The 53123-nt window shown below is 68.3% G+C and carries 63 protein-coding genes and 1 tRNA gene (2 of these 64 cut by a window edge); 36 read left to right on the top strand and 28 right to left on the bottom strand.

The window, feature by feature from the left end:
* The 3 genes from carB to AC4GYU_RS11455 all read left to right on the top strand — a co-directional run.
* Positions 1–639 carry the final stretch of a carbamoyl-phosphate synthase large subunit gene (carB, locus tag AC4GYU_RS11465; protein WP_491087082.1) on the top strand. 2700 nt of this gene lie to the left of the window's left edge, so 639 of the gene's 3339 nt are visible here — the last part of the coding sequence; the start codon falls outside the window, past its left edge; it ends in the stop codon at positions 637–639.
* An 81-nt stretch (positions 640–720) separates the two neighbouring features.
* Entirely contained in the window at positions 721–1194 is a 474-nt protein-coding gene (gene greA / locus AC4GYU_RS11460) for a transcription elongation factor GreA (RefSeq protein WP_491087081.1), read from the top strand.
* A gap of 46 nt (positions 1195–1240) precedes the next feature.
* Positions 1241–1870, top strand: a complete 630-nt coding sequence (locus AC4GYU_RS11455; protein ID WP_491087080.1) for a rhomboid family intramembrane serine protease — start codon at positions 1241–1243, stop codon at positions 1868–1870.
* On the opposite strand, the gene AC4GYU_RS11450 is transcribed toward AC4GYU_RS11455, so the two are convergent.
* The 6 genes from AC4GYU_RS11450 to AC4GYU_RS11425 all read right to left on the bottom strand — a co-directional run bounded on the left by AC4GYU_RS11450 (position 1867) and on the right by AC4GYU_RS11425 (position 4172).
* A complete protein-coding gene (locus AC4GYU_RS11450; RefSeq protein WP_491087079.1) occupies positions 1867–2121 on the bottom strand; it encodes a hypothetical protein in 255 nt (84 codons plus the stop codon). The genes AC4GYU_RS11455 and AC4GYU_RS11450 overlap by 4 nt on opposite strands.
* A gap of 10 nt (positions 2122–2131) precedes the next feature.
* Positions 2132–2344: a DUF4170 domain-containing protein gene (locus AC4GYU_RS11445; protein WP_491087078.1), complete on the bottom strand. Its 213-nt coding sequence runs from the start codon at positions 2342–2344 to the stop codon at positions 2132–2134.
* 123 nt (positions 2345–2467) lie between these two features.
* Positions 2468–2809, bottom strand: a complete 342-nt coding sequence (locus tag AC4GYU_RS11440; protein WP_491087077.1) for a hypothetical protein — start codon at positions 2807–2809, stop codon at positions 2468–2470.
* A 4-nt stretch (positions 2810–2813) separates the two neighbouring features.
* A complete protein-coding gene (locus tag AC4GYU_RS11435; RefSeq protein WP_491087076.1) occupies positions 2814–3155 on the bottom strand; it encodes a hypothetical protein in 342 nt (113 codons plus the stop codon).
* Positions 3152–3508, bottom strand: coding sequence for a phage holin family protein (locus tag AC4GYU_RS11430; RefSeq protein ID WP_491087075.1), 357 nt, complete (start codon positions 3506–3508; stop codon positions 3152–3154). The genes AC4GYU_RS11435 and AC4GYU_RS11430 overlap by 4 nt, the downstream gene beginning before the upstream one ends.
* Positions 3509–3512: 4 nt before the next feature.
* Complete coding sequence (locus AC4GYU_RS11425; protein WP_491087074.1) at positions 3513–4172, bottom strand: hypothetical protein; 660 nt, start codon at positions 4170–4172, stop codon at positions 3513–3515.
* A gap of 162 nt (positions 4173–4334) precedes the next feature.
* Here AC4GYU_RS11425 and eno point away from each other — a divergent pair, with 162 nt between their 5' ends.
* The 5 genes from eno (at position 4335) to def (ending at position 9307) form a co-directional block, all read left to right on the top strand.
* On the top strand, positions 4335–5618 hold the full coding sequence (gene eno, locus AC4GYU_RS11420; RefSeq protein ID WP_491087073.1) for a phosphopyruvate hydratase: 1284 nt from the start codon (positions 4335–4337) through the stop codon (positions 5616–5618).
* Between the two features lie 170 nt (positions 5619–5788).
* The gene (locus tag AC4GYU_RS11415) at positions 5789–6049 is read left to right on the top strand and encodes an FtsB family cell division protein (protein WP_491087072.1); all 261 of its coding nucleotides are present in this window, start codon (positions 5789–5791) and stop codon (positions 6047–6049) included.
* Positions 6050–6141: 92 nt separating this feature from the next.
* Entirely contained in the window at positions 6142–7191 is a 1050-nt protein-coding gene (pdhA, locus tag AC4GYU_RS11410) for a pyruvate dehydrogenase (acetyl-transferring) E1 component subunit alpha (RefSeq protein ID WP_491087071.1), read from the top strand.
* Positions 7191–8636 (top strand): pyruvate dehydrogenase complex E1 component subunit beta, encoded by a 1446-nt coding sequence (locus AC4GYU_RS11405; RefSeq protein ID WP_491087070.1) that lies wholly within the window; start codon positions 7191–7193, stop codon positions 8634–8636. Before pdhA ends, AC4GYU_RS11405 begins: the two co-directional genes overlap by 1 nt.
* 134 nt (positions 8637–8770) lie before the next feature.
* Positions 8771–9307: a peptide deformylase gene (gene def / locus AC4GYU_RS11400; protein WP_491087069.1), complete on the top strand. Its 537-nt coding sequence runs from the start codon at positions 8771–8773 to the stop codon at positions 9305–9307.
* A gap of 72 nt (positions 9308–9379) precedes the next feature.
* On the opposite strand, the gene purF is transcribed toward def, so the two are convergent.
* The gene (purF, locus tag AC4GYU_RS11395; protein ID WP_491087068.1) at positions 9380–10834 is read right to left on the bottom strand and encodes an amidophosphoribosyltransferase; all 1455 of its coding nucleotides are present in this window, start codon (positions 10832–10834) and stop codon (positions 9380–9382) included.
* Positions 10835–10989: 155 nt separating this feature from the next.
* Here purF and AC4GYU_RS11390 point away from each other — a divergent pair, with 155 nt between their 5' ends.
* Positions 10990–11409 carry a hypothetical protein gene (locus tag AC4GYU_RS11390; RefSeq protein WP_491087067.1) on the top strand — a complete coding sequence of 140 codons (420 nt, stop codon included), beginning with the start codon at positions 10990–10992 and terminating at the stop codon, positions 11407–11409.
* Positions 11410–11478: 69 nt separating this feature from the next.
* Positions 11479–13275 (top strand): acyl-CoA dehydrogenase C-terminal domain-containing protein, encoded by a 1797-nt coding sequence (locus AC4GYU_RS11385; protein WP_491087066.1) that lies wholly within the window; start codon positions 11479–11481, stop codon positions 13273–13275.
* A 38-nt stretch (positions 13276–13313) separates the two neighbouring features.
* Here AC4GYU_RS11385 and thpR read toward each other — a convergent pair whose 3' ends face one another.
* Positions 13314–13844 (bottom strand): RNA 2',3'-cyclic phosphodiesterase, encoded by a 531-nt coding sequence (gene thpR, locus AC4GYU_RS11380; protein WP_491087065.1) that lies wholly within the window; start codon positions 13842–13844, stop codon positions 13314–13316.
* Between the two features lie 125 nt (positions 13845–13969).
* On the opposite strand from thpR, the gene AC4GYU_RS11375 reads away from it, so the two are divergent.
* A complete protein-coding gene (locus tag AC4GYU_RS11375; protein ID WP_491087064.1) occupies positions 13970–14701 on the top strand; it encodes a Bax inhibitor-1/YccA family protein in 732 nt (243 codons plus the stop codon).
* Between the two features lie 95 nt (positions 14702–14796).
* On the opposite strand, the gene AC4GYU_RS11370 is transcribed toward AC4GYU_RS11375, so the two are convergent.
* The 3 genes from AC4GYU_RS11370 to AC4GYU_RS11360 form a co-directional block, all read right to left on the bottom strand.
* On the bottom strand, positions 14797–15654 hold the full coding sequence (locus AC4GYU_RS11370) for a dienelactone hydrolase family protein (RefSeq protein ID WP_491087063.1): 858 nt from the start codon (positions 15652–15654) through the stop codon (positions 14797–14799).
* An 83-nt stretch (positions 15655–15737) separates the two neighbouring features.
* A complete protein-coding gene (locus AC4GYU_RS11365) occupies positions 15738–16361 on the bottom strand; it encodes a glutathione S-transferase family protein (protein WP_491087062.1) in 624 nt (207 codons plus the stop codon).
* Between the two features lie 94 nt (positions 16362–16455).
* On the bottom strand, positions 16456–18153 hold the full coding sequence (locus AC4GYU_RS11360) for a M28 family metallopeptidase (RefSeq protein ID WP_491087061.1): 1698 nt from the start codon (positions 18151–18153) through the stop codon (positions 16456–16458).
* Positions 18154–18374: 221 nt separating this feature from the next.
* Between AC4GYU_RS11360 and AC4GYU_RS11355 the strand changes: the two genes are divergently transcribed.
* Both AC4GYU_RS11355 and AC4GYU_RS11350 read left to right on the top strand, forming a co-directional pair.
* The gene (locus AC4GYU_RS11355; protein WP_491087060.1) at positions 18375–20285 is read left to right on the top strand and encodes a potassium transporter Kup; all 1911 of its coding nucleotides are present in this window, start codon (positions 18375–18377) and stop codon (positions 20283–20285) included.
* Between the two features lie 61 nt (positions 20286–20346).
* Positions 20347–20826, top strand: coding sequence for a hypothetical protein (locus AC4GYU_RS11350; protein ID WP_491087059.1), 480 nt, complete (start codon positions 20347–20349; stop codon positions 20824–20826).
* On the opposite strand, the gene AC4GYU_RS11345 is transcribed toward AC4GYU_RS11350, so the two are convergent.
* From AC4GYU_RS11345 to AC4GYU_RS11335, 3 genes are all read right to left on the bottom strand, one after another.
* The gene (locus AC4GYU_RS11345; RefSeq protein ID WP_491087357.1) at positions 20823–22127 is read right to left on the bottom strand and encodes an SLC13 family permease; all 1305 of its coding nucleotides are present in this window, start codon (positions 22125–22127) and stop codon (positions 20823–20825) included. The two genes, AC4GYU_RS11350 and AC4GYU_RS11345, sit on opposite strands and share 4 nt — an antisense overlap.
* 131 nt (positions 22128–22258) lie before the next feature.
* On the bottom strand, positions 22259–24616 hold the full coding sequence (gene clpA / locus AC4GYU_RS11340; protein ID WP_491087058.1) for an ATP-dependent Clp protease ATP-binding subunit ClpA: 2358 nt from the start codon (positions 24614–24616) through the stop codon (positions 22259–22261).
* 108 nt (positions 24617–24724) lie between these two features.
* Positions 24725–24919, bottom strand: coding sequence for a DUF1192 domain-containing protein (locus AC4GYU_RS11335; protein ID WP_491087057.1), 195 nt, complete (start codon positions 24917–24919; stop codon positions 24725–24727).
* 131 nt (positions 24920–25050) lie between these two features.
* On the opposite strand from AC4GYU_RS11335, the gene AC4GYU_RS11330 reads away from it, so the two are divergent.
* The 7 genes from AC4GYU_RS11330 (at position 25051) to queA (ending at position 30354) form a co-directional block, all read left to right on the top strand.
* The gene (locus tag AC4GYU_RS11330) at positions 25051–26055 is read left to right on the top strand and encodes an NAD(P)H-quinone oxidoreductase (RefSeq protein ID WP_491087356.1); all 1005 of its coding nucleotides are present in this window, start codon (positions 25051–25053) and stop codon (positions 26053–26055) included.
* Positions 26056–26166: 111 nt separating this feature from the next.
* Positions 26167–26862: a cell cycle transcriptional regulator TrcR gene (locus AC4GYU_RS11325; protein ID WP_491087355.1), complete on the top strand. Its 696-nt coding sequence runs from the start codon at positions 26167–26169 to the stop codon at positions 26860–26862.
* Between the two features lie 164 nt (positions 26863–27026).
* Positions 27027–27245, top strand: a complete 219-nt coding sequence (locus AC4GYU_RS11320; protein ID WP_491087056.1) for an exodeoxyribonuclease VII small subunit — start codon at positions 27027–27029, stop codon at positions 27243–27245.
* Complete coding sequence (locus AC4GYU_RS11315) at positions 27242–28150, top strand: polyprenyl synthetase family protein (RefSeq protein WP_491087055.1); 909 nt, start codon at positions 27242–27244, stop codon at positions 28148–28150. The genes AC4GYU_RS11320 and AC4GYU_RS11315 overlap by 4 nt, the downstream gene beginning before the upstream one ends.
* A gap of 2 nt (positions 28151–28152) precedes the next feature.
* Positions 28153–28647, top strand: a complete 495-nt coding sequence (gene coaD / locus AC4GYU_RS11310; protein WP_491087054.1) for a pantetheine-phosphate adenylyltransferase — start codon at positions 28153–28155, stop codon at positions 28645–28647.
* Positions 28644–29222, top strand: coding sequence for a peptidylprolyl isomerase (locus AC4GYU_RS11305; protein WP_491087053.1), 579 nt, complete (start codon positions 28644–28646; stop codon positions 29220–29222). Before coaD ends, AC4GYU_RS11305 begins: the two co-directional genes overlap by 4 nt.
* 100 nt (positions 29223–29322) lie before the next feature.
* Positions 29323–30354, top strand: coding sequence for a tRNA preQ1(34) S-adenosylmethionine ribosyltransferase-isomerase QueA (gene queA, locus AC4GYU_RS11300; protein ID WP_491087052.1), 1032 nt, complete (start codon positions 29323–29325; stop codon positions 30352–30354).
* On the opposite strand, the gene AC4GYU_RS11295 is transcribed toward queA, so the two are convergent.
* Together AC4GYU_RS11295 and AC4GYU_RS11290 are read right to left on the bottom strand one after the other, a co-directional pair.
* On the bottom strand, positions 30351–31598 hold the full coding sequence (locus AC4GYU_RS11295; RefSeq protein ID WP_491087051.1) for a glycosyltransferase: 1248 nt from the start codon (positions 31596–31598) through the stop codon (positions 30351–30353). The genes queA and AC4GYU_RS11295 overlap by 4 nt on opposite strands.
* 4 nt (positions 31599–31602) lie before the next feature.
* The gene (locus AC4GYU_RS11290; protein WP_491087050.1) at positions 31603–32352 is read right to left on the bottom strand and encodes a fatty acid desaturase; all 750 of its coding nucleotides are present in this window, start codon (positions 32350–32352) and stop codon (positions 31603–31605) included.
* A gap of 89 nt (positions 32353–32441) precedes the next feature.
* Here AC4GYU_RS11290 and mscL point away from each other — a divergent pair, with 89 nt between their 5' ends.
* On the top strand, positions 32442–32864 hold the full coding sequence (mscL, locus tag AC4GYU_RS11285; RefSeq protein ID WP_491087049.1) for a large conductance mechanosensitive channel protein MscL: 423 nt from the start codon (positions 32442–32444) through the stop codon (positions 32862–32864).
* A gap of 4 nt (positions 32865–32868) precedes the next feature.
* Here the strand turns inward: mscL and AC4GYU_RS11280 are convergent, their stop codons facing one another.
* Both AC4GYU_RS11280 and AC4GYU_RS11275 read right to left on the bottom strand, forming a co-directional pair.
* Complete coding sequence (locus tag AC4GYU_RS11280) at positions 32869–33546, bottom strand: VV20781 family protein (RefSeq protein ID WP_491087048.1); 678 nt, start codon at positions 33544–33546, stop codon at positions 32869–32871.
* Between the two features lie 94 nt (positions 33547–33640).
* Positions 33641–34393 carry a TSUP family transporter gene (locus AC4GYU_RS11275; protein WP_491087047.1) on the bottom strand — a complete coding sequence of 251 codons (753 nt, stop codon included), beginning with the start codon at positions 34391–34393 and terminating at the stop codon, positions 33641–33643.
* 88 nt (positions 34394–34481) lie between these two features.
* Here AC4GYU_RS11275 and tgt point away from each other — a divergent pair, with 88 nt between their 5' ends.
* A complete protein-coding gene (gene tgt / locus AC4GYU_RS11270) occupies positions 34482–35624 on the top strand; it encodes a tRNA guanosine(34) transglycosylase Tgt (protein WP_491087046.1) in 1143 nt (380 codons plus the stop codon).
* Positions 35625–35687: 63 nt separating this feature from the next.
* The gene (locus tag AC4GYU_RS11265) at positions 35688–36101 is read left to right on the top strand and encodes a hypothetical protein (RefSeq protein WP_491087045.1); all 414 of its coding nucleotides are present in this window, start codon (positions 35688–35690) and stop codon (positions 36099–36101) included.
* 6 nt (positions 36102–36107) lie between these two features.
* Here AC4GYU_RS11265 and AC4GYU_RS11260 read toward each other — a convergent pair whose 3' ends face one another.
* The 5 genes from AC4GYU_RS11260 to AC4GYU_RS11240 form a co-directional block, all read right to left on the bottom strand.
* Entirely contained in the window at positions 36108–36377 is a 270-nt protein-coding gene (locus AC4GYU_RS11260; protein WP_491087044.1) for a hypothetical protein, read from the bottom strand.
* Between the two features lie 103 nt (positions 36378–36480).
* The gene (gene arsC, locus AC4GYU_RS11255; RefSeq protein WP_491087043.1) at positions 36481–36831 is read right to left on the bottom strand and encodes an arsenate reductase (glutaredoxin); all 351 of its coding nucleotides are present in this window, start codon (positions 36829–36831) and stop codon (positions 36481–36483) included.
* A gap of 12 nt (positions 36832–36843) precedes the next feature.
* On the bottom strand, positions 36844–37095 hold the full coding sequence (locus AC4GYU_RS11250; protein ID WP_491087042.1) for a hypothetical protein: 252 nt from the start codon (positions 37093–37095) through the stop codon (positions 36844–36846).
* Positions 37096–37168: 73 nt separating this feature from the next.
* Complete coding sequence (locus tag AC4GYU_RS11245) at positions 37169–38557, bottom strand: DEAD/DEAH box helicase (RefSeq protein WP_491087041.1); 1389 nt, start codon at positions 38555–38557, stop codon at positions 37169–37171.
* A gap of 95 nt (positions 38558–38652) precedes the next feature.
* Positions 38653–39081: a hypothetical protein gene (locus AC4GYU_RS11240; protein WP_491087040.1), complete on the bottom strand. Its 429-nt coding sequence runs from the start codon at positions 39079–39081 to the stop codon at positions 38653–38655.
* A 210-nt stretch (positions 39082–39291) separates the two neighbouring features.
* Here AC4GYU_RS11240 and AC4GYU_RS11235 point away from each other — a divergent pair, with 210 nt between their 5' ends.
* On the top strand, positions 39292–40077 hold the full coding sequence (locus AC4GYU_RS11235; protein WP_491087039.1) for a SapC family protein: 786 nt from the start codon (positions 39292–39294) through the stop codon (positions 40075–40077).
* 143 nt (positions 40078–40220) lie between these two features.
* On the opposite strand, the gene AC4GYU_RS11230 is transcribed toward AC4GYU_RS11235, so the two are convergent.
* A complete protein-coding gene (locus AC4GYU_RS11230; protein WP_491087038.1) occupies positions 40221–41084 on the bottom strand; it encodes an N-formylglutamate amidohydrolase in 864 nt (287 codons plus the stop codon).
* 107 nt (positions 41085–41191) lie between these two features.
* Between AC4GYU_RS11230 and cpdR the strand changes: the two genes are divergently transcribed.
* Both cpdR and AC4GYU_RS11220 read left to right on the top strand, forming a co-directional pair.
* Positions 41192–41569, top strand: a complete 378-nt coding sequence (cpdR, locus tag AC4GYU_RS11225; protein WP_491087037.1) for a cell cycle two-component system response regulator CpdR — start codon at positions 41192–41194, stop codon at positions 41567–41569.
* A gap of 91 nt (positions 41570–41660) precedes the next feature.
* Positions 41661–43124, top strand: coding sequence for a M48 family metalloprotease (locus tag AC4GYU_RS11220; RefSeq protein ID WP_491087036.1), 1464 nt, complete (start codon positions 41661–41663; stop codon positions 43122–43124).
* A gap of 58 nt (positions 43125–43182) precedes the next feature.
* On the opposite strand, the gene AC4GYU_RS11215 is transcribed toward AC4GYU_RS11220, so the two are convergent.
* Both AC4GYU_RS11215 and AC4GYU_RS11210 read right to left on the bottom strand, forming a co-directional pair.
* Positions 43183–43353 carry a Flp family type IVb pilin gene (locus tag AC4GYU_RS11215; RefSeq protein ID WP_491087354.1) on the bottom strand — a complete coding sequence of 57 codons (171 nt, stop codon included), beginning with the start codon at positions 43351–43353 and terminating at the stop codon, positions 43183–43185.
* A gap of 104 nt (positions 43354–43457) precedes the next feature.
* Positions 43458–44207: an SAM-dependent methyltransferase gene (locus AC4GYU_RS11210; protein ID WP_491087035.1), complete on the bottom strand. Its 750-nt coding sequence runs from the start codon at positions 44205–44207 to the stop codon at positions 43458–43460.
* A 23-nt stretch (positions 44208–44230) separates the two neighbouring features.
* Between AC4GYU_RS11210 and AC4GYU_RS11205 the strand changes: the two genes are divergently transcribed.
* From AC4GYU_RS11205 to AC4GYU_RS11170, 8 genes are all read left to right on the top strand, one after another.
* Entirely contained in the window at positions 44231–44977 is a 747-nt protein-coding gene (locus tag AC4GYU_RS11205) for a ComF family protein (RefSeq protein WP_491087034.1), read from the top strand.
* A gap of 66 nt (positions 44978–45043) precedes the next feature.
* Positions 45044–45301: a glutaredoxin 3 gene (grxC, locus tag AC4GYU_RS11200; RefSeq protein WP_491087033.1), complete on the top strand. Its 258-nt coding sequence runs from the start codon at positions 45044–45046 to the stop codon at positions 45299–45301.
* Positions 45298–46128 carry a carbon-nitrogen hydrolase family protein gene (locus AC4GYU_RS11195; RefSeq protein ID WP_491087032.1) on the top strand — a complete coding sequence of 277 codons (831 nt, stop codon included), beginning with the start codon at positions 45298–45300 and terminating at the stop codon, positions 46126–46128. Before grxC ends, AC4GYU_RS11195 begins: the two co-directional genes overlap by 4 nt.
* A gap of 35 nt (positions 46129–46163) precedes the next feature.
* Positions 46164–46240, top strand: a tRNA-Arg gene (locus AC4GYU_RS11190).
* 35 nt (positions 46241–46275) lie between these two features.
* Positions 46276–46518, top strand: a complete 243-nt coding sequence (locus AC4GYU_RS11185) for a DUF6356 family protein (RefSeq protein ID WP_491087031.1) — start codon at positions 46276–46278, stop codon at positions 46516–46518.
* Positions 46508–47794 carry an FAD/NAD(P)-binding protein gene (locus AC4GYU_RS11180; RefSeq protein ID WP_491087030.1) on the top strand — a complete coding sequence of 429 codons (1287 nt, stop codon included), beginning with the start codon at positions 46508–46510 and terminating at the stop codon, positions 47792–47794. The genes AC4GYU_RS11185 and AC4GYU_RS11180 overlap by 11 nt, the downstream gene beginning before the upstream one ends.
* The gene (folE, locus tag AC4GYU_RS11175; protein WP_491087029.1) at positions 47787–48401 is read left to right on the top strand and encodes a GTP cyclohydrolase I FolE; all 615 of its coding nucleotides are present in this window, start codon (positions 47787–47789) and stop codon (positions 48399–48401) included. The genes AC4GYU_RS11180 and folE overlap by 8 nt, the downstream gene beginning before the upstream one ends.
* Positions 48402–48534: 133 nt before the next feature.
* Entirely contained in the window at positions 48535–49677 is a 1143-nt protein-coding gene (locus AC4GYU_RS11170) for an aromatic ring-hydroxylating oxygenase subunit alpha (RefSeq protein ID WP_491087028.1), read from the top strand.
* Here AC4GYU_RS11170 and AC4GYU_RS11165 read toward each other — a convergent pair.
* Positions 49628–50965, bottom strand: a complete 1338-nt coding sequence (locus AC4GYU_RS11165; RefSeq protein WP_491087027.1) for an APC family permease — start codon at positions 50963–50965, stop codon at positions 49628–49630. The two genes, AC4GYU_RS11170 and AC4GYU_RS11165, sit on opposite strands and share 50 nt — an antisense overlap.
* A gap of 70 nt (positions 50966–51035) precedes the next feature.
* Between AC4GYU_RS11165 and fabD the strand changes: the two genes are divergently transcribed.
* Positions 51036–51956 (top strand): ACP S-malonyltransferase, encoded by a 921-nt coding sequence (fabD, locus tag AC4GYU_RS11160; protein ID WP_491087026.1) that lies wholly within the window; start codon positions 51036–51038, stop codon positions 51954–51956.
* A gap of 108 nt (positions 51957–52064) precedes the next feature.
* Positions 52065–52805 carry a 3-oxoacyl-[acyl-carrier-protein] reductase gene (gene fabG / locus AC4GYU_RS11155; protein WP_491087353.1) on the top strand — a complete coding sequence of 247 codons (741 nt, stop codon included), beginning with the start codon at positions 52065–52067 and terminating at the stop codon, positions 52803–52805.
* Here fabG and AC4GYU_RS11150 read toward each other — a convergent pair.
* Positions 52802–53123 carry the 3' portion of a glycosyltransferase family 87 protein gene (locus AC4GYU_RS11150; protein WP_491087025.1) on the bottom strand. The gene runs 893 nt beyond the window's last position, so 322 of the gene's 1215 nt are visible here — the last part of the coding sequence; its start codon lies off the right edge, out of view — the gene reads right to left on this strand; it ends in the stop codon at positions 52802–52804. The genes fabG and AC4GYU_RS11150 overlap by 4 nt on opposite strands.

Here is a 53123-nt window from a genome sequence, read left to right as displayed (position 1 = left end):
ATCGCGGCCCGGGTGATGGCGGGCGAGCAGCTTGCCGATCTTCCCGCGATCGACCGCTCGATCGGCCATGTCGCGGTCAAGGAGAGCGTGTTCCCGTTCGCGCGCTTCCCCGGCACCGACCCGGTCCTCGGACCCGAGATGAAGTCGACCGGCGAAGTCATGGGGATCGCTGGCGATTTCGAGATGGCCTTCGCCAAGAGCCAGATCGGCGCGGGCACGGTGATGCCGCAGGAAGGCACCCTGTTCGTGTCGGTCAAGGACAGCGACAAGGAAGCGATCGTGCCGGCGATCGAGGCGATGCTCGACCTCGGTTTCGACGTGATCGCGACCGGCGGGACCCACGACCATCTGGCCGCGCGGGGGCTTGCCGTGACCAAGGTCAACAAGGTGGCCCAGGGGCGGCCGCACATCGTCGACCGGATCGTCGACGGCGGGGTCCAGCTCATCTTCAACACGACCGAAGGCTGGCAGAGCCTCAAGGACAGCCAGTCGATCCGGGCGACGGCGCTCAACCGCAAGGTGCCCTATGTCACCACGGTGGCGGCGGCACTGGCGATGGCGCGGGCGATCCGGGCCGCGCGGGGCCGCTCGCTTGAAGTCCGCTCCTTGCAGTCCTATTATTCCGCTCGCGCAATCTGAAGCTCCCCCGCCAGACATGTTCGTCCGGTCCCGCCGCGAGGCGGGAGGAGCCAGCTTTGAATAGAAGGACAAGGGGCATCCATGGCGAGTGAAAAGGTGCCGATGCTGGCCGAAGGCTATCGTCTGCTCGAGGAAGAACTGAAGCGCCTGAAGACCGAGCGTCCCGAGATCGTCGATGCGATCGAGGAAGCGCGCGCGCATGGCGACCTCAGCGAGAATGCCGAATATCATGCCGCCAAGGAGCGCCAGGGCCAGGTCGAGGCGCAGATCAGCGACATCGAGGACCGGCTCGCCCGCGCGCTGGTGATCGATCCGACGACGCTGTCGGGCGACAAGGTCGTGTTCGGGGCGACGGTCAATCTCGTCGACGAGGACGACAAGCCGGTCCGCTACCAGCTGGTCGGCCAGCAGGAAGCCGACGCCAAGGTCGGCCGGATCAGCTACAATTCGCCGCTCGGCCGCGCGCTGATCGGCCGCCAGGTCGGCGAGGAGGTCGAAGTGTCGACCCCGTCGGGCGACCGTTATTACGAGATCGCGAAGATCGAGTTCATCTGATGCATCGTTCGGGCGCTCTCCTGCGCAAGTTGGCGGAGCGCTCCTGATGCCGGCGATCACCCGCACCGCGACCTTCTGGATCGCGGTGGTGACCGCGCTGGTGAGCTTCCTCGTCTCGGCCGGATTGTTCGGGCCGCACGGCGTGCTCGAGCTGGCCTTCGTTCCGGCGCGCATCGCCGGGGTGGCGGTCCCGTTCGACGCGGTGCCGGCGATCCTCACCCCCCTGACGGCGACGCTCGTCCATGGCGGGACGCTCCACCTCGGGTTCAACCTGCTGATGCTGGTCTGGTGCGGGCTGGCGGTCGAGCGCGTGCTCGGGCGCGGCGCGCTCGTCCTGCTCTATGTGGTCAGCGCCTACGTCGCCATGGCCGCGCAATATGCGATGAACCCGCTCGAAGTGGCGCCGGTGATCGGCGCGAGCGGGGCGATCAGCGGGCTGATCGGCGCTTATGCGCTGAGCTTCGGCCGGGCCAAGATGATCACCCGCAACATTCGCCTCAACCGCTGGATCAACATTGCCTGGCTGGCGGCGGCCTGGACCGTGCTGCAGGTGGTGGTCGGCTGGTCGGCCGGGCAGCAGGGGACCCTGCTGGCGACGCCGGCGCATGTCGGCGGCTTTCTCGCGGGGCTGCTGATGCAGCGCCCGCTGCTGCTCTGGCGCTATCGCAAGGCCTAGAGGGAAGGTCGGCCGGTTCGGTAGGCAGTCAGCAGGATCGCGCCGATACCGACGAGGGTCGGCACGAAGCCCGCAATAACCCGGATTGCCGGAGGCTGATCTTCGGCGAGGGTCATGGCGACGATCGTCGCGGCCGTCGTCAGCGCGATGCCGCCGATGAGGACGGTCCAGCCCTGCCACGACGTCGGCGCGGCGCGGAAGCGGCCCCGTTCACTCCTGTAGATGAACCAGGGCTCGCGGGGCAGGGTCATGGCCTCCCGTTCAGGCCTCGGGCTCGAGCAGGCGGTGGAGGTGCACCACCACATATTTCATCTCGGCATCGTCGACCGTGCGCTGGGCCTGGGCGCGCCAGGCGTCTTCCGCATCGGCATAATTGTCGAACATGCCGACGATGTGGAGGTTGGGAAGGTCCGTGAAGTCGAGGCCCTGCGGGTCCTTGACCTTCCCGCCGAAGACGAGGTGAAGTCTGCTCATGCGCGGGCCGGTAGCATGGGGACCGCCCGCGATAAATAGCATCGTCCCGGCGCCGGCCGGGACCTCAGGCAAGTGGCCTCAAGCCTCCCGAGGTCCGGCCGACGCCGGGACGAGGTCATCGCATTACGCGTTCGACGTGGTCGAGCTCGCGCCGAGGAAATCGCGCAGCTTGTCGCCGGCCATTTCGTCGAACTTCTGCTTGGCCATGCCGCGGCCGCGATCGATCGCGCCGGTGCCGGCCTGGTTGAGCTTGCTGCCGAGCGGGCCGAGGAGCTCGCGCTCCTTGCTGCTGGCCGGGAGCACCGCGCCGAGCACCGCGCCGAGCGCGAGGCCCGCGCCGAGCGCGATCAGCGGGCTGTTATCGATCTGGGTCGAGGCGCTTTCGCCGAGGCCGGCGAAGCGCTCCGAGAGCCCGCCCTGGTCGGTCGTGTCGAAGTCGTTCTGATACGCGTCGTTCTTCGCCATCTTGTCACTCCTTGTCCGCGCTGAAGGGCGCGTTCTGTCTGTTGTCCTGATCGTCCTCGTCCCCGCCGAGCCAGCGCCCGACCGCCGCGACCAGCGGCTTGCGGGCGATGAAGGCGGCCGCCGCGGCGGCAATTCCGGCCGCCATCAGCGGACGGTCCTTGACCGCGGTGACCGTGTCGTCGGCGACGACGATTGCATTGTTCTTGGCGCTCTGGACCGCGTCCGAGGCGAGCTTGCCCGGGGCGAGCCGGAGCTTCACCTGGTCGAGCGTCGCCATCAGCCGGGCCTTGGCGGCATCGGCATCCCCGCGGGCGCGGGCGATCCTGATGTCGTTGGCATGGCTCATGGCGCCGGCTCCTTCGTGGTCGGGAGCCGGGCATAGGCAAGGTAGCCGAACATGCCCGCGATGCCGCCGAGGACGAACACCGTGACCAGGCCGGCAAGCGCCGGGTTCATGATCTGCGCGAGGGCGACCCACACCAGGGCACACACCGCCAGGAAGGTGGCGTGCGCGAAGAGGAGGGCCGCAACTCCGAAGACGAGCGGCTGCTTGAACGCTGCCGCCTTCTCGGTGCCGAGGGTCTTGTAATAAGAGACCTCGGCCTGCGCATAAGCCTTGCCGTCCGCGACCAGGCGGTGGAGGAGATCGCCGATCCCCTCCGCTTCGCCGCCCTTGATGGTCTCGGTCCGCCTCAGCATCGGATCACCGGCTGGTGCTGGTCCGGTTGCCCTTACGGTCGCCGTTTCCATGACCATTCTCCTCCGGCATGCCGGCCTTCAGAAGTCGAACGAGGCCGAAGCCAATGATCGCCGCGCCGGCGAGGGCGACGCCCGGGCTCTTGCGGATGAGCTCGCGCGCGTCGTCGACCAGCTCGTCGGGGTCCTTGTTCTCGAGCGTGGTCGCATAGCGCTGGATCGAGTCGCTCGCGGTGCGGGCGTAGCCGGCATATTGCGGCCCGAGCTTCTCCTCGATCTGGGCGACGGTGTCACCGATCAGGGTCGAGATGTTGCCGAGGGTCGCCGAACCGCTCTTGAGGCCGTCGCCGACGAAGCCGCGGGCGCGGCCGGTGGCCTCGTCACGGGCCTTGGTGGTGACGTTGCTGAGCATGCCGCGGATCCCGCCGCCGCTGCTGGCGTCGCCGGTGCCGTCGTCGCTGGCGGTCGTGCCGGTGATCAGCGCATCGGTCTGCGAATCCGAGGCGGTGGTGCCGGTGCGGGCGCCGGTCGAATTGCCGGCCGTCGAGGCGCCGCCCGCGCTGCCGATGGTGCCGCTGCGGCCCGCGCCGCCCGACGTGCCGCCGGTTCCGCCGGCCTCGATCACCGTGTCGGTGCCCTCGGGCATCTTGTTGGTCGTATCGGCCATGAGCCTCTCCCTTTCCTTCTTACGCTGGAAAACTGACGTGTGGGCCGATAACGAGCCGTCTCGGGCGCCGTTCCGGCCTTTATCGGCAGATTGGCGTCCGGGCCGGACCGTTCAAGTCCGCGACGCTACCGTAACGATTTTCCCGCTGGAGTGCATTCCCCCATGACCGCGATCCTCGACATCCACGCCCGTGCCATCCTCGACAGCCGCGGCAATCCGACGGTGGAGGTGGACGTGACGCTCGAGGACGGGAGCTTCGGCCGGGCGGCGGTGCCGTCGGGCGCCTCGACCGGCGCGCACGAGGCGGTCGAACTGCGCGACGGCGACAAGTCGCTGTGGGGCGGGAAGGGTGTCAGCAAGGCGGTCGAGGCAGTGAACGGCGAGATCGCCGACGCGCTGCTCGGCTTCGAAGCCGAGGACCAGGCCGAACTCGACGCCGAGATGATCGCGCTCGACGGGACCGAGAACAAGGGCCGGCTCGGCGCCAATGCGATCCTCGGGGTCAGCCTGGCGGCAGCCAAGGCGGCGGCCGACGCGCGCGGCCTTCCGCTCTACCGCTATGTCGGCGGGGTCGCGGCGGACACGCTGCCGGTGCCGATGATGAACATTTTGAACGGCGGCGCGCATGCCGACAATCCGATCGACTTCCAGGAATTCATGATCATGCCGGTCGGCGCCGAGACCTTTGCCGAGGGGCTGCGCTGCGGGGCCGAGATCTTCCATGCGCTGAAGGGCAAGCTCCACGCCGCGGGCCTGTCGACCGCGGTCGGCGACGAGGGCGGCTTCGCGCCCAACATCGCCAGCGCCCGTGCCGCGCTCGACTTCATCGGCGAGGCGGTCAATTCGGCGGGCTACACGCTCGGCGAGGACGTGCTGATCGCGCTCGACTGCGCCGCGACCGAATTCTTCAAGGATGGCCGTTACGCCATGGTCGGCGAGGGCCAGTCGCTCGGCGGCGAGGAAATGGCCCGCTTCCTCGAAGGCCTCGTCAACGATTATCCGATCGCCTCGATCGAGGACGGCATGGGCGAGGACGACATGGCCGGGTGGAAGTCGCTGACCGACCTCGTCGGCAATCGCGTCCAGCTGGTCGGCGACGACCTCTTCGTCACCAATGAGGACCGGCTCCGCCAGGGGATCGAGGCGGGCATCGCCAATTCGATCCTGATCAAGGTCAACCAGATCGGCACGCTGACCGAGACGATCGATGCGGTCCGCCTGGCGCAGACCTGCGGCTACACGGCGGTGATGAGCCACCGGTCGGGCGAGACCGAGGATTCGACCATCGCCGACCTCGCCGTCGCTTTGAGCTGCGGCCAGATCAAGACCGGGAGCCTGGCCCGGTCGGACCGCACCGCCAAGTACAACCAGCTGCTGCGGATCGAGGAAGAACTGGGCGATGTCGCCCGCTATCCGGGCCGCGCGGCGGTGAAGGCCTATCGCTGAGGCCTTGAAGCGCCCCGCCAGCCGCTGGCGGGGCGTTTTTATTTGCATTTTTGTTGCTTTGCCGTCCCGAACCCCTTGCGCCGCTGACTCACTTCTGATTCTGTCCCCTTATGGGAAGGGGAGCCGTCAGTCAGGCACGTGGGCTTATCCGCCGGGCAGTGTGGCCGGCGGTGTCGCTTGTCATCATCGGCACCTTTGCCGGTCATGCGGTGGCCGGTCCCAACGGCCTGCTCGCCTGGGGCGGCTATCATCGCGACCTCGCCGAAAAGCGGACCGAACTCGCCAAGCTCGAGGCCGAGCGCCAGCAGCTCAAGCACCGGTCGGCATTGCTCGACCCGCGCAAGGCCGATCCCGACATGGCCGACGAACTGGTCCGCAAGGATCTCGGCCTCGTCCGCCCGGACGAAGTGATCGTCAGCCTCGAGGACTGAGCCTTCGGGGCTGAAGACGTATGCGCGAGGTTGCCCTCGCCCCAACCGCGCTCCTATAGGGTCGCGACCAATCAGACGAAGAGGTTGTAGTAGTGGCGCGTTCGCCCAAGACGGCGGCTCCGGCCGTCCCGCTGACTCCGAACCGGGAGCGCCCGCAGCAGCCGCAGCGCTATTCCGCGAGCAAGGAAGAGCTGCTCGACTTCTACAAGCAGATGCTGCTGATCCGCCGCTTCGAGGAGCGCGCGGGCCAGCTCTACGGCCTCGGCTTCATCGGCGGCTTCTGCCATCTCTACATCGGCCAGGAAGCGGTCGCGGTGGGCCTGCAGAGCGCGATGACCGTCGGCAAGGACAGTGTCATCACCGGCTATCGCGACCATGGCCACATGCTTGCCTACGGGATCGACCCCAAGGTGATCATGGCCGAGCTGACCGGGCGCGCCGCGGGCATCTCGCGCGGCAAGGGGGGCTCGATGCACATGTTCTCGGTCGAGCATGGCTTCTACGGCGGCCACGGCATCGTCGGCGCGCAGGTGAGCCTCGGCACCGGCCTTGCGTTCAAGCACCAGTATAGCGGCGACGGCGGGGTCAACCTCGCCTATTTCGGCGACGGCGCGGCCAACCAGGGCCAGGTCTATGAAAGCTTCAACATGGCGAAGCTGTGGAACCTGCCGGTCATCTACGCGATCGAGAATAATCATTATGCCATGGGCACGAGCGTCGAGCGGTCGGCGTCCGAGCCCGATTTTTACAAGCGCGGCGAGAGCCACCAGATTCCCGGCATCCAGGTCGACGGCATGGACGTGCTCGCGGTGCGCGGCGCCGCCGAGGTCGCGCTCGAATGGACCCGGTCGGGCAAGGGCCCGATCATCCTCGAGCTCAAGACCTATCGCTATCGCGGCCACTCGATGAGCGATCCGGCGAAATATCGGACCCGCGAGGAAGTGCAGAGCTATCGCGAGAACCAGGACCCGATCCAGCGCGCCGAGAAGGAGCTGATCGAGATGGGCGTCGCCGAGGAAGAGCTGAAGGCGCTCGACAAGGAGATCAAGGACATCGTGGTGGACGCTGCCAAGTTCGCGGAAGAGGCGCCCGAGCCCGAGGCGGGCGAGCTCTACACCGACGTGCTGGTGGAGAATTACTGATGGGCGTCGAACTGAAGATGCCGGCCCTGTCCCCGACGATGGAGGAGGGGACTCTGGCCAAGTGGCTGGTCAAGGAAGGCGATACCGTGTCGAGCGGCGACATCCTGGCCGAGATCGAGACCGACAAGGCGACGATGGAATTCGAGGCGGTCGACGAGGGCGTCATCTCGAAGATCCTCGTTCCCGAAGGCACCGACGGCGTGAAGGTCGGCACCGCGATCGCGCTGATGGGCGGCGAGGGTGAAGAACCCGCCGTTCCCGCGCAGGCCGGAGCCGCCGGCGAAAGCGCTCCCTCGACCGAGGCTCCGGCCTCCGTCGGGGCGACGGACGGTGGCGCTGCCCCGACCCCGTCGGACCAGAAGACCGAGACTAATGCGCCGACGCAGAAGGCCGACACCGGCACGACCCAGCTTGCGGCCAAGGTCCGTCCGGCCGACCCGCAGGTGCCTGAAGGCACGCCGATGCAGAAGCTGACGCTGCGCGAGGCGCTTCGCGACGCGATGGCCGAGGAAATGCGCCGCGACGAACGCGTGTTCGTGATGGGCGAGGAAGTCGCGCAATATCAGGGCGCGTACAAGGTCACGCAGGGGCTGCTCGACGAGTTCGGCGCCAAGCGCGTGGTCGACACGCCGATCACCGAATATGGCTTCGCCGGGCTCGGCGCGGGCGCGGCGATGGGCGGCCTGAAGCCGGTCATCGAGTTCATGACCTTCAACTTCGCCATGCAGGCGATCGATCACATCATCAATTCGGCGGCCAAGACCAACTACATGTCGGGCGGCCAGATGCGCTGCCCGATCGTGTTCCGCGGCCCCAACGGCGCCGCCAGCCGGGTCGGCGCGCAGCACAGCCAGAATTACGGGCCCTGGTATGCCAGCGTCCCCGGCCTGATCGTGATCGCGCCTTATGACGCGGCCGACGCCAAGGGATTGCTCAAGGCCGCCATCCGCAGCGAGGATCCGGTGGTCTTCCTCGAGAACGAATTGCTCTACGGCCATTCGTTCGAGTTGCCGCAGGTCGACGACTGGGTGCTTCCGATCGGCAAGGCCCGGACCATGCGCGAGGGCAAGGACGTCACCATCGTCAGCTATTCGATCGGGGTCGGAGTCGCGCTCGAAGCCGCCGAGACGCTGGCGGGCGAGGGGATCGACGCCGAGGTGATCGACCTTCGCACGCTGCGTCCGCTCGACAAGCAGGCGGTGCTCGAGAGCCTCAAGAAGACCAACCGTCTGGTGGTGGTCGAGGAAGGCTGGCCGACCTGCTCCATCTCGTCCGAGATCATGGCGATCTGCATGGAGGAGGGCTTCGATGACCTCGACGCGCCGGTGCTGCGCGTGACCGACGCCGACGTTCCGCTGCCTTATGCGGCAAACCTCGAGAAGGCGGCGCTGATCAAGGCCGCCGACGTGGTCGCGGCGGTGAAGAAGGTGACGTACAAGGGCTGAACGCCTCCGTGCTTCGACTTCGCTCAGCACGAACGATGATGGTGAGAACCTCTCGTTAGCCCTGAGCGAAGTCGAAGGGCGGGCGCGTTGCGAGCGGCTTTCGCCCGAGCGCAAATCGCACTATCTGGCCCCGCATGGCCATTCTTCCCATCGTCTGCATTCCCGATCCGATCCTTCGCGAGACCTCGACTCCGGTCGAGACCTTCGATGCCGAGCTGAAGCAGCTCGTCGCCGACATGTTCGAGACGATGTACGACGCGCCGGGCATCGGGCTTGCCGCGGTGCAGGTCGGGGTGCCCAAGCGGCTGCTGGTGATCGACCTCCAGGAAGAGGAGGATGACGAGGGCAAGCCGGTCAAGGACCCGCGCGTCTTCATCAATCCCGAGATCCTCGAGGAAAGCGACAGCTTCGTCCCCTACAAGGAGGGCTGCCTCTCCATCCCCGACCAATATGCCGAGGTGATGCGCCCCGACCGGGTCAAGGCCAAGTGGCAGGACGAGGACGGCGGCTGGCATGAGGAGGAGATGGACGGGCTGCTCGCAGTCTGCCTCCAGCACGAGATGGACCATCTGAACGGCGTGCTGTTCATCGACCATCTGTCGCGGCTGAAGCGCGAAATGCTGCTCAAGAAGCTCGCCAAGGGGCGCAAGGACGGCACGATCACGATGTGACCCGGTTCCCGGCGAAGGCCGGGGGCCGAGTGCCTTGGCTGCAACTGGGCCCCTGCGCTCGCAGGGGAAGAGTTAGCCGACGGCCTTCAGCTTCAGCCCGCTTTCCTCGGCCTTCTTCTCGGTGAGGTCGGTAAGGCGGGTGGGGTAGTCGCCGGTGAAGCAGGCGTCGCAGCGCTGCGGAACGGCGGGATCGCGGTGGTCGCCCAGCGCCCGGTAGAGGCCGTCGATCGAGATGAAGGCAAGGCTGTCGGCGTTGATATACTTGGCCATCGCCGCGACATCCATCTGCGCCGCGAGCAGCTTGGCGCGCTCGGGCGTGTCTACCCCGTAGAAGCAGCTGTGGCGCGTCGGGGGCGAGGCAATCCGCATGTGGACCTCGCGGGCGCCGGCGTCGCGCATCATCTGGACGATCTTCACGCTGGTGGTGCCGCGGACGATCGAATCGTCGATCAGCACCACGCGCTTGCCCTTGATCAGCGCGCTGTTGGCATTGTGCTTGAGCTTGACGCCGAGATGGCGGACTTCCTGGCTCGGCTGGATGAAGGTCCGGCCGACATAGTGCGAGCGGATGATCCCGAGCTCGAACGGGATGCCGCTTGCCTGGGCATAGCCGATCGCCGCGGGGACGCCGCTGTCGGGCACCGGCACGACGATATCGGCCTCGACCCCGGCCTCGCGGGCGAGCTCGGCGCCGATGTTCTTGCGGCTTTCGTAGACGCTAATCCCGTCGACCACGCTGTCGGGGCGCGAGAAATAGACATGCTCGAAGATGCAGGGCCGCGGCGCGGCGGCTTCGAACGGGCGGAAGCTGCGCAGGCCGTCGGCGTTGACGAGGATCATCTCGCCCGGCTGGACCTCGCGCTCGTAGCGGGCGCCGATCACGTCGAGGGCGACGGTCTCGCTGGCGAAGATGACCGTGTCGCCGATCCGGCCCATCACCAGCGGGCGGATGCCAAGCGGATCGCGGCAGGCGATCAGGCCCTGCTCGGTCAGCATGAGGAGCGAATAGGCGCCCTCGACCTGCTGGAGCGCGTCGACGATCCGGTCGAGCAGGGCCTCCTGCGTCGAGGTCGCGACGAGGTGGATGATGACCTCGGTGTCGGAGGTCGACTGGAAGATCGAGCCGCGGCGGTTGAGCGTCCGCCGGAGCTTCATCGCGTTGGAGATGTTGCCGTTGTGGGCGACCGCGAAGCCCCCTTGGGCGAGTTCGGCGAACAAGGGCTGGACGTTGCGCATCGCGCTCGAGCCGGTGGTCGAATAGCGGACATGGCCGATGGCGGTGCGGCCGGGGAGGGCGCGGATCACCTCGTCCTTGTCGAAGTTGCCGGCGACATGGCCCGCGGCGCGGTGCGAATGGAACCCACCGCTTTGGTCCATCGAGCTGATCCCGGCCGCTTCCTGGCCGCGGTGCTGGAGCGCGTGGAGGCCAAGGGCGACGAAGCTCGCGGCGCTGTCGGCGTTCCAGGCGCCGAAGATGCCGCACTCCTCGCGGAGCTTGTCGTCGTCGAAGGGATTCGTCGTCAGCATGGGAATCTGCCCGCTTTCGAAAAGTTGCCGCGCCTATAGGGGAGGGCCGGCCCTTTGTCGCCGCCCAAGTGAACGAGGCTTGAAGGGGCGATGCCGGCCAAAGGCCAGCGGGCGCCCGCTTCCGCCCGCCGACAAGGGGCGCTAACGCATCATCCATGCGCTTGCTCGTCGTCCCGCTGCTGCTCGTGACTGCCGCCTGCAGGCAGGAGGAAACTTCGGCCGAAGCGCCCACCTCGCCCGCGACGAGCGACGTGGACGTCTATGCGTCGGGTCCGCGCGAACGGCTTTGCTTGAAGCCCGGCGAGCAGCGAGTCGGGGTCATCACCTACGCCGCCAGCGGGGACGGAAATTGCGCGCTCCGCGGCCGCACGGCCGATCCGTTTCTCATCCGGCCCGACGGCGACGACAAATGCGAAATCACTTATCGTCGAGACGCGAAAGGGATCACGCTGTCCGAGGTCGGCGCGGCCTGCGCTTATTATTGCGGGCCCGGCGCGAGCCTTGCGGGCAAGAGCTTCAGCAAGGTTGACGGTGAGGCGGCGGCCACCGATCTCGCCGGTGATCCGCTCTGCTGACATTTTTGTTGATTAAGGGCTGCTCGCCCACCTAGAGCTTTGACAACAGGTTCTTTTGGAGACGCCTCGATGCCCGTCTACACTGCTCCCGTCCGCGACACGCGTTACATCCTCGATCACATCGTCCAGATGCAGAATTTCGGCAATCTGCCGGGCTTCTCCGATGCTTCGCCCGATCTCGTCGAGGCAATCCTCAACGAGGGCGCGCGCTTCACCCAGGAAGTGTTGATGCCGCTCAACCGCGTCGGCGACGAGGAAGGCTGCACCCGCCATGAGGACGGTTCGGTCACGACTCCGAAGGGCTTCAAGGAAGCCTACAAGCAGTTCTGCGAGCTCGGCTTCACCAGCCTTTCGGCCCCGACCGAGTTCGGCGGCCAGGGCCTTCCGCACGTGCTTGCGACCGCGCTCAGCGAATATGTGCTGTCGGCCAACCAGAGCTTCGAGATGTATCATGGCCTGACCGCGGGCGCGATCGCCTCGCTGCTGGTCAAGGGCAGCCCCGAGCAGCAGCAGACCTATGTGCCCAAGATGGTCTCGGGCGAGTGGACCGGCACGATGAACCTGACCGAGCCGCATTGCGGAACCGACCTCGGGCTGATCAAGACCAAGGCCGAACCGCAGGCCGACGGCAGCTACAAGATCTCGGGCACCAAGATCTTCATCTCCTCGGGCGAGCACGACATGTCCGAGAACATCATCCACCTGGTGCTGGCCAAGATCACCGGCGCGCCCGACAATGTGAAGGGCATCAGCCTGTTCGTCGTGCCCAAGTTCCTCGTCAACGAGGACGGCACCCCGGGTGAGCGCAACAGCCTCGCCTGCGGCTCGATCGAGCACAAGATGGGCATCCACGGCAATTCGACCTGCGTCATGAACTATGACGGGGCGACCGGCTATCTGGTCGGCGAGCCGGAGAAGGGCCTCGCCGCCATGTTCATCATGATGAACGCGGCGCGCCTCGGGGTGGGCCTCCAGGGCCTCGCCCAGGGCGAGATCGCCTATCAGAATGCCGTGGCTTACGCGAAGGACCGCCGCCAGGGCCGGGCGCTTCGCCCCGACCAGCGCGATGCCGAGCAGAAGGCCGACAATCTGTTCGTCCACCCCGACGTCCGCCGCATGCTGCTCGAGGCCAAGGCCTTCAACGAGGCGGCGCGCGCGCTGATCCTGTGGGGCAGCCTCCAGGTCGATCTTTCCCGCAAGGGCGCGACCGAGGAGGAGCGGCAGAAGGCCGACGACCTCATCAGCCTGCTGACCCCGGTCATCAAGGGCTATCTCACCGACAAGGGCTTCGAGGCCACGGTGAACATGCAGCAGGTGTTCGGCGGCCACGGCTACATCCGCGAATGGGGAATGGAGCAGTTCGTCCGCGACGCCCGCATCGCCCAGATCTACGAGGGCACCAACGGCGTCCAGGCGATGGACCTCGTCGGCCGCAAGCTCGCCAAGGACGGCGGCCGCGGCGTGCGCCTGTTCTTCGAGACGGTCGCGGCGGACATTGCCGAGGCGAGCAAGAATGGTGACCCCGCGGGCGTCGCCAAGCCGCTCGGCGAGGCGCTCCAGCACCTCCAGGCCTCGACCATGTGGCTGGCCCAGCACGGGATGCAGGACCCCAACCACGCCGGCGCCGGCGCGGTGCCCTACATGCACCTGATGGGCCTGGTGACCTTGGGCTGGATGTGGCTCAAGATGGCCGACGTCTCGGCCCGGCTCGAGAATGAGGCCGGCGAGGACGCCGGCTTCCACCAGACCAAGCTCGCCACCGCCCGCTTCTACGCCCAGCGCGAACTGCCCAAGGCGAGCGCCTATCGTGGGCAGATCGAGGCTGGCGGCGACACGCTGATGGCGCTCGACGAAGCGGCCTTCTGATGAACTAAGCGTCGTCCCCGCCGGCGCGGGGACGACGCTTAGGTGAGCCGCACCTCCAGCACTTCCTCATAATGCGGCCCGGCCTTGCCGAGGTGGCTTTCGAACAGGACCAGCCGGTCGGCGCGCCACTCGGGCGAGGCGATGGCGCCATGGCGGGCGAGCCAGGGCCCAAGCGGCGGCACCGGGCCGCTCCAGCGCGCGATCGTGACATGGGGGACGAAGGCGCGGGTCTCGGGCGGCTGGCCGGCGGCCTGGACCGCCCTATCGACCTTGGCGGCGAGCGCGGCGACGGGCTCGCGCGGGGCGACACCCGCCCACAGGGCACCGGACTTGCGATGATGAAATTGCCCGCTGCCGTGAAGCCGGAGCGGGAAGGCGGGCGCGTGCAGCGAGGCGAGCGCGGTGGCGACATCCTCGGCGGCATGGCCGTCCACCTCGCCGATGAAGCGGAGCGTCAGGTGGAGCGCGTCGGGCTCGACCCAGCGCAGGCCCTCGCTGTCGTCCATCACGTCGAGCAGCAGGTCGGCGATCGCGGGCGGCAGGGGCAGGGCGACGAACAGGCGGTGCATGGCGCCTGACTGTAGCCCCAAGGGACAATCGTTGCGCGTCGGATATTTCTTGAAAGCCGCGGGTTGGTCTACGATATAAGGTCACGTGGACGGGCCATCTTGGTCCGCCGACAATGGAGCTTGAGATGCAGAACTGGTCTGACCCGCGAACGACGACCGCTTACGAGCCGGCCGCCTCGGTCGGCGTGCCTCGCGTCGCACGCGACGCGGGCCTTCGGTCCTACATGCTGTCGGTCTACAATTACATGGCTTCGGGCGTGCTGCTCACGGGCATCGTCGCCCTGCTGTTCGCCTCGAGCGGAATGGCGGCGCAGGTGCTGTCGACGCCGCTGCGCTGGGTGATCATCTTCGCCCCGCTGGCCTTCGTCATGGCGATGAGCTTCGGCCTCAACCGGATGAAGACCTCGACGCTGCAGGCGCTCTACTGGGCGTTCGCGGTGGTGATGGGCCTGTCGATGAGCTCGATCTTCCTGGTCTACACCGGGACGAGCATCGCCACGACCTTCTTCGCGGTCGCCGCGGCCTTCGCCGGCCTCAGCCTCTGGGGCTACACCACCAAGCGTGATCTGTCGGGCTTCGGCACCTTCCTGATCATGGGCGTGGTCGGCCTGTTCGTCGCGATGCTGATCAACCTGTTCCTGCAGTCGAGTGCGCTGCAGATGGCGATCAGCGCGATCGGCGTCCTGCTGTTCGCGGGCCTCACCGCCTACGACACGCAGAAGATCAAGAGCATGTACGCCTATGTCGCCGGCACCGACATGATGGGCAAGGTCGTGATCATGGGGGCGCTGAACCTCTACCTCGACTTCATCAACATGTTCACCTTCCTGCTGCAGTTCCTCGGCGACCGCCGCTAACTGAGCTGAGCCGTTCGGCGGCACGCTTCACGCGTGTCGTCGAAGGCATCGAAACGGGAAGGGCCCGGCAGGCGACTGCCGGGCCCTTTTTCGTGTCAGCCGAGGTGGCGCTTGAAGAAGGCGAGGGTGCGCTTCCAGCTGAGGTCCGCAGCGGCCTTGTCATAGCGTTCGGCCGAGGTGTCGTTGTGGAAGGCATGGTTGACGCCGTCGTAGAGCTGGAAGGTGACCGTCTTGCCCGCGGCGCGCAGCGCCTCGACCCAGGGGAAGGCGGTCCGGTTGACCCTTTCGTCGAGGCCCGCGCACTGGATCAGCAGCGGGGCCTGGACCTTCGCGGCCTGGCTGGGGTCGGGCGCGGTGCCGTAATAGACGACCCCGGCGTCGAGGTCGGCCCCGGCATCGACCGCCAGGCGGTTCACATAGGCGCCGCCCCAGCAGAAGCCGACCGCGCCGACCTTGCCGCCACGGCTGCTCTTCGCCAGCTCGCGGGCCATGGCGACCCCGGCGGCGGACGCCTGGGCGAGGTCGAGTTTGCCGATCAGCTCGCGCGCCTGGTCCTCGTTCGCGGGCGTGCCGCCGAGCGGGGTCAGGAAGTCGGGCGCGACCGCGCGATAGCCGGCCAGCGCCGCGCGGCGGGCGACGTCGCGGATATGGTCGTTGAGGCCGCGATTCTCGTGGATGACGATGACCGTCGGCTTGAGGCTGCGGCTGCGCGGTTCGGCGACATAGGCCCTGGTCCCGGCGATGGTCTGGTCGCGGGTGGTGAGGCGCTTGTCGTCGGCGGGAACGATGGCGGCGGCGGCCGGGGAGGCGGCGATCGCGCCGATCAGCGCCTCGGCGGCGGCGACGCTTCCCGCAAGCGCGACCATGCGGGCCATGAAGCTGCGCCGTTCCATGCCCTCATGGGTGAAGCGGTCGTAGAGTTCGATCGCCTGCGCCTTGAGTTCGTCGTTCATCCGAAATCCTCCTCGATGCCTTCCCCGACCCTAGGCGCAGCAAAGCCGAGGTGGGACCCCGGGACAAGGCCGGGGTCGGGCGGTCAGGCCGAGGCCTTGATCGCCTCGGCCGCTTCCGAGTCGATCTGCTTGGCCCGGCGATAAGCGTCGCGATCGGTACAGCGCGCGACATAGGCCTTGAGGGTGGGCGAACCCTCGATCATCCCGAACATCATCATGAAGCCGAGCTGCGAGGCGAGATAGACGTCGGCGGCGGAGAAGCGGCCCGTGACATAGTCCCGGTCGCCGAGCATCCGGTCGAGCGCCTCAAACACCAAAGCTTCGTTGCCGTGGCCGAACATCCGCTGGCGTTCGGCGGGCGGCTCATATTGGATGGCCTTGAGGCTGAAGGTCATCTCGAGTGGGCCGGCGGCGAAGAAAAGATAGCGGTAATAATCCGCCCGCTCGGTCGTGGCGGGGGCGAGCCCGGCGTCGGGGAAGGCATCAGCGAGATAGGCGCAGATGGCGGCGACCTCGGTCACCACCTTGTCGCCGTGGCGGATCGCCGGAATCTTCATCATCGGATTGATCGCGCGATAGGCGTCGCCCTTGAGGGTCGTCGCATAGTCGAGGATCTCGGTGGTGTAGGGCGCGCCCACTTCCTCGAGCATCCACCGGACCATCTGCCCGCGCGATTGCGGATTGGTGTAGAAAATCAGGTCGGCCATGTTTCTTCCCCTGCAGAACGCAACGGGAACATAGGCCCCGCCGCAGGGCGATGGCAAGGCGGCCGGGGATGAAGCCGGCCGCCTTGCCGATCGATCAGCCGCGTTCGCCGGCGGTGGTGGTCGCCGGGGCCGCCGCGCCGCCGCGATCGCTGGCGCTGGTGTCGCGGGCGCCGCGGAATTCGCTGTCCTCGCTCCAGTTCGGCCAGGCGTTGCTGTTGGCGAGGTCGCGGCCGACGTTGTGGAGCAGCTGCGCATCCTGCGCGAGGCCGGTGAAATCCCAGCTCGGATCGAACTCGTCGTCGGGCTGGTGGTAGCGCTTCACGGTATAGTCCTCGTTGAGGGCGAGGCCGCGGGCCTTGCCGCCATTGACGAGGTCGGCACCGCCGCGCCAGCTGATCGCCGGAACGCCGCGCTTGGCGAACGGGAAGTGGTCGGAGCGGAAGAAATAGCCCGCCTCGACCTTCTCGTCGGGCGAATAGGTGCGGTTCTGCTTGGCCCCTTCGGCGACCAGCATGTCGAGCAGGCCGAGCTTGGCCGACCCCGACATGGAGAAGTCGCGCGCCCGGCCGTAGAGCGCGCCGCCGTCGGTGTTGAGGACGCCGGCGGTCTTGCTCAGCGGATAGAGCGGGTTGGAGACATAATATTCGGAGCCGAGCAGGCCCTTCTCCTCGGCGGTGACGAACAGGAAGACGAGGCTTCGCGCCGTGCGCGGCTGCTTGGCGAACCAGCGCGCCTGCTCGAGCACGTGGGCGGTGCCCGTCGCATTGTCGAGCGCGCCATTGTAGATCCGGTCGCCGTTGGCGTCGGGGAGGCCGATGCCGAGATGGTCCCAGTGGGCCGAATAGATGACCGTCTCGTCGGGGCGCTTTGTGCCGGGCAGCAGGCCAACGACATTGTAGCTGGTGATGGTCTTGGCGGTGGCATTGCCGGTCGCGCTGAAGCGGACGGGCAGGTCGACCGGCTTGAAGTCGCGGCGGCGGGCCATGGCCTTGGCCTGCGCGAGGGTCATTCCGGCCGAGGCGAAGATCTTCTCGGCGGTCGCCTTGGTGATCCAGCTTTCCATCGCCGGGTGCGACGCGCCCGGGTTCTGGCGGACCACGTCGAACATGGTGTTGGTGTTCGAATTCTTGACCGTGTTCCAGCCGTAGGAAGCGGGGGCGTCCTCGTGGACGATCATCACGCCGGCGGCGCCGAGCTTGGCGGCCTGCTCATACTTGTAGGTCCAGCGGCCGTAATAGGTCATCGCCTTGCCGCCGAAGTCGGGGCCGCCATCGCCGATCGGGCCATCGAAGTCGGCGTCGTTGATGAAGACGACGAGGATCTTGCCGCGGACGTCCTGGCCCTTGAAGTCGTCCCACTGGCGCTCGGGTGCCTGCGTGCCGTAGCCGGCGAAGACCAGCGGCACATTGTCCATCCGAAGCTGGGCCTGGCCGTTGAGCGGCGCGCGGACGGCAATGTCGGTGCCCTGCGCAAGCCGGCCGGCAGCGGCGCCGCCCTGCAGCGTCAGCACCGGATCGCTGCTCCAGTCGGACTGGAGGAGGGGCACGCGCTGGGTATATTGGCGCTTGCCGTCGATCACTTCGCCGCCCGGCTGGACCCCGGCGGCGCGAAGCTGCTGGACGAGATAGGCGACGGTCTTGGCCTCGCCCGCGGTGGCCGGGCCGCGACCCTCATAGGCATCGCTCGACAGGGTCTTGATGTCCTGCGCGACACGCGTGGTCGAGAAGGTCTGCGCGGCGAGCGGGGTCGCGGCGAGCGCGGTGGCAGCAAGGAGGAAGGCGGGACGGATCACTGGCGAACTCCAAGTGGTGGAATCGAACGAGTGGCGGTTTCATGCGCCGCCGCGGAGGCCGTGAAAAGGGGGCGCGCGCAGGTTCGCGCCTTGGGCGGGCTCAGTTCGCACTTGCAACAAATGTTGGTTTTCGGCGTATATGGCTTCGAATCGAGGCCGCCGCCCGCAAGACGACGACCCCTGATCCAGGGTTCAACAGGCACAGGTTTCCCAAGCTTCCCATGACCGATGACACGACGGCCGGGTCGCCCGGCCAGCCCGCCGACGCCCATGCGCCGCGCGGCTCGACCCCCTTGCTCACCCTCGGCGCGATCGGCGTCGTGTTCGGCGACATCGGCACCTCGCCGCTCTACGCGCTGAAGGAAAGCTTCGTCGGCCACCATCCGATGCCGGTGATGGAGGAGCGCGTGCTCGGCGTGCTCAGCATCATCTTCTGGACCTTCATGGTCGTGGTGACGCTCAAATATGTGATCATCATGATGCGGGCCGACAACAAGGGCGAGGGCGGGAGCCTCGCGCTGCTCGCGCTGCTGTCGCGCCACGGCGACAAGCGCCGCTGGACCGCGGGGCTCACCATCCTCGGCGTGTTCGCGACCGCGCTCTTCTTCGGCGACGCGATGATCACTCCGGCCATCTCGGTCCTCTCGGCGGTCGAGGGCGTGGGGACCATCAACCCCGCTTTCCTCCCTTATGCGATGCCGAGCGCGCTCCTGATCATCCTACTGTTGTTCGCGGTGCAGCGGCACGGGACGGCCTCGGTCGGCGCCATCTTCGGGCCGATCATGCTGGTCTATTTCCTGGTGCTGACCCTGCTGGGGCTATTGTCCGTGATCGAGCGGCCCGACGTGCTCCGCGCGCTGTCGCCGGTCTGGGGAATGCGCTTCATCCTCCACGATCCCTGGTTCGCCTTCCTCGCGCTCGGCTCGGTGGTGCTGGCGGTGACGGGCGCCGAGGCGCTCTATGCCGACCTCGGCCATTACGGGAAGACGCCGATCAGGCTGGCCTGGCTGCTGGTCGCCTTCCCCGCGCTGATGACCAATTATCTCGGCCAGGGGTCGCTGCTGCTGCGCGATCCGACCGCGGTCGCCAATCCCTTCTACCTGCTGGCGAGCGAGGAATGGCGGCTGCCCCTGATCATCCTCGCAGTGGTCGCGACGGTGATCGCCAGCCAGGCGGTCATCACCGGCGCCTTCAGCGTGGTCCGCCAGGCGGTCCAGCTCGGCCTCATGCCGCGCCTGACCATCCGCCACACCAGCCGCACCGCCGAGGGGCAGATCTACGTGCCGCTGATCAACTGGGCGCTGTTCCTGTCGGTGGTCGTGCTGGTGCTGGTCTTCCGCAACAGCTCCAACCTCGCCAGCGCCTACGGGATCGCGGTGACGGGGACGATGGCGATCACCACGCTGATGCTGGCGGTGCTGCTGACCCAGCACTGGCAGTGGCCGCGCTGGGTGAGCATCCCGCTGCTGTTGCTGCTGGCTGGCGTCGACCTCACCTATTTCGCGTCCAACCTCACCAAGTTCATGGACGGGGGCTGGTTCCCGGTGGTGGTCGCGCTGGCGAGCTTCACCCTTTTGACGACCTGGGCACGCGGGCGGCAGCTGGTCCGGGCGCAGCTCGCCGAAGCGGCGATGCCATTCGAGGTGTTCGTGAAATCGGTCGGCAAGGGCGTCCACCGGATCCGCGGGACGGCGGTCTATCTGACCAGCGCCGCGGTCGGGATCCCGCCGGCGCTGCTGCACAATCTCAAGCACAATCAGGTGCTCCACGAGAAGGTGCTGCTGACCACCGTGAAGGTGCTCGACGTGCCGTTCGTCGCCGAGGACAAGAGGGTCAGCGTCGAGCAGCTCGGCGCCGGGCTGGCGCGGGTGGTGGTCCGCTACGGCTTCTCGGAAGATCCCGACATTCCCGCCGCGCTTGGCTCGGCGAAGGCGAGCATCGGCGTTTGCGACGCGATGACCACCAGCTATTTCCTGTCGCGCCAGACGATCCTGCCGTCGGCGCGGCCGGGCATGATGCGGTGGCGCGAGCGGCTGTTCGGCTGGATGATGCGCAATTCGGCGACCGCGATGGACTTCTTCAAGCTGCCGCCCAACCGCGTGGTCGAACTCGGAAGCCAAGTCGCCATCTGAGGCATTGACGGGCCTTGCTGTCCCGCTGTATTGCTATGGCAACACAGTTGGAGTGTCGTCCATGAAGTCCCTGATGCTGCTTCCCGTCCTCGTCGGCCTCGCCGCCTGCGACGTCAACTTCGATACCGACAAGCCGGCCAAGGGCCCCGAGAAAGTGGCCGTGGCAGGGACGGCCGACGGCCAGGTGAAGTTCGACCTGCCCTTCGCCAACGGCACGATCAAACTGCCCGAGGGCATGATGAAGAATGCCAATTTCGATATCGACGGGGTGAAGATGTACCCGGGCGCCGACGTCACCGGCTTCAACTTCGACGCCGAGGACGGCAAGGCGCTGGTCGACATGAGCTTCACCGCCCCGGCCGCGCCCGACGCGGTGCGCGGCTATTTCCTCGAGCAGTTCAAGGCCAAGGGCGTCGAGGCGGTGGCCGAGGGCGAGGGGGTCCAGGGTACGTCGAAGAATGGCGACCGCTTCACCATGAGCTTCGCGCCCGGCGGAAGCGGGACGCAGGGGCAGATCAAGATCGACAGCAGCAGGCCCTAGAAGGGGAAGAAGAGGGGGATGACCGCGATCGCCGTCGCCGCGGTGACGAGGTTGAGCGGCATCCCCAGCTTGACGAAGTCGAGATAGCGGTAGCGCCCGAGCTGATAGACGAGGGCGTTGGTCTGGTAGCCGAACGGGGTGGCGAAGGCGGCGCTGGCGGCGAGCATGGTCGCGACGAGGAAGGGGCGGGGGCTGACCGACAGCGCCTCGCCCATCGACACCGCGATCGGGGTGAACAGCACCGCCACCGTGGCGTTCGACAAAATCTCGGTCAGGAACAGCACCGCGACGTAGAGCAGGGCGAGCGCGGCGAGTGGGGGAAGGCCGTCGACGCTTCCGATCAAGGCCTCGGCGATGGTCTCGGCGACGCCCGAGGTGCGCAGCGCGATGCCGAGGACGAGCATCCCCGCGATTAGCATCAGCACGTCGGGCCGGAGCCCCGAATAAGCCTCGTCGGCGGTGAGCACGCGCAGCAGGATGAGGAGGATCGCGCCGGCGAAGGCGCAGGCGGCGATGGGGGCGATCCCGACCGCCGCGGCGACGATCACCGCGACGAACACTAGCAATGATACGATCGCCTTCAGCGGCTGGAGCGGGCGTTCCTCGGCGAAGGCGGAGGCGTCGCCCGGCAATCCCCCCGCGGCATTGGTCGCGCCGACCCGGGGTGGCTCGGGGGCATCGGGCGCATCCGACGTGTCGATCAGGCGGCTGCTGAAGAGCAGGAGATAGAGGCCGCCCGCAAGCGCCACGGCAAGGCCGACGGGGGTGATCTCGAAGATCCCGAACTTGGTCTGCCCGGCCGCTCCTGCGACATCGTTGACGAGGAGGTTGGTCGAGGTGCCGATGAGGGTGCAGCCCCCGCCGAGGATGGTCGCGTAGGAGAGGGGGATGAGGAAGGGCTTGGCCGAAATCCCCATCCGCTCGGCCGAATCCTTGATGACCGGCGCGAGGAGGACGACGATCGGCGTGTTGTTGAGCACCGAGGAGGCGGCCCCGCCGACCGCGATCAGCAGCCACAGGCCGGCGCGGCCGATCCGCCGGCACAAGGCGACAAGCGCGCGGATGCCGGAATCGAGCAGTCCCGCCACCTCCATCGCGAAGGCGATGACGAACAGCGAGGCGAGGGTGATCACCGCCGGGCTGGCGAACGCACTCTGGACCTGGATCGGGCGGACCACGCCGGTCATCAGCAGCACCGCCGCACCCGACAAGGCGATGACGTCGGACCGGCCCTTGTCGAGGATCAGCGCGGCGACCACCGCGACCAGCACGGCGAGCGTGATCACCTGCGGCGTCAGCAGCGGGATCAGGTCCGGCAAGGTTCGAGGGCCGGGTTCCGGCAGCACGCAATGATCATTGCAGGACAAACGAAACAGGGCGCGGAAGGTCCCTCCCGCGCCCTGTCTCGTGTCAGGCGATGCTGCCCGCGCCTTTATTCGGCGGCGGGCGGCGTCTCCCCGGCAGGAGCGCTCGGCTTGGCCTTGCGCGCCTTGCCGCCGCTCTTCTTCGCCGCCTTGGCCGGAGCCGCGGGGGTGATCTCGAACACGGGCTGATTGTCCTTCAATCGGACCTTCACCTCGCCGCCATGGACGAGCTTGCCGAAGAGCAGCTCCTCGGCGAGCGGCTGCTTGATCTTCTCCTGGACCAGGCGGCCCATCGGCCGTGCGCCGTAGAGCTTGTCATAGCCCTTGGCGGTCAGCCATTCGCGCGCCTCGTCGTCGAGCTCGATATGGACGCCGCGGTCCGCCAGCTGCAACTCCAGCTGGAGGATGAACTTGTCCACGACCCGCGCGACCACCGCCGGCGGCAGGTAGCCGAACGGCACCACCGCATCGAGGCGGTTGCGGAACTCGGGCGTGAACATCTTGCGGATCGCATCTTCCTGCACGTCCTCGCGGGAGGCCGCGCCGAAGCCGATCGATTCCCGGGCCATGTCCGACGCGCCGGCATTGGTGGTCATGATCAGGATCGTGTTGCGGAAGTCGACGGTCTTGCCGTGGTGATCGGTCAGCTTGCCGTTGTCCATCACCTGAAGAAGGATGTTGAACAGGTCCGGGTGCGCCTTCTCGATCTCGTCGAGCAGGAGCACGCTGTGCGGCTGCTGGTCGACCGCGTCGGTCAGGAGACCGCCCTGGTCGTAGCCGACATAGCCCGGAGGCGCGCCGATCAGCCGGCTGACCGAGTGGCGCTCCATATATTCGGACATGTCGAACCGCTGCAGCGGAATGCCGAGGATCGAGGCGAGCTGGCGCGCGACCTCGGTCTTGCCGACGCCGGTCGGCCCCGAGAAGAGATAGTTGCCGATCGGCTTGTCGGGATCGCGCAGGCCCGCCCGGCTGAGCTTGATGGCCGACGCCAGCCGCTCGACCGCGAGGTCCTGCCCGAACACGACCCGCTTGAGGTCGGCTTCGAGGTTCTGGAGCGTCTTCTTGTCGTCGGTCGACACGCTCTTCGGCGGGATCCGCGCCATGGTCGCGACCACGGCCTCGACCTCCTTGGGCGTGATCACCTTCTTCCGCTTGGTCGGCGGCACCAGCATCTGCATCGCGCCGACTTCGTCGATCACGTCGATCGCCTTGTCCGGCAGCTTGCGGTCATGGATGTAGCGCGCCGATAGCTCCACCGCCGACTTGATCGCGTCGGGGGTGTAGCGGACCTTGTGATGCTCCTCGAAGGAGGAGCGCAGGCCGGCGATGATCTTGATCGTGTCCTCGACCGTTGGCTCGTTGACGTCGATCTTCTGGAAGCGCCGGAGCAGCGCCCGGTCCTTCTCGAAGTGGTTGCGGAACTCCTTGTAGGTGGTCGAGCCGATGCAGCGGATCGCGCCGCTCGAGAGCGCGGGCTTCAGGAGGTTGGACGCATCCATCGCCCCGCCGCTGGTCGCGCCGGCGCCGATCACGGTGTGGATCTCGTCGATGAAGAGGATCGCGTGCGGCAGCTTCTCGAGCTCCGACACGACCGACTTCAGCCTTTCCTCGAAGTCACCGCGATAGCGGGTACCCGCCAGGAGCGCGCCCATGTCGAGCGAATAGATGACCGCGGGCTTCAGCACCTCGGGCACGTCGCCCTCGACGATCTTGCGCGCGAGGCCCTCGGCGATGGCGGTCTTGCCGACGCCCGGGTCGCCCACATAGAGCGGATTGTTCTTCGAGCGGCGGCAGAGGATCTGCACCGTCCGGTCGACCTCGGCCATGCGGCCGATCAGCGGATCGACCTTGCCGATCTTGGCCTTCTCGTTGAGGTCGACGGTGAACTGCTTGAGCGCACTTTCCTTCTTGTCGCCGGTCGACTTGTCGGACTTGGTCTCGGGCGCGTCGGCGCCGGCCGGGGGCTGCTGCCCATCGGCGCTCTCGCCCTTGCCGACCCCGTGGCTGATGTAGGTGACCGCATCGAGGCGGCTCATGTCCTGCTGCTGCAGGAAATAGACCGCATAGCTCTCGCGTTCGGAGAAGAGGGCGACCAGCACGTTGGCGCCGGTGACCTCGTCGCGGCCCGACGACTGGACGTGAAGGATCGCGCGCTGGACCACGCGCTGAAAGCCGCTCGTCGGCGTCGGGTCGGTGCCGCTGTCGGCGACGAGCGCGCCGAGCTCGCCGTCGAGATACTGCTTGACCGTCGCCTTCAGCTCGTCGCGGTTGACCCCGCAGGCGGTCATCACCTTGGAGGCGTGGGCATCGTCGATCAGCGCCATCAGCAGATGCTCGAGGGTCGCATATTCGTGGCGGCGGCGGCTCGCCTCCCCAAGCGCATTGTGCAGGGTCTGTTCGAGCTCGCGGGCGAAACTGGGCATTCGGAAACTCCTTGGCCGGGAACAGCAAGCTCCCGGCTTCCTTAACTTCTTATTTCGTGAGGCGTTGCGGCCGCTGCAAGGGCGGCGAAATGAATGAAGAGGGCCGGGCTAGCGCTTGAACAGCGCATCGGCGGCCGAGCGGTGCTGCGACGCCGCTTCCTGGTGAGCGCGGACCCGCGCGATCTCGGCCTCGAGCGCCACGATCCGCTCGTCGAGCTCATGCTGGCTCAGCGGATCGAGGTCCTGGCGGGCCAGCAGGACCAAGGGATCGTCGGGGCGTGACGAGAAGAAATCATCGTCCATGCGCCAAAGGTCGGGTGAGAAACCCTCCAAGTCAACGGGCCTCGGGGCCACCATCCCCAACTTTTCGCTTTGCCGGTGCGCGGCAGCGACTAAGGCAGGGCCGGAACGTGGATTCAGGGGACTACCAGCCGATGGATTTGCCTGACGTCATGACGGTGATCGAGGTGCGCACGCCCGGCGGACCGGAGGCCCTCGTCGCGGGGGTCCGCCCGGTGCCGGAGCCGGGTCCGGGCGAACTGCTCGTCCGGGTCGCCGCCGCCGGCGTCAATCGTCCCGACGTCCTCCAGCGCCGCGGCTTCTATCCGCCGCCACCGGGCGCATCGGACATTCCCGGCCTCGAGATCGCGGGCGAAGTCGTCGCGGCCGGGCAGGGGGCGACCCACCTCATCGGCACCAATGTCTGCGCGCTGGTCGCGGGCGGTGGCTATGCCGAATATGCGATCGCGCCTTCCGGCACCGCGCTCCCCGTGCCCGAGGGGCTGCCCTTGGCCGAGGCCGCGGCGCTGCCCGAGACGCTCTTCACCGTCTGGATCAACCTGTTCGAGCGCGGCTTCGCGGCCGAGGGCGAGTGGGCTTTGATCCATGGCGGGACCAGCGGGATCGGGACCATGGCGATCGCGCTCTGCTCCCTCTTCGGGGTCAAGGCCGTGGTCACCTGCGGCAGCGACGACAAATGCGCCGCGGCGCTGAAGCTCGGCGCGGCGGCGGCGATCAACTACAAGAGCCAGGACTTCGTCGCCGAGGTGAAGCGGCTGACCGGCGGGGCCGGGGTCAATGTCGTGCTCGACATGGTCGGCGGCGACTATGTCCCGCGCAACCTCGCCGCGCTGGCCGAGGACGGGCGCCACGTCTCGATCGCCACCCAGCGCGGGGTCTCGGCCGAGGTGAGCTTCCTCGACATCATGCGGCGGCGGCTGACGCTCACGGGCTCGACCCTGCGGCCGCGCAGCCTCGCCTTCAAGACGCTCGTCGCCGAGGAACTGCGGCGGACGGTCTGGCCGTTCGTCGAGAGCGGGCAGCTGCGCCCGGTGATGGACCGGACCTTCAAGCTTGCCGACGCCAGCGCCGCCCATGCCCGGATGGAAGCGGGCGATCATGTCGGCAAGATCGTGCTGACCACACAAGCCTTGCCCTGACGCGCGCCGCGCTGTAATCGCAAATCCATGCTCGGCCGCTCCTCACGGGGCGGCCCTTTTTGTGTCCGGAGACCAAGGATCATGGCCCAAGCCCCGCAGGCAACCCCGCTCATGCCGCACGCGACCGCCGCCTGGCTGGTCGACAATAGCGCGCTGACCTTCGAGCAGATCGCCGATTTCTGCGGTCTTCACATCCTCGAGGTGCAGGCGATCGCCGACGACACCGCGGCGACCAAGCTGACCGGGCGCGACCCGCTCCGGTCGGGCGAACTGACCCACGAAGAGATCGAGAAGGGCCAGGCCGACCCCGACTATCGCCTGCAGATGCACAAGGCGCCCGAGGCCGTCACCCGCACCAAGGGTCCGCGCTACACGCCGGTCTCGAAGCGCCAGGACAAGCCTGACGGAATCGCCTGGATCATCAAGAACCATCCGGAAGTGACGGACGGCGCGATCGGCAAGCTGATCGGCACCACCCGCACGACCATCGCCGCGATCCGCGACCGCAGCCACTGGAACATCGCCAACATCCAGCCCAAGGATCCGGTGACGCTCGGCCTCACCAGCCAGCGCGAGCTCGATGCCGCGGTGGCCAAGGCACAGAAGGCCGCCGGTATCGAGCAGGTCGACGACGGCCGCCTCGACACCGATCGCGCGAGCCTGATCGAGCAGCTCCGCGCCGAGCGCGAGCAGCATGCCCGTGACGCCGAGGCCGCGGCGCTCGACGCCCAGCGCGACGAGCGTGGCCTTGCCCCGGGCGAGATCGTGCCCGGCATCGCCGACCCGTTCCGCAAGATCTCGGAGTAAGGCGCTCCCACCCCTCGTCACCCCGGGCTCGACCCGGGGTCCCGCTTCCTGGCCGTGAAAGGAAAGAAGCGGGATGCCGGATCAAGCCCGGCATGACGGCTTTGGGGTGTTGCCAAACGACGTCCGCCAGCTAATCCCTAGCCATGGCCTCTGCCCCCGAACACATGACCTTCGAAGCCGCGCTTCAGCGGCTCGAGGAAATCGTCCGCCTGCTGGAACGTGGCGAAGCGCCGCTCGACCAGTCGATCGACCTCTATCAGGAGGGTGACCGGCTGAAGCGCCTGTGCGAGGAGCGGCTGAAGTCGGCCCAGGCCCGGATCGACGCGATCGCGCTCGGCCCTGACGGCAAGCCGGCCGGGACGCGCCCGTTCGAGGCGCAATGATGGCCAGCGTGGCCGAAGCCACCGACCTTCTCGGCGAAGCCAAACGCATCGCCGCCGGGGTCGACCGCCTGTTCGAGGATGCGCTTGCCGATCGCTGCGACGGGCGCGACCGGCTGTGCGCCGCGATGCGCCACGCCGGGATCGGCGGGGGCAAGCGCCTGCGGCCGCTGATCACCGTCGCCGCCGCGCGCCTGTTCGGGATCGACGAGGACCGCGCGCTCCGCGCCGGGGCGGCCATCGAGGCAATCCACGTCTACAGCCTGATCCACGACGATCTTCCTTGCATGGACGACGACGACCTTCGCCGGGGCAAGCCGACCGTCCACAAGGCGTTTGACGAGGCGACCGCGGTGCTCGCGGGCGACTGCTATCACGCGCTGGCCTTCGAACTGCTCGCCGACGAGGCGACCCACGAGGATCCGTTCGTCCGCTCCGAGCTCGTGCTCGAGCTGGCCAAGGCGAGCGGGATCGACGGCATGGGCGGGGGGCAGGCAATGGACCTCGCGGCGGAGGGCGAGACGCTCGACCTCAACGCCATCACCCGGCTCCAGCAGCTCAAGACCGGCGCGCTGATCGAATATGCGGTCGAGGCGGCGGTGATCATGGGCCGCGTCGCCCCCGAGGGCCGCGCCCGCTATCGCGGTTATGCCCGCAACGTCGGGCTCGCCTTCCAGATCGCCGACGACCTCCTCGATACGCAGGGCGACGAGGAAGCCGCCGGCAAGAAGCTGCGCAAGGATGAGGAGGCCGGCAAGGCGACCTTCGTCTCGCTGCTCGGTGCCGACCGCGCGCGCCAGCAGGCGAGCATGCTGGTCGAGCAGGCGATCGAGCATCTCCACGGCCATGGCGAGGAAGCCGATCTCCTTCGCGCCATCGCCCGCTACGCCGTCGAGCGGGACCGCTGACGATGGAGCGCACCGGAGTCTATCCCGGGACCTTCGATCCCATCACGCTCGGGCATCTCGACATCATCCGGCGCGGCAGCCGGCTGGTTGACCGGCTGGTGATCGGGGTCACGACCAATCCTTCCAAGCAGCCGATGTTCACCACCGAGGAGCGGATGGCGATGGTCGAGCGGGAGACCGCCGACCTCGCCAATGTCAGCGTCGTCGCCTTCGACAGCCTGCTGATGGACTTTGCCGAAAGCCAGAGCGCGGCGATGATCCTGCGCGGGCTGCGCGCCGTTGCCGATTTCGAATACGAATATCAGATGGCCGGCATGAACCAGCAACTGAACGACCGGATCGAGACGGTCTTCCTGATGGCCGACGTCTGCCTCCAGCCGATCGCGTCAAGGCTGGTGAAAGAAATCGCCCGCTACGGGGGCGCCATCGACAAATTCGTCACGCCCGCGGTGGCCGCGGACGTCGCTGCCCGGATCGGGCAAGAGGGGAAGAAATGAAGCTGAAGTTCGCGTTGCCGCTCCTGGCGCTGGTCGCCGCTCCGGCCCTTGCCGCCAAGACGCAGCCCGTGGCCGCTCCGGCGGTGCTCCCGATCAATGCCCCGGCCGAGGTCGCGGCCGACCTGTCCAACCGCTGGACGCTCGAGCTGTCGACCGGCGGAAGCGTGGTCATCCAGCTCCGCCCCGACGCCGCGCCGCTGGCGGTCGAGCGGATCAAGACGCTGACCCGGCAGGGCTTCTACAACGGGCTGACCTTCCACCGGGTGATTCCCGGCTTCATGGCGCAGGGCGGCGATCCCAAGGGCGACGGCACGGGCGGTTCGCCGCTCCCCGACGTCAAAGCCGAGTTCAACACGCTTCCGCATCTTCGCGGCACCGTCGCCGCAGCCCGCTCGAGCGAGCCCGACAGCGCCAACAGCCAGTTCTACATCATGTTCGTCCCGCGCGTGTCGCTTGACGGCAAATATACCGTTTTCGGGCGCGTGATCAGCGGCATGGACAATGTCGACAAGATCACCCCGGGCGAGCCGCCGGCGGAGCCCGCCAAGATCGTCCGCGCGACGCTGGGCGGCTGATCCAGTCCCCCGTCGTCCGGGGGGAGCGCCGTATCTGTTCCTCCCCCAGGCCCTTGGGGGAGGTGGCCCGGAGGGCCGGAGGGGGCTAAGCGCGCCTCCCATGAAAGTAGACCTCTTCGACTTCGACCTCCCCGAAGCGAATATCGCGCTGCGTCCCGCGCGGCCGCGGGATTCGGCGCGGCTGCTGCTGGTCGAGGGCGAGGCCATGTCCGACCGGACGGTCCTCGACCTTCCCGACCTGCTCCAGCCCGGCGACGTCCTCGTCTTCAACGACACGCGCGTCATCCCGGCCCAGCTCGAAGGGCGGCGGGGCGAGGCCAAGATCGGCGCGACCCTTCACAAGCGCCATGACCTGCGGCGCTGGTGGGCCTTCGTGCGCAACGCAAAGAGGGTACGGATCGGCGACACGGTCACCTTCGGCGGCGGGGTCGAGGCGATCGCCGAGGATAAGGGCGAGGATGGCGCGCTGCTGCTCCATTTCACCGGGGAGGAGCCGGTCGAGCTACTGCTTCACCGCGCCGGGACCATGCCGCTGCCGCCCTATATCGCGTCCAAGCGCGCCATCGACGAGGCCGACGCGGCCGATTACCAGACCATGTTCGCGGCGCGCGACGGGGCGGTCGCCGCGCCGACCGCCTCGCTCCATTTCACCGAGCGACTGATCGCGGCGATCGAGGCGCGGGGCATCGCCCGCGAGACGCTGACGCTCCACGTCGGGGCGGGGACCTTCCTCCCGGTCAAGGCCGACGATACCGCCGACCACCGGATGCATGCCGAATGGGGCCGGATCGACGTGGCCACCGCCGAGCGCCTGAACGCGGCGCGGGATGCGGGCGGGCGGATCATCGCGGTCGGGACGACGGTGCTTCGGCTGCTCGAAAGCGCGGCCGACGACGACGGGCGCATCCAGCCCTTCGAGGGCGATACGGCGATCTTCATCACGCCGGGCACGAAGGTGAAGGCGGTCGACGGGCTGATGACCAACTTCCACCTGCCGCGCTCGACCTTGTTCATGCTGGTTTCGGCGCTGATGGGGCTCGACGTGATGAAGGCGGCCTACGCCCACGCCATCGCCAATGGCTATCGCTTCTACAGCTACGGCGACTCGAGTCTGTTGCTGCCGGCTCGCTAGCCCGCGGCGCGGCGGTCGGCTTCCGCTCGGCTGAGGATCTGCTTGACATAATCGGCAGCGCGCGGCGTGCCGCCGGCGTTCGTCAGCGCCTTTCCGACCGCCGCGCACCGCTCGTGCATCGCCGTATCGGCGAGGACCCGGCGGATCTGCGCCGCCATCCGCGCCGGGCGATGCAGGCTTTCGAGCTTCTCCCCAAGGCGGTGATGACGGATCCGGGCGAGGTTGCCCGGCTGGTCGAAGCCGACCGGGCGGACCAGTAGCGGCGTACCCGCCGCCAGCGCATCGAGGACGGTGTTGCTCCCGCCATGGGTGATGACGAGGTCCGCCACGGCCATCGTCTCGGCATAGGGCAGGAAGGACGCGACATGGTGCGCGTGGAGCGACGCCGCCTCGGCGTCACCCAGCTTTCCGCCATGCGCGACGACGAGCGCGGCGCCGGCTTCGCGGCAGGCCCGGGCGATCACGCGCCAGAGTTTCAGGTTGCCGCCGAGCAGCGTCCCCATGGTCGCGAAGACGAGCGGCCGGTCCGTCGGCGGCGCGAAGGGCAAGGAACGCGGTTCGCCCGCCGCCCGGATCGGGCCGACGGCAAGGAAGGGCGCGGGCCCGGGCCGGGGAAAGTCGAACGCCGGGACCATCTGCGCGACCTGGTGCGCCCCGAGGCAGTCGGCGAGGCGGCGGCGCGGCGCGATCCCGAACCGCTTGCTCCAGCGTGCGAGCGTTTCGTTCTGCTTGCGGCTGAGGAGATCGCCGATGGCGGCGGTGCGGCGGAGCTTGGCCTCGGCCTGCGGCTGGTAGGGCCAGTCGAGGAAGGGCAAGGGCACGCCCGGCGCGGGATCGATCGGCACCGCGCAGGCGACCCCGAGGAAGGGCAGGCCGAGCGCCTCGGCAAGGAGGAAGGCGGCGGGCTCCATCTGGTCGCCGATAATCATTTCGGCGCCCTGCTCGCGAAGCCGGGCCGGGCCGCCGTCGCACAATTGGTCGGTCAGCGCCGCGCTGTCGGCGATGGTCTGGAAGATGGCTCCGATCCCGCCGGGCTGCTCGGCCCGGTCGAGCACGTCGGCGATGTCGGGATCGCCCGGCCGCTCCGCGACTTGGTGGGCGGGGAAGCGCCGGGTCGGCACGCCGGCGCCGGCATTGAGGAGGAAGAAAGGCTGGTGGCCGCGGGCGAGGAGTTCCCGGCCGAGCGCCTCGAAGCAGGCGAGGTGCGCCGCGAACGGCGGGCAGATGAGCGCGATCCGGGCCATGCGCTCAGGCGGAGAGCGCCAGCTCGCGGCGCGCGCGGGGAAGCGCCCACCAGGGCGTGCCGGGGCTCAGGTGATGCTCGCGGTGATAGCCGAAGTGGAAGCAGGTCAGGAGCGACAGCCAGGCCGGATAGTCGTTGCTGCGTGCATTATGCTCGTCGGCGAAGGCGACTTCCTCGTGGCGGTGCGGCAGATAGGTGCCGAAATAGAAGAGCTGGAGCGAGGAGAGGATCGCCGGCAGCGCCCAGAAGAGGAGGAGGTTGGGCAGCGGCGCCTTCAGCACCAGCACATAGGTCCAGACGAGGACGCTGAGGATCAGGAATTCGCGAAGCCCGAAATAGCGCTTCATGAAGCCCAGATACCAGGGCCAAAAGCGGGTCGGATGGTCGGCCGAGAAATCGGGATCTTGCGCGGTCCCGACATGGCGGTGATGGTCGAAATGCTTGGGCCGAAGGCGGTCCATCCAGAAGCCCGCATAGAGGAGCAGGGTCAGCCGCCCCCAGAAGAGGTTGGTGCCCGGCCGGCCGGGAGCGAGGCTGCCGTGCATCGCGTCATGGGCGATGATGAACAGCCCGACGCTAAGCCAGGTCAGCGCCGCGACCAGCACCGGCGCCATGAGGAGGACCGGCGCGCTCAGCGGCAGGACGAAGACCGACAGGATGTGGAGCGAAAGAAAGGCGGCAATGATCAGCCCGGCAAGGCCGAGCCCGATCATCGTCTGTCGCCGGTCCTGCGCCTCGGTTCGCATAGAGGCCATATAGGCGCGTTGCCTGTCCGCCGCCATGCTGGACCTTGGACGAAAGCCGCGCCAGACTGGTGGGCCACGACAGGGGAGGATCACAGAGGATGCTGAGCGATTTCCGCGCCTTCATCAGCAAGGGCAATGTCCTTGGCCTTGCGGTCGGCGTCATCATCGGCGCTGCCTTCGGAACCATCGTCACCAGCCTGACCGACGACATCCTGATGCCGATCATCGGGGCGGTCACCGGCGGGATCGACTTTTCGAGCCATTTCGTCCGGCTGGGCGAGATCCCGGCAAGCTACACCGGTTCGCCGACCGACTATGCGGCGCTCAAGAAGGCGGGCGTGCCGCTGATCGGCTGGGGCCAGTTTCTGACCACGGTGGTCAGCTTCGTGATCCTCGCCTTCATCGTCTTCCTCATCGTCCGCGCCGCGGCGAAGGTCATGCGCGAGGAGGAAGCCGCCGCGCCGGCCGAGGACGTCCTGCTGCTGCGCGAAATCCGGGACTCGCTCCGCGCGCGTCCCTGATCGCCTAGAGCGTCGCCGGGTCCCACAGGGTCGATAGCGCGAGGCTCCCCGCGAACACCGCCTCGCGGTGGCCGCCCGCCGGAGGCGCGTGGACGATCTTGGTGTTTCCGTTGAGGTCGATCGCGCCGACCGCCCGGCCCTTGTCCTCGAAGCGATAGCCGAGCGGGGTCGAGGTCGGCAGCCCGCCGCCTGCCATCCGCTGGATCGAGCGGATCTCGAGCCGCACCCCGTTGAGGGTCAGGAAGCCGGTCCGTTCGTCACGGAAGGCGGCGCCGCCGTCGCGGATCACCAGCTCGCCCGCATCGACCCCGCCGCGGCCAAGGCGGCAGCGATAGGCGAAGGGACGGGTGGTGGCGGTCGCGACGCCGAGGTCCACCGCATCCTCCGCATAGGCACAGGTGCCGCTGAGGTCGGGCGAGCCGGCCGCCGCGATATACTGGAAGCGCGCGCCGCCCTGGCTGCGCTGGATGGCTCCGACCGACCAGCGATCGGCGCCGCGGGTGAAGTCGCCGTGCCCGCCGGCGAACTGGAAACTGCCCGAGCGGCCATAGCCCAGGCCGCGCAGCTCGAAGATCTCGGTCCCGGGCGCGAGGTCGGCCGGAGTCGCGATCCGCGCCGCTTCGCAGCCGGAGAGCATCAGCGCGAGCAGCGCAAAGCCGCCGCTCCTCATCAAGGTCGTCATGGTCTTTCCCCACTCGTTCGTGTCGCGAAACGAGCGTTAGGAATGGCTTCATGCCCTTTGCCTGAACGCAATGTTGTGCGCCGTTCAGCTTGGCTCAGGCGAACCAGCCCCAGAGGAGGCGGGCGGTGAGACCGAGGCTCGCGACCACCAGGAGGGGGCGGATCAGCCGCGCACCGAAGCGCATCGCGGTATGGCTTCCGAGCCAGCCGCCGAGCATTGCGCCGGCGGCCATGCTGAAGCCGAGCAGCCAGATGATCTTGCCGCCCAGCGCGAACAGCAGCACCGAGGCGATATTGCTCGTCCAGTTGAGGAATTTGGTGAGCGCGGTGGCCCTGGTCAGGCCATAGCCGCGCAGGGCGACGAGGCTCGAGGTGAAGAAGCTGCCGGTGCCTGGACCGAAGAAACCGTCGTAGAAGCCGATCGCCCCGCCGACCGGGGCATAGCCGCGGCTGCTGATGCGCTGGTGGGCATCATCGTCGGTCATCCGCGGCGAGAGGAGGACATAGGCCGCATTGCCGAGGAGGAGCAGCGGGATGACGAGGGCCAGCACCGAGGGGTCGATCCGCTGGACGAGGAGCGCGCCCGCGACCGCGCCGGCGAAGACCGCAACAGCGGTCGGGAGGTTCGGCCGCCACTCGATCAGCCCCTTGCGGCCGTAATTGCCCATCGCGACCAAGGTCCCGAACATCGACTGCAGCTTGTTGGTGCCGAGCGCGAAGAGGGGCGGGATGCCGCTGACCAGCAGCGCCGGCATCATGATCAGCCCGCCACCGCCCGCGATTGCGTCGATGAAGCCGGTCAGCACCGCGACGCCGGTAAGGACGGGATAGAGCCAGGGGTCGATCATGTCGCATCACCCGTAGCCGTTCGGTTCGAGCCAAGTCGAGGACCGCCCCTCGACTTGGCTCGGGGCTAGCGGATAGGGAGCGCGGCACATGACCGATCCCCGCTTCTCCTTCACCATTCACGCCACCGACGGCCGCGCCCGCCTCGGGACCATCGCCATGCGCCGGGGCGAGATCCGCACGCCCGCCTTCATGCCGGTCGGTACCGCCGCCACCGTCAAGGCGGTGAAGCCCGAGGGCGTGCGGGCTGCGGGCGCCGACATCATCCTCGGCAACACCTATCATTTGATGCTCCGTCCCGGCGCCGAGCGGGTCGCGCGGCTGGGCGGGCTGCACAAGTTCATGAACTGGGACCGGCCGATCCTCACCGACAGCGGGGGCTACCAGGTGATGAGCCTTTCGGACCTCAACAAGGTCACCGAGGAAGGGGTCACCTTCAAGAGCCACCTCGACGGCTCACGTCACCTCCTCAGCCCCGAGCGATCGATCGAGGTTCAGCGGCTGCTGGGCTCCTCGATCGTGATGCAGTTCGACGAGCTCGTCCGTCCCGACGTCAAGCCGGCCAAGCAGCGCGAGGCGATGGATCGCTCGATCCGCTGGGCCCGCCGCAGCCGCGAGGAATTCGACCGCGGCGAAGCCCATGCCGAGGCGAATGCCATCTTCGGCATCCAGCAGGGCGTGCTCGACGAGAAGCTCCGCAAGGAAAGCGCCGACGCGCTGATCGACATCGGGTTCGACGGCTATGCCGTCGGCGGGCTGGCGGTGGGCGAGGGGCAGGAAGCGATGCTCGGCTGCCTCGACTTCGCGCCCGGCCAATTGCCCCAGGACAAGCCGCGCTACCTGATGGGCGTCGGCAAGCCCGACGACATCGTCGAGGCGGTGGTGCGCGGCATCGACATGTTCGACTGCGTGCTGCCCACCCGCTCGGGCCGCACCGGGCAAGCCTTCACCGCCGACGGGCCGCTCAACATCCGCAACGCCCGCCACGCCGAGGACCAGGAGCCGCTCGAGGCCGGATGCCCGTGCCCGGCCTGTTCGAACTACAGCCGCGCCTATCTCCACCACCTCGTCCGCTCGGGCGAGATCCTCGGCGCGATGCTGATGACCGAGCATAATCTGTGGTTCTACCAGAGAATGATGGCGGGCCTTCGCGACGCCATCGGCGAAGGGCGTCTCGCGGAGCATGCGCGCCGCTTCCTCGACCGCTATCGTGCGGGCACGAGGCGCGGCTGAATAAAGCCGTTGTCCGTGCGGCAATGCGCAATAGGGTTGGGGGAACCGGGGGGAGCCGACAGGATGACTGACGAAGTGCCGACGCTGCAGCATGCGCCGCAGCCGATTGTCGAGGGCACGGGCCGCGCGACGGGGCTGCGCGAGCCGGCGCTCGCCTACGACTATTTCAAGAGCATGGCCTCGGTCAGCATCGCGACGCTCGGCGGCGTGCTGACGCTCGGCGAGACGGTGTTCGGGACGCGGATCGCGCCGTGGCAGATGGGCATTGCCGCCGCGCTGGTGGCGCTGTCGGGCGTGCTCGCGCTCCAGGCCAAGACCGACGTCATGCAGATGTGCCAGGGCATCAAGCCGCCAATGGACAGCTCGCGCGCGGCGATCCGTCTGGTGCCCGGGCTCTACGGCATGGGCCTCGGCATCTTTCTCGCCTTCCTCGCCTTGTCCTACCTCGCGCCGGAGCTCTCGAAGGAGCTTCGCTGAGGCGGCTCAGCTCGCCGCGGCAAGCTCGTCGGCGGTGTCGAGGATGTCGAGTTCGCGCAGCAGATGGTCGACGCTCCGGGTCATCTCCGGGAGGAAGGTGATCTGGTGCCGGGCGCCGCGATAGGCCTCGACCATCAGGATCGCGTCGAGCAGCACCCGGACGACGTCGCTTTCGGCGTCGTCGAGTTCCGCCAGGCGGCGCAGTTTCGCCAGCACCTTCAGGCGCGCGGCATTGGGATCGGCCAGTGCCTCCGACCGGGCGATCTTCCAGACCATCTCGTTTCTCCTCTTGGGGCGGGAGGATAGACGAATGGGCGACTGCGGGAAGCTCGACCCGGCGCGGCAGGGAGTCGGACCGGCGTTGGCCGCTTGTTAATGCTTAAAGAAGGTCAAGCACGCGTTCCTTGGGCCGGCACAAAGCGACGCCCTTGTCGGTCACCACGATCGGCCGGTTGAGGAGGATCGGATGCTGCTCGATCGCGTCGAGGAGCTGGTCGTCGCTGAGCGAAGGATCGCCGAGGCCGAGTTCCTCATAGGGCGTGCCGCGTTCGCGCAGGAAGTCGCGCAGGGGCACGCCGGCCCGGCTGGCAAGATCGCGAATCTCGTCGCGGCTGGGCGGCGTCTTCAGATATTCGACGACCTGCGGCTCGATCCCGCGCTCGCGCAGGATGGCGAGCGTGTTGCGCGACGTGCCGCAGGCCGGATTGTGATAGATGGTGACCCCGGCCATCGGCCCCGCCCCTTATTGCGGCGCGGTCGGCGTGGTCGCGCCGTTCGGGCGGTCGACGTCGAGCTGGCGTCCGGCGACGAAATCCTCGGCCTGCTGGCGATCGCGGGCCCAGTCCTCGGCGGTCTTGCAGACCCGGTTGCGGCTCATCCGCGTGCCCGTATCCTCGACCGTGCGGCAGATCTTCTTGGGCTTGGTCACCACCACCGTCGGCGGTGTGGCCGGCGCGGCCTGAAGGCTCAGCAAGAGCGTCGCGGCGAAGATCATACGCTTGTACCCCCGGATGAAGAGGGCCGAGCCTAGTCAGCCGGACGGGCGCCGTAAAGCGCCCGCCGGACGCCTAGCCGAGCGAGACCGAGAGGAAGCTCGGCAGCGGCCCGTTCCAGCCATCCTCGTCCGCCGTGACCGGCTCGGGCGCGCGGCGCTGCGGCGCCGGTTCGGCGCGCGGTGCGCGGGCAGGGGCGGGAGCCTCGGTCCTGGGCGCCTTCGGCTCGGCGCGCTCGCGCGGCTCGGCCTTGGCCCGCGGTTCGGCCTTGTCGCGCGAAGCGCCACGGCCGCGGCGCTCGGCCTTGGGCTTCTCGGTCGGGACCACATCGTCCTCGGACGCGACGGCCTTGCCGCCGTCGATGCGCGGGATCTTGGTGCCGGTCAGCTTCTCGATGTTGGCGACCGCCTCGCCATCCTCGCGGGTGATGAGGCTGAAGGCCTTGCCCTTGGCGCCGGCACGGCCGGTGCGGCCGACCCGGTGGACATAGTCATCGGGCTGCCAGGGAATGTCGAAGTTGAAGACGTGGCTGACGCCCTTGATGTCGAGCCCGCGGGCGGCGACGTCGGAGGCGACCAGGATGTTGATCTCGCCACCCTTGAAACGGTCGAGTTCGGCGATGCGCGCCGCCTGCTCCATGTCGCCATGGATCTGGCCGACCGCGAAGCCCGAGCGCTTGAGGCTGGTCGCAAGCTCGCGGACCGTGGTCTTGCGATTGCAGAAGATGATCGCGGTGGCGACGTCCTCGGCGCGGAGGAGGTCGCGAAGGACCTCGCGCTTCTTGTCCGAGCGCGTCTCGACCAGCTTGGCGTCGATATTGAGGTTGGCCGACGCCGGCCGGGCGACCTCGACCTTGCGCGGATCGGTCAGGAACTTGGAGGCGAGCTTCTGGATCGGCGGCGGCATGGTCGCCGAGAAGAGCAACGTCTGCCGGTTCTTCGGCAGCTTGGAGCAGATTTCCTCGATGTCGGGGATGAAGCCCATGTCGAGCATGCGGTCGGCCTCGTCGATGACGAGGAGGTCGCAGCCGGTCAGCAGGATCTTGCCGCGTCTGAACAGGTCCATCAGGCGGCCCGGAGTCGCGATCAGCACGTCGACGCCCTTTTCGAGCGCCTTGATCTGGTCGCCCATCTGAACGCCGCCGATCAGCAGGGCCATCGAGAGCTTGTGGTTCTTGCCGTATTTCTCGAAATTCTCGGCGACCTGGGCAGCGAGCTCGCGGGTCGGTTCGAGGATCAGCGAGCGCGGCATCCGGGCGCGGCTGCGGCCCTCGCCGAGGATGTCGATCATCGGCAGGACGAAGGCGGCGGTCTTGCCCGTGCCCGTCTGGGCGATGCCGATCAGGTCCTTGCCCATGAGCACGGGCGGGATCGCGCCGGCCTGGATCGGGGTCGGCTCGGTGTAGCCGCTATCGCCAATGGCGCGCAGCAGGTCGTCGGAAAGGCCGAGATCGGCAAAAGGCATCAAGTCATCCGGATAAGAGAAAAGGCCGGCCCTGCCATGAGGCATGCCAGGCGCTTCGCGCCGTGCGCCAGGAGGGCGCTCAAGTCAAGGAAAGCTCAGTTTCGGGCGAGCTTGGGGACCATCCGCTTGAACTTCTCGATCCGGCACGAGCCGCCGATCCGGCTGCGGATTTCCTCGCGCTTGGCGCAGATGCGCTCGTCGCGCGGGGTCACGTAGAAATTGCCGTAGAAGTCGAGCGTCGGGCAGTCGTCGTCCATCTTGGCGCGGATCCGGGTGCGGTCGCGAAGGAGGAAGTCGACCGACCGTTCGTCGGCCAGCGCCGCCCCGATGATGTCGTCGGCGCCGATGCATTTGGGTCCCTTCTTCTCCTCCCAGCGCAGCACCCGCACCGGGCGCGGGCGGAGCACGGGGACGCGCAGGATCACTTCTTCCCGGACGACCATCCGGCTGACGGTGGCGGGTCCGATGCCCTGAATCCCGATGATGGCGGCAAGCCAGGTCAGGAGGGGCAATGCGCTCAGCATGACGGGAGGGAGGACCTTCGCGGAGGAGAGAAACGACGGGAAGCCGGTAAGTGGGGGCCGGGGCTTGAACTCTAGCTGAACTCCTGATGCGTTTGTGCAACGCCCGGTGCCACACTTGCAAGCGGTCCAAAGCCCGCATAGAGGCGCGGCGCACAAGCGTTTTCTTGGCCGGCCGGCGGGCCGCCATCATCCATCAGGAGAGAGTTTCCCATGGCTTCCGCGGCGCCGAACAACGGCCTTCCGATGCTCTACAACCAGCTCGAACCGATCAGCAGCCAGCAGCATGGCGCGCTCAAGGTTCGCGGGATCGGGACGCTGCCGGCGCTGGCCCAGCTGCACGCCATTCCGGTGACCGTCGACGAGTTCGCGCTCGCGCAGCGCCACTATCCGATCATCTTCTCGGTCGGCGACGAGCCGGTGCCGCTGGCGCTGATGGGCCTCAACGAGGGCGTCAACACCTTCGTCGACAGCGAGGGCAAGCCGCTCGAGGGCGACGTCTACATGCCGGCCTACCTGCGCCGCTATCCGTTCCTCCTCGCCCGCCTCAACGAGGGCAGCGACGAATTGTCGCTGTGCGTCGACCCGACCGCCAACGCGATCGGCGAGTTCGAGGACGGCCAGCCCTTGTTCGAGAACGACCAGCCGAGCGAAGCGACCAAGGCGATCCTCCAGTTCTGCGAGCAGTTCGAGGAAGCCGGCCAGCGCACCGGCATGTTCATGGCGGAGCTGAAGAAGCTCGGCCTGCTGATGGACGGTGAAGTCGCGATCCAGCCCGAAGGCGCCCAGCAGCCCTTCATCTACCGCGGCTTCATGATGGTCGACGAGGAGAAGCTGCGCGAGCTTCGCGGCGACGAACTGCGCAAGATGAACCAGAACGGCCTGCTGCCGCTGATCTATGCCCACCTCTTCAGCCTGGGTCAGGCGCGCGACATCTTCGCCCGCCAGGTCCAGCAGGGCAAGGGTCCGCTTCCGGCCCCGCAGGCAGTCGAGGCGTGAGGCTCCTGCGACGGGCCGAGGGAAACCGAGGCTTGTCGCGATTAACCGGCCTGCCCACTTAAAGGGGGCATTGCCGCGGTTGTTTCGCGGTTCATGCGTTCCCCTAGACTAACGCCCCTGGCTGTCCGGCCGGGGGCGTTTTTTTATTCCGCCGCCAGCGGCAGCGGTGCCCGCCCGAGCAGATGCTCGCCGAGCGTCCGCGCCAGTTCCTCGAAGAGATGCGAGGCCCGGTCGAAGCCGGGGCCGGGAGCGCGGCCGGCGCCGTCGAGATAGGCGCGTCGATCGATCTCGATCTGGAGCGCGTGGCGGCCCCGGTGCGGCGCGCCGTGGGCGGCGACGATGTGGCCGCCGGCATAGGGATGGTTGGCCGCGCCGCGATAGCCTTGCGCCCCGGCGACATCGAGGGCGAGGGCGGCCAGCGCGCTGTCGGCGGTGGCGCCATGGCGGTCGCCGACCGCGACCTCGGGCTGGCCCGCCCGCCACGGCATCGAATGACAGTCGAGCAGCAGCACCTCGGGGTGGCGCTGCTGGAGCAGGTCGAGCTGCGTGCCGATCAGGCGGTGGTAAGGCCGCCAGGCGGAAGCGAGGCGCTGCTCGAGCTCGGTCGGGCCGATGCGGCGGCGCCAGATCTCGCCGGCGCCCGACAGGCGGGCCGGGACGAGGCCGAGGCCGGCGCGGACCCGCCAGCCGTTATGGCCCGCGCCCGGCGGCAAGTGGATGGCGGCAGGGTCGAGCTCGTCCTCGGCGCGGTTGCAGTCGATCGCGGCGCGGGGGGCGTCGGCGACCACGCAGGCGATGCCGAGCGCCTGGGCACGCCAGACGAGACGATCGACGAGCGGATCCTCGAGCGGTGCCAGGCTGTCGCGGCCGCGGCGGCTCAGCCGGACCAGCCAGTCGGGATAGAGCCGCCCCGAATGCGGCACCGACAGGAGGACCGGAAGCCGGCCGCTGCCGGGGATCAGCCGGGGCGGGGCGAGCAGTCCAAGCGGGGTCGGGGCCGGTGGCAAGGAGCGGTGATCCGGGCGCTATCGGGGAGAAACTTGCTCAACGTGGAGCAGAGAAACCGCGTTCCGCCTAGAAAATGTTAAAGCTTGCGCGCATAAGAGAAGACCCGATGATCAAGATCCTCCTTGCCGAAGACGATGCTTCGATGCGCGAATATCTCGCGCGTGCGCTCGAGCGCGTGGGCTATTCGGTCAAGGCGGTGGGCTGCGGCACCGAGGCCATGCCGCTGCTCGAGGCCGAGTCGTTCGACCTCCTCCTGACCGACATCGTCATGCCCGAGATGGACGGGATCGAACTCGCCCAGAAGGCCGGCGTGCTCGATCCGTCGATCCGGGTGATGTTCATCACCGGCTTCGCTGCCGTCGCGCTGCAGAGCGGCCGGACGGCGCCGGAAGCGAAGATGCTGAGCAAGCCCTTCCACCTCAAGGACCTGGTCGCCGAAGTCGACCGGATGTTCCAGACTGAGGACCAGCACGGCCGGCTCTGACCGGACCGCAAGCACTTACGACCGCCCGGAACCCTTTCCGGCTCCGTTCCGTTCATCGGCGCGATAAGCAGCCAGATTTACGGACGGATTCATGCGCAAGACCCTTTTCCTCGTCGGTGCCGCCGCGGTCGTCGCGACCCCGGTCGCGCTCTCGGCCCAGACGGCCTACCGCAACCTCAACCCCCGCTACGTGCAGGAAGCCCAGCAGCAGAATGCGGCGGTGGTGCAGGAGTTCGGCGGCGCCGAGACCGGCGCGCGCGGCGCCTATGTCGAATCGATCGGCCGCCGCGTCGCGGCCTATTCGGGCGTCAATCCGGGCGCCTTCCGCTACACCACGCTCAACAGCGCGGTCGAGAATGCCTTCGCGGTTCCGGGCGGCTACATCTACATCACCCGCCAGCTGATGGGGCTGATGAACGACGAGGCCGAGCTTGCCTTCGTCCTTGGCCACGAGACCGGCCACGTCGCCGCCAACCACGCCCAGGCGCGCCAGACGGCGAGCCAGCGCAACGCGATCGGCGGCATCCTCGGGACCATTCTCGGCTCGATCGTCGGCGGCGGGATCGGCAACGTCATCGGTCAGCTCGCGCAGACCGGCTCGCAGCTCAACACGCTGCAGTTCAGCCGCGCCCAGGAATATGACGCCGATCGCCTCGGCATCAGCTACATCAGCCGTGCCGGCTACGACCCGGCCGCCTCGTCGAGCATGCTCGCCGCGCTGAGCCGCGCGACCGCGCTCGAGGCCCGGGTCCAGGGCCGTGACAGCCGCTCGACCCCGGAATGGGCGAGCACCCACCCGCTGTCGGAAAATCGCGTGGTCCAGGCCGCGCAGCTCGCGCGCCAGACCGGCCGCGCCGGCACCGGGCTTCGCAACCGCGACGCCTTCCTCAACCAGCTCGACGGCGTGTTCGTCGACGATGATCCCGCGCAGGGCGTGATCGAGGGCCGCACCTTCGTTCATCCTGACCTGCGCCTCGCCTTCACCGTGCCGACCGGCTACCTGATGCAGAACAGCACCGACGCGGTCAGCATCCAGGGTTCGGCCGGCCAGGCGCAGTTCAAGGGCGGGCGCTATTCGGGGTCGCTCCAGACCTATATTGCCCAGCGCCTCCAGGAGCTGACCGGCGGTCGCACCCAGATCCAGATCGTCGAGCGCAACCGCACGCAGGTGAACGGCATCCCGGTCGAATATGTGATCGGCCGCGCGCAGACCTCGAGCGGGGTCGTCGACGTCAGCGTCTTCGCCTACGCCTTCGACCAGAACAGCGCTTATGATTTCACCATGCTGACGCGGGGCGGGCAGGGCGTCGGGCCCTTCTCGTCGATGGTCAACAGCCTGCGCCGGATCGGCGCGCAGGAAGCCGCCGCGATCCGCCCGCGCGTGATCGACATCTATACGGTGCGTGCCGGGGATACGGTCCAGTCGCTGAGCAGCCGCATGGCCTATCCCAGCTTCCAGACCGAGCGGTTCCTCTCGCTGAACGGGCTCGCCGCCAATGCGCGGCTGGTCTCGGGTCAGCGGGTCAAGCTGGTCGTCCTGGGTCAGCGTCGCTAGCCGGGGTCCACTCCGGCAGGGTCGGCAATGAGAGTGAGGGTCGGTCTGGTACCGGCCCTTACTTGTTCATCGCGTCTTCGACCTTGATCCCGATCTTGCCCCACATGCCGTTGCTGCCGCCACCGAGCGCACTCATGCCGCTGATGCAGGCAACCGCGATAAGAGCGGCAATCAATCCATATTCGATCGCCGTTGCTCCGTCGTCATGACGGCGCAACCTGCGCAACATCGTTCGGATAGCGTCCAAGCCACCCTCCTCTGGTCCACGTCCACACTCCGGAGCCTAATTACGCAGGGTTAACGCTTCCTACCGGTCACATCGTTGCGAAGCCGTTAAGAACGAATATCCCGGTCAGGGGCCCAGGCGGTGAAGTGGACGAGCTCGATAAGCTCATCGGTCGCCCCGTCGCGGGCGGCGTCGGCGAAGGCCGCCTGCGCCCGCGTCCAGCGCTGCCGGCCGAACGACGCGCGGGCGCGGGCACGAAGGACATTGGTCGCGCCATGGTCGCGAAGGTCGCCGACAAGGCGGGTGAGGGCGCGGTAGCGCAGCCGCACGCGGTCGATGTCGACCACCGGCTCGACCAGCCCCGCCTCGGACAGGAGGTGAGCAAAGGCGCCCGGTTCGATCCGCGGGTGGGTCCGGGCGGTGAAGGCGCCGGCTTCCTGGTCGGCGGCGTGGAGCGCGGCGCGCAGGGCGGGCAGGCTCTGGCCGCCGGGGAAGGCGCCGACCAGCAGCCCGCGTGGTGCGAGCCTGGAGCGGGCGACGGCGAGCAGGGTCGGAAGCGCGTCGCGGCCGTCGAGCTCGCCCATGATCATGATGAGGTCGAGGCTTTCGGGGGCTTCCTCCGCGAGGGCGTCGAGCGAATCGGCGAAGCGCAGGCTCCCAGCGATCCCTTCGAGATCGGCGGCGAGCGCCGGGGGGCAGCCGGTGACGAGGCCGCGCTCGAAGCTCCGTGCGATCGGGATCAGCCGCTCGCGCCATTCCTCGACGATCCGCTCGGCAAGGAAGGGGCGGTCGGTGCGCGACAAAGCGCGGCGCCGGCGCAGGATGCGCGCCGGATCGTCGAACAGGGGATCGGCCATGCCCCTCTTGTGGGAGCGCGCCGATGAGCGGACAAGGGGGCATGGGTGCGGCAGCAGCCTTGGTTATGGTGCGGGCGGCGGGGGCCGGGACGGGCCGCTGGCTGCTCGACTTCGCGCTTCCTCCGCGCTGCCCCGGCTGCGGCGAGATCGGCACCGCGGTCGACCTCTTCTGTACCAATTGCTGGAGCGCGCTCGAATTCCTCTCGGGCGGCTGCGCCGCATGCGGCCTTGCGCTCGCGCCGGGCGAGGAGGGGAAGTGCACGGCCTGTACCGCAAGTCCGGGGCCGCTCCACAAGATCCGGGCCGCGCTTGCCTATGGTGACATCCCCCGAGGCATTGCGATGCGGCTCAAATATGGGCGCAAGATCGCGCTCGCCCGGACCATGGCCGGGTTGATGCGCCGTCCGCTTGGCGATCTTTCGCAAGACGCCCTGCTGGTCCCGGTGCCACTCCACCGCTGGCGGCTGTGGAGCCGGGGCTTCAACCAGTCGCTGCTGATCGCCCGCGCGCTCGGCCGGCCGGTCGCGCCCGACCTCCTTCGCCGGATCCGGGCGACTCCGCGGCTCAAGGGGCTGAACCCGGCCGAGCGGCGGCGAACGGTCAAGAACGCCTTCGCCGTCCGCAATCCCGCCGCGGTCAAGGGCCGCGACATCATCCTCGTCGACGACGTCCTCACCACCGGCGCCACCGCCGAGGCCTGCGCCCGGGCTTTGAAACAGGCTGGCGCGCGCCGGGTGGAATTGATCGCCTTCGCCCGCGTGCTGCGGTGAGCGGACGGCTGGCGAAAGCCGCCTCATCGCCTATCTAGGGACAAAGCAAAGAGGAGACAGCGCTTCGTGGCCAATGTTGAAATGTACCTCAAGACGACCTGCCCCTACTGCATCCGCGCCGGCGAACTGCTGCGCGCCAAGGGGATCGAGCCGGTCACCTACAATCTCGATTCGGGCGGTCCCAAGCGCGAGGAGATGATCCAGCGCTCTGGCCGGATGACGGTGCCGCAGATCTTCATCGACGGTCGCCACATCGGCGGCTGCGACGACCTCTTCGCGCTCGAGCGCGACGGGCGGCTGGACCCGATGCTCGCCGCCGCATGAGCCGGATTGCGCTCTTTCAGGCGCAGACCGGGATCGACCCCGCCGCCAATGCCGCCGCGCTGATCGAGGCGATTCGCGCGGCCCGGGCCGGCGGGGCTGCCATGCTCTTCACGCCCGAGATGAGCGGCCTCCTCGACCGGGACCGCGAACGCGCGGCGGCGCACTACCGGTCGCAGGACGAGGATCGCGTGCTCGCCGCGGTGCGCGAGGAAGCGGCGAGGGCGGGGCTCTGGGTCCACCTCGGCAGCCTTGCGGTCCGCCGGCCCGACGGGCGCCTCGCCAATCGCGCCTTCGTGATCGACCCCGTGGGGGCGATCCGCGGGACTTACGACAAGATCCACCTGTTCGACGTCGACCTTCCGACCGGCGAAAGCTGGCGCGAATCCGCCAGCTATGCGCCGGGCGAGCAGACCCTCGTGGTAAGCGGGACCCCGGTCGGGAAGCTCGGCCTCGCCATCTGCTACGACATCCGCTTTCCGGCGCTGTTCGCCGCGCTTGCCGAAGCCGGGGCGGAGACGATCGCGGTCCCCGCCGCCTTCACCGTTCCGACCGGCCAGGCGCACTGGCAGGTGCTGCTTCGCGCCCGGGCGATCGAGGCCGGGCTGTTCGTCGTCGCCGCGGCGCAGGCCGGCAGACACGAGGACGGCCGCGAGACCTATGGCCACAGCATGGTCGTCGGTCCGTGGGGCGAGCCCCTGCTCGAGATGGACGGCGCGCCGGGTCTCGGCTTCGCCGAGCTCGACCTCGGCCGGATCGCCGAGGTCCGCGGCCGCGTTCCGGCGCTCGACCACCGTCGTCCGATCCCCCGTCCGACCCTCGTCGATTGATTTGCCCCGCCGCCCTCGGGTAGGGCGTCCCCCAAGGCCCCGTAGCTCAGCAGGATAGAGCGCCAGATTCCTAATCTGTAGGCCACTGGTTCGAATCCAGTCGGGGTCACCAGTTTGTGTCACGGGCCGAGGGAGGGCTGCGACGATATGAAACGGCTGTTCCTCGATCACCCGCGCTCGCTCGGCATGAGCTGGGCGGGGCATGGCATCGGCGCGGTCAAGATCGGCGTGCGGATGATCGGCGCGGGCACCGCCTGCCTCGTCCATGCCCTGGTCCCTTCGCTCTTCACCGAGACCGCCGGACGGACCGTGACCGACCTTCACGCCTACATGCACAAAAGGCGCGCCGGCGCGCCCGACCCCCAGGCCTGGCCCGATTATGAGATCTGACGCCGCCATCCCGGTGGCGGTCGTCGGCGGGGGGTTTTCGGGAGTGATGACGGCGGTGCAGCTTGCCCGCCGCGGGGTGCCGTCGACCATCTTCGACGGCGGCGCCATCCCCGGCCGCGGGGTCGCCTACAGCACCCGCGATCCCAATCACCTGCTGAACGTGCCGGCGGCCAAGATGAGCGCCTTTCCGGCCGATCCCGACGACTTCCAGCGCTGGAGCGGCGAGACGGCGGGCACCTTCGTCCCGCGGATGGAGTTCGGGCGTTATCTCGACGACATCCGCGCCGCCCATGGCGACGTGACGCTCGATCCGGTCGCGGTGACCCGCATCGACCGCGACGGCGATGCCTGGCGGCTGGCGCTCGGCGACGGGCGTCAGGTCACGGCCGGTGCCGTCGTGCTTGCGCTTGGCAACGAGGCGCCGGCGCTTCCCCGCGGCTGGGAAGGCGTGCCGATCCTCGCCAATCCGTGGAGCCCCGAAGCCCCCGAACTCCTCGCCAAGGTCGTGGAAGAGAATGGCGAGCTTCTCTTCATCGGGACCGGCCTCACCATGGTCGATCTCATCCTGACGATGGACGGCCTTGGCTATGAGGGCCGGATCACCGCGGTCAGCCGGCGCGGCCTGATGCCGCGCGCCCATGCGCCGCACGATCCCGCGCCGGTGTCGCTCGACGAGCTGCCGCAGGGCGATCTTGGCGCGCTCTGGTCGTGGCTTCGCCGGCGCAGCGGCGACGTCGGTTTCCGCGCCGCGGTGGATTCGCTCCGGCCGCATACCGGCGCTCTGTGGCAGGCGCTCCCGCTCGAGCAGCGCGAGCGCTTCCTGCGCCATGCCCGCCCGTGGTGGGACGTCCATCGCCACCGGATCGCGCCGCAGGTCGCCGAGCGTCTTCGCGCGCTGATCGGGGAAGGGCGGCTCGAGATCGTCGCCGGTCGCCTCGCCGAGCGGAAGGAGGGCGTCGTCACCATCGCCAGGCGCGGCGGCGGGACCCGCACGGTCCGCCCTTCGCTGGTGGTCAATTGCACCGGCCCGCTCGGCGACGTGCGGGGGAGCCGGAACCCGCTTCTTCGCCAGCTGCTCGAGGACAGGCTGGTCCGCCCGGACCCGCTGAACCTCGGCCTCGCGGGCGATGCGCAGGACCGGGTCGCGCCCGCCATGTGGGCGGCCGGTCCGCTGACCAAAGGCATGTATTGGGAAATGATCGCCGTTCCCGATATCCGCCACCAGGCCGAGCGCGTCGCCTCGGCCATCACGGAGGAACTCGCCACTCATGGCTGACACGCCCGATGACGGCGACCTCGTCGCTCCGTCGCCGAAGATCCCTGTGCCCGACGATGTCGCCGAGGCGGTCCGGACGCTGATCCGCTGGGCCGGCGACGATCCCGAGCGCGAGGGCCTGCTCGACACCCCGCAGCGCGTCGCGCGGGCGTGGAAGGAATATGCCCGCGGCTATGACGAGGATCCTGCCGCGCACCTCTACCGCACCTTCAAGGAAGTGGGCGGCTATGACGAGATCGTGCTGCTGCGCGATATTCCGTTCCAGTCGCATTGCGAGCATCACATGGCACCGATCATCGGCAAGGCGCACATCGCCTATCTGCCGAGCACGCGCGTCGTCGGCATCTCCAAGCTCGCCCGCGTGCTCCACGGCTTCGCCCGCCGGCTCCAGGTCCAGGAGCGCCTCACCGCCGAGGTCGCCGACTGCATCTGGGAGCATCTCCAGCCCAAGGGCGTCGCGGTGGTGGTGGAGGCGACCCACGCCTGCATGACCGCGCGCGGGGTCAACACGCCCGGCGTGCTGATGACCACCAGCCGGATGATGGGCACCTTCCGCGAGGACGAACGCAGCCGCAAGGAAGTCCTCGCGCTGATGGGCAAGGGGTGAGTCCTTTCGCCGCTCCCCTTCAGGGGAGCTGTCAGCGCAGCTGACTGAGGGGTTCTCGCCGCCCGCGCCAACCCATCCGTCAGCCTTCGGCTGCCACCTTCCCTGAAGGGAAGGGGCGGGCTAGTCTCCCTTCATGGCGACCCAGCTCCGCTCCCTCTCCGATCCGCTCGACGACCTCAGCCTGCCGGGCTGGCTCTACTGGCACGAGGGCTTCTTCGCGGCCGAGAAGACCGCCTTCCTCCGCGCCGCGCCGCAGGTGGTGTGCCACGACAGCGATATTCCCGCGCCCGGCGACTGGCAGACACTCGACTATCTCGGCGAGAGCATCATCGTCATTCGCGGCGACGACGGCGAGGCCCGTGCCTTCACCAACGTCTGCCGCCACCGAGGGTCGCGGCTGGTCGACGGGCCGAGCGGCTGCGCCAAGGTCCTGACCTGTCCCTATCATGCCTGGAGCTATGCCCGCGACGGCCGCCTCGTCGGGGTTCCGCACCGGTCCGAATATCCGGGCCTGAACCCCGCCGAACTCGGGCTCAAGCCGGTTGCGCTCGAACGCTGGCACGGCTTCCTGTTCGTGACGCTCGAGCCCGGCGCACCATCCGTCGCGACGATGATGGCGCCTTACGAGGCCGAGGTCGCGCCCTATCGCTTCGAGGAATTGCGCGCGATCGGCCGGGTGACGCTGCGCCCGCGCGCGCTCAACTGGAAGACGATCGCCGACAATTATTCGGACGGCCTCCACATTCCCGTCGGCCATCCCGGTCTCACCCGCCTGTTCGGGCGTGGCTACCGGATCGAGGCCGACGAGCATGTCGACCGGATGGAGGGCGACCTCGTCGAGCAGCCCTCGGCCAATCCGTCCGAGCGGCTCTACCAGCATCACCTGCCCGACGCCGCGCACCTGCCCGAGAGCCACCGCCGCAAGTGGCTCTATTACAAGCTCTGGCCCAACGTTGCCTTCGACATCTATCCCGACCAGGTCGACTTCATGCAGTTCCTGCCCGTCTCCGCCACCGAGACGGTGATCCGCGAGATCAGCTACGCGCTACCCGACGACCGGCGCGAGATGCGCGCGGTTCGCTACCTCAACTGGCGGATCAACCGCCGCGTCAACGCCGAGGATACCGAGCTCATCGCCCGGGTGCAGGAAGGCATGCGCTCGCCGTCCTACGAACCGGGTCCGCTGGGAACGAGCGAGGTCTGCCTGCGCGCCTTCGCGCAGAAGCTCAGGCGTCTGGTGCCCGAGGCGCGGCTGCCGCACCCGCCGGCGGCCTGAGCCGCCGCGACAGCGCGCGGACCGGGAAGCCCACGAGCCCGAGCGCGATGCTCCACAGCAAGGCGTCCGCGCCCGCGCCGACGAACATGGCGACGGTGTAGATGAGCCCGAGCACCACCACCCACGTCCACTGGCCCGCGACCTTGAGCTTCAGCGCGGCCACCGCGACCACCGCGTAGAGGACGAGGCTCAGCAGCGTCGAGACGAGCGTGATCAGCACATAGACGCTGACGAAATCCTTGGACGCGCTCGCCAGCACCAGCAGCGCGGCAATGCCCGCGCAGATCACCAGCGCGCCGGCTGGGGCGCCGATCCGGTTGGCCCGCCCAAACACCGCCGGAAGGTCGCGCGCACTCGCCATGGTCCGAGCGCTTTCGGCGGCGATCAGCAGCAGCGCATTGCCGGTCCCGAAGGCGCTGATCGCGGCGATCACTGCCACCAGCGCGCCCGCCGCGGCGCCGAGCAGGGGCGCGATCGCGTCGGCGAAGGGCGCGCCGCTCTTCATCGCCACCGAACTCGGCAGCAGCCACAGCACCGCAACGGTCGCGAGGAGATAGATGATCGCGGTGAAGCCCGTGCCGGTGATGGTCGCGCGCGGCACCGTGCTGGTCGAATCCTTGGTGACGTTGGCGGTCATTACCGCCGCCTCGAACCCGGTCAGCGAGAAGAGGATCAGCGCCGCCGCCGCGGTCACGCCAGCGAGCGTGATTGGAGTGGGACTGAGCGCTTCCAAGGGCTGGCCCGTGGCGCCGCGCCCGGCGACCAGCAGCACGGCGGCGATCAGCGGCGACAGCTTGATCAGCGTCGTCACCACCTGCAGCACGCCCGCCGAACGGGTCCCGCGAAGATTGACCAGCAGCAGCGCGAGGATCGCGACGATCGCGGTCAGGGTCAGCCCCATGCCCGCCTGCGCCGCCGGGAAGACGTGACCGAGCGCGCCCGCGACCGCGATCGCGACGCCCGCCACCGCGGTCACCTGCGACAGGGTGTAGCACCATAAGGTGAGGAAGGCGGTCCGCTCGTCGAAGGCGTTGGCGATATAGGCGAAGGGGCCGCCGGGGATGCGCGCCGCCAGCCGCGCCATCGCAAAGGCGAGGCACATGGTGCCGAGCCCCGTCAGCACGAAGGCGAGCACGAGATTGGGCCCGAACGGCGCCAGTGTCGTCGGCAGGAGGTAGATGCCCGAGCCGACCATCGTCCCGATCACCATCGCCGCGCTCATCCACTTGCCGAGCATCCGCGAGGGCGGCTCGGGCTGCGTGTCGATCGCGGTGTCGGTGTCGCTCATTCACATTCCTCAGCTTGGCAATCGGGCCCGTGCGGCCTAGTCGGCGCGGCACGTCATATCAGGGGTTCGCATGCGCGCATTCATTTTTCCGGGGCAGGGCAGTCAGTCGGTCGGCATGGGCACCGCGCTGGCCGAGGCAAGCAGCGTCGCGCGCGATGTCTTCGCCGAAGTCGACGAGGCGCTGGGCCAGAACCTCTTCCGGCTGATGCGCGAAGGGCCCGAGGCCGATCTTACGCTGACGGAGAACGCGCAGCCGGCGATCATGGCGCACGCCATCGCCGTCTTCCGCACGCTCGGCCTGCCGGTGACCAAGGCCGACTTCGTCGCGGGTCACAGCCTCGGCGAATATAGCGCGCTCTGCGCCGCCGGCAGCTTCGACCTCGCCACCACCTCGCGGCTTTTGAAGAAGCGCGGGCAGGCGATGCAGGCCGCCGTGCCGGTCGGCGTCGGCGCGATGGCCGCGCTCCTCGGCGCCGACCTCGACAAGGCGCAGGCGATCGCCTCCGCCGCGGCGGAAGGCGAGGTCTGCACCGTTGCCAACGACAATGATCCTTCGCAGGTCGTCATCTCGGGCCACCGCAGCGCGATCGAGCGCGCCATCGCCATCGCCAAGGACCATGGCGCCAAGCGCGCGGTCCTGCTGCCGGTCTCGGCGCCCTTCCACTGCCCGCTGATGCAGCCCGCCGCCGACGTCATGGCCGAGGCGCTGGGCGATACGGACATCAAGGCGCCAGCCGTGCCCGTCTTCGCCAACGTCATCGCCGCGCCCGCGAGCGACCCCGCCCGCATACGCGAGCTCCTCGTCGAGCAGGTCACCGGCATGGTCCGCTGGCGCGAGAGCGTCGCCGAAATGGCCGCTGCCGGCGTCCGTGAATTCGTCGAGTTCGGCGGCAAGGTCCTCGGCCCCATGGTCAAGCGCATCGCGCCCGATGCCAAGGTGACGAGCGTCATCTCGATGGACGACATCGAAGCGCTCGCGAAGGAATTCTAAGACCGTCACCCTGAACTTGTTTCAGGGTCCACGGTGCCGCACGAACCGACGTTCGAATTTGAAGCATGGATGCTGAAACAAGTTCAGCATGACGAGGAAGTAAGAAGCATGTTCGACCTCACCGGAATGACCGCCCTCGTGACCGGCGCCAGCGGCGGCCTCGGCAGCGCCATCGCCAAGGCGCTCGCGGCGCAGGGCGCCCGCCTCGCGGTCAGCGGCAGCAATGCCGAGAAATTGAACGCCTTCCGCGATACCCTCGGCGGCGACCATGTCGCATTGCCCTGCAACCTCTCGGACGGCGCGGCGGTCGACGCGCTCGTGCCGGCGGCGGTCGAGGCCCTCGGCGGCAAGCTCGATATCCTCGTCAACAATGCCGGCGTCACCCGCGACAACCTCCTCATGCGGATGAAGGACGAGGAGTTCGAAAGCGTCATTTCGATCAACCTCGAGGCCGCCTTCCGCCTGATGCGCGCCGCCGCCAAGCCGATGATGAAGGCACGCTTCGGCCGCATCGTCTCGGTGACCAGCGTCGTCGGCCAGACCGGCAATCCCGGCCAGGCCAATTATGTCGCGTCGAAGGCCGGCCTTGTCGGCATGTCGAAAGCCGTCGCGCAGGAACTCGCGTCCCGCAACATCACCGTCAATTGCGTCGCGCCGGGCTTCATGACCTCGGCCATGACCGATGCGCTGAACGACGCGCAGCGCGCCGCCATCCTCGCCAAGATCCCGTCGGGCGCGATGGGCACCGGCGAGGACGTCGCCGCGGCGATCGTCTTCCTCGCCAGCCGCGAGGCGGGCTACGTCACCGGCCAGACGCTGCACGTCAACGGCGGCATGGCGATGGTCTAGCCGGTCCGTGCCGCCGTCATTCCTTGCGTCGCGGCCATGCGGCGGAGGGTGACGGCGGCGACCGCCACCACGCTCAGCAGCCCCAGCGGCACGAACAGATATTCGGCGACCGCGCGCGCGAAGAGCGGCGCGGCCCAGGCGGCGGCGAGCAGGCTCCTGTCCCAACGGTTCCAGCCCGACACTTCGCCGTCCCGCCACAGGAAGGCGAGGGCGGGGAGCAGCACCACGAAATCATAGTCGAGCGCATAAGGCGTCGAGAGCAGCACCGCGGCGCAGGTCCAGGCCCCGCGCCGGTCGTTCGACCGCTCGCGCCAGCCG

It is taken from the genome of Sphingomonas sp. SP2, assembly GCF_058313385.1.
The sequence above is the reverse complement of the archived record's forward strand: the minus strand, read 5'-3'. Positions and strand labels throughout refer to the sequence as shown.

Excerpts from the sequence above, each read along its gene's own strand:
- greA (WP_491087081.1), top strand. The coding sequence starts at position 721 with ATGGCGAGTGAAAAGGTGCCGATGCTGGCCGAAGGCTATCGTCTGCTC.
- AC4GYU_RS11455 (WP_491087080.1), top strand. The coding sequence starts at position 1,241 with ATGCCGGCGATCACCCGCACCGCGACCTTCTGGATCGCGGTGGTGACC.
- AC4GYU_RS11450 (WP_491087079.1), bottom strand. The coding sequence starts at position 2,121 with ATGACCCTGCCCCGCGAGCCCTGGTTCATCTACAGGAGTGAACGGGGC.
- AC4GYU_RS11445 (WP_491087078.1), bottom strand. The coding sequence starts at position 2,344 with ATGAGCAGACTTCACCTCGTCTTCGGCGGGAAGGTCAAGGACCCGCAG.
- AC4GYU_RS11440 (WP_491087077.1), bottom strand. The coding sequence starts at position 2,809 with ATGGCGAAGAACGACGCGTATCAGAACGACTTCGACACGACCGACCAG.
- AC4GYU_RS11435 (WP_491087076.1), bottom strand. The coding sequence starts at position 3,155 with ATGAGCCATGCCAACGACATCAGGATCGCCCGCGCCCGCGGGGATGCC.
- AC4GYU_RS11430 (WP_491087075.1), bottom strand. The coding sequence starts at position 3,508 with ATGCTGAGGCGGACCGAGACCATCAAGGGCGGCGAAGCGGAGGGGATC.
- AC4GYU_RS11425 (WP_491087074.1), bottom strand. The coding sequence starts at position 4,172 with ATGGCCGATACGACCAACAAGATGCCCGAGGGCACCGACACGGTGATC.
- eno (WP_491087073.1), top strand. The coding sequence starts at position 4,335 with ATGACCGCGATCCTCGACATCCACGCCCGTGCCATCCTCGACAGCCGC.
- AC4GYU_RS11405 (WP_491087070.1), top strand. The coding sequence starts at position 7,191 with ATGGGCGTCGAACTGAAGATGCCGGCCCTGTCCCCGACGATGGAGGAG.
- def (WP_491087069.1), top strand. The coding sequence starts at position 8,771 with ATGGCCATTCTTCCCATCGTCTGCATTCCCGATCCGATCCTTCGCGAG.
- purF (WP_491087068.1), bottom strand. The coding sequence starts at position 10,834 with ATGCTGACGACGAATCCCTTCGACGACGACAAGCTCCGCGAGGAGTGC.
- AC4GYU_RS11390 (WP_491087067.1), top strand. The coding sequence starts at position 10,990 with ATGCGCTTGCTCGTCGTCCCGCTGCTGCTCGTGACTGCCGCCTGCAGG.
- AC4GYU_RS11385 (WP_491087066.1), top strand. The coding sequence starts at position 11,479 with ATGCCCGTCTACACTGCTCCCGTCCGCGACACGCGTTACATCCTCGAT.
- thpR (WP_491087065.1), bottom strand. The coding sequence starts at position 13,844 with ATGCACCGCCTGTTCGTCGCCCTGCCCCTGCCGCCCGCGATCGCCGAC.
- AC4GYU_RS11375 (WP_491087064.1), top strand. The coding sequence starts at position 13,970 with ATGCAGAACTGGTCTGACCCGCGAACGACGACCGCTTACGAGCCGGCC.
- AC4GYU_RS11370 (WP_491087063.1), bottom strand. The coding sequence starts at position 15,654 with ATGAACGACGAACTCAAGGCGCAGGCGATCGAACTCTACGACCGCTTC.
- AC4GYU_RS11365 (WP_491087062.1), bottom strand. The coding sequence starts at position 16,361 with ATGGCCGACCTGATTTTCTACACCAATCCGCAATCGCGCGGGCAGATG.
- AC4GYU_RS11355 (WP_491087060.1), top strand. The coding sequence starts at position 18,375 with ATGACCGATGACACGACGGCCGGGTCGCCCGGCCAGCCCGCCGACGCC.
- AC4GYU_RS11350 (WP_491087059.1), top strand. The coding sequence starts at position 20,347 with ATGAAGTCCCTGATGCTGCTTCCCGTCCTCGTCGGCCTCGCCGCCTGC.
- clpA (WP_491087058.1), bottom strand. The coding sequence starts at position 24,616 with ATGCCCAGTTTCGCCCGCGAGCTCGAACAGACCCTGCACAATGCGCTT.
- AC4GYU_RS11335 (WP_491087057.1), bottom strand. The coding sequence starts at position 24,919 with ATGGACGATGATTTCTTCTCGTCACGCCCCGACGATCCCTTGGTCCTG.
- AC4GYU_RS11330 (WP_491087356.1), top strand. The coding sequence starts at position 25,051 with ATGGATTTGCCTGACGTCATGACGGTGATCGAGGTGCGCACGCCCGGC.
- AC4GYU_RS11325 (WP_491087355.1), top strand. The coding sequence starts at position 26,167 with ATGCCGCACGCGACCGCCGCCTGGCTGGTCGACAATAGCGCGCTGACC.
- AC4GYU_RS11320 (WP_491087056.1), top strand. The coding sequence starts at position 27,027 with ATGACCTTCGAAGCCGCGCTTCAGCGGCTCGAGGAAATCGTCCGCCTG.
- AC4GYU_RS11315 (WP_491087055.1), top strand. The coding sequence starts at position 27,242 with ATGATGGCCAGCGTGGCCGAAGCCACCGACCTTCTCGGCGAAGCCAAA.
- coaD (WP_491087054.1), top strand. The coding sequence starts at position 28,153 with ATGGAGCGCACCGGAGTCTATCCCGGGACCTTCGATCCCATCACGCTC.
- AC4GYU_RS11305 (WP_491087053.1), top strand. The coding sequence starts at position 28,644 with ATGAAGCTGAAGTTCGCGTTGCCGCTCCTGGCGCTGGTCGCCGCTCCG.
- queA (WP_491087052.1), top strand. The coding sequence starts at position 29,323 with ATGAAAGTAGACCTCTTCGACTTCGACCTCCCCGAAGCGAATATCGCG.
- AC4GYU_RS11295 (WP_491087051.1), bottom strand. The coding sequence starts at position 31,598 with ATGGCCCGGATCGCGCTCATCTGCCCGCCGTTCGCGGCGCACCTCGCC.
- AC4GYU_RS11290 (WP_491087050.1), bottom strand. The coding sequence starts at position 32,352 with ATGGCCTCTATGCGAACCGAGGCGCAGGACCGGCGACAGACGATGATC.
- mscL (WP_491087049.1), top strand. The coding sequence starts at position 32,442 with ATGCTGAGCGATTTCCGCGCCTTCATCAGCAAGGGCAATGTCCTTGGC.
- AC4GYU_RS11280 (WP_491087048.1), bottom strand. The coding sequence starts at position 33,546 with ATGACGACCTTGATGAGGAGCGGCGGCTTTGCGCTGCTCGCGCTGATG.
- AC4GYU_RS11275 (WP_491087047.1), bottom strand. The coding sequence starts at position 34,393 with ATGATCGACCCCTGGCTCTATCCCGTCCTTACCGGCGTCGCGGTGCTG.
- tgt (WP_491087046.1), top strand. The coding sequence starts at position 34,482 with ATGACCGATCCCCGCTTCTCCTTCACCATTCACGCCACCGACGGCCGC.
- AC4GYU_RS11265 (WP_491087045.1), top strand. The coding sequence starts at position 35,688 with ATGACTGACGAAGTGCCGACGCTGCAGCATGCGCCGCAGCCGATTGTC.
- AC4GYU_RS11260 (WP_491087044.1), bottom strand. The coding sequence starts at position 36,377 with ATGGTCTGGAAGATCGCCCGGTCGGAGGCACTGGCCGATCCCAATGCC.
- arsC (WP_491087043.1), bottom strand. The coding sequence starts at position 36,831 with ATGGCCGGGGTCACCATCTATCACAATCCGGCCTGCGGCACGTCGCGC.
- AC4GYU_RS11250 (WP_491087042.1), bottom strand. The coding sequence starts at position 37,095 with ATGATCTTCGCCGCGACGCTCTTGCTGAGCCTTCAGGCCGCGCCGGCC.
- AC4GYU_RS11245 (WP_491087041.1), bottom strand. The coding sequence starts at position 38,557 with ATGCCTTTTGCCGATCTCGGCCTTTCCGACGACCTGCTGCGCGCCATT.
- AC4GYU_RS11240 (WP_491087040.1), bottom strand. The coding sequence starts at position 39,081 with ATGCTGAGCGCATTGCCCCTCCTGACCTGGCTTGCCGCCATCATCGGG.
- AC4GYU_RS11235 (WP_491087039.1), top strand. The coding sequence starts at position 39,292 with ATGGCTTCCGCGGCGCCGAACAACGGCCTTCCGATGCTCTACAACCAG.
- cpdR (WP_491087037.1), top strand. The coding sequence starts at position 41,192 with ATGATCAAGATCCTCCTTGCCGAAGACGATGCTTCGATGCGCGAATAT.
- AC4GYU_RS11220 (WP_491087036.1), top strand. The coding sequence starts at position 41,661 with ATGCGCAAGACCCTTTTCCTCGTCGGTGCCGCCGCGGTCGTCGCGACC.
- AC4GYU_RS11215 (WP_491087354.1), bottom strand. The coding sequence starts at position 43,353 with ATGTTGCGCAGGTTGCGCCGTCATGACGACGGAGCAACGGCGATCGAA.
- AC4GYU_RS11210 (WP_491087035.1), bottom strand. The coding sequence starts at position 44,207 with ATGGCCGATCCCCTGTTCGACGATCCGGCGCGCATCCTGCGCCGGCGC.
- AC4GYU_RS11205 (WP_491087034.1), top strand. The coding sequence starts at position 44,231 with ATGAGCGGACAAGGGGGCATGGGTGCGGCAGCAGCCTTGGTTATGGTG.
- AC4GYU_RS11195 (WP_491087032.1), top strand. The coding sequence starts at position 45,298 with ATGAGCCGGATTGCGCTCTTTCAGGCGCAGACCGGGATCGACCCCGCC.
- AC4GYU_RS11185 (WP_491087031.1), top strand. The coding sequence starts at position 46,276 with ATGAAACGGCTGTTCCTCGATCACCCGCGCTCGCTCGGCATGAGCTGG.
- AC4GYU_RS11180 (WP_491087030.1), top strand. The coding sequence starts at position 46,508 with ATGAGATCTGACGCCGCCATCCCGGTGGCGGTCGTCGGCGGGGGGTTT.
- folE (WP_491087029.1), top strand. The coding sequence starts at position 47,787 with ATGGCTGACACGCCCGATGACGGCGACCTCGTCGCTCCGTCGCCGAAG.
- AC4GYU_RS11170 (WP_491087028.1), top strand. The coding sequence starts at position 48,535 with ATGGCGACCCAGCTCCGCTCCCTCTCCGATCCGCTCGACGACCTCAGC.
- AC4GYU_RS11165 (WP_491087027.1), bottom strand. The coding sequence starts at position 50,965 with ATGAGCGACACCGACACCGCGATCGACACGCAGCCCGAGCCGCCCTCG.
- fabD (WP_491087026.1), top strand. The coding sequence starts at position 51,036 with ATGCGCGCATTCATTTTTCCGGGGCAGGGCAGTCAGTCGGTCGGCATG.
- fabG (WP_491087353.1), top strand. The coding sequence starts at position 52,065 with ATGTTCGACCTCACCGGAATGACCGCCCTCGTGACCGGCGCCAGCGGC.